At 38.1% G+C, this 57,671-nt stretch carries 54 protein-coding genes and 6 tRNA genes (2 of these 60 cut by a window edge); 25 read left to right on the top strand and 35 right to left on the bottom strand.

Features of this window, described 5'->3' with window-relative positions; genetic code table 11:
• Nucleotides 1–898 carry the 3' portion of an FAD-dependent oxidoreductase gene (locus tag UMU13_RS05560; RefSeq protein ID WP_328217678.1) on the top strand. Its footprint begins 434 nt before the window's first position, so the window shows 898 of its 1,332 coding nt (coding positions 435–1,332); its start codon lies beyond the left edge, outside the window; its stop codon occupies nt 896–898.
• A gap of 15 nt (nt 899–913) precedes the next feature.
• Nucleotides 914–1,357, top strand: a complete 444-nt coding sequence (locus tag UMU13_RS05555; protein ID WP_328217676.1) for a universal stress protein — start codon at nt 914–916, stop codon at nt 1,355–1,357.
• A 74-nt stretch (nt 1,358–1,431) separates the two neighbouring features.
• On the opposite strand, the gene lysA is transcribed toward UMU13_RS05555, so the two are convergent.
• Entirely contained in the window at nt 1,432–2,685 is a 1,254-nt protein-coding gene (lysA, locus tag UMU13_RS05550; RefSeq protein ID WP_328217674.1) for a diaminopimelate decarboxylase, read from the bottom strand.
• Between the two features lie 232 nt (nt 2,686–2,917).
• The gene (locus UMU13_RS05545) at nt 2,918–3,190 is read right to left on the bottom strand and encodes an HU family DNA-binding protein (protein WP_442902133.1); all 273 of its coding nucleotides are present in this window, start codon (nt 3,188–3,190) and stop codon (nt 2,918–2,920) included.
• A 274-nt stretch (nt 3,191–3,464) separates the two neighbouring features.
• Here UMU13_RS05545 and glpK point away from each other — a divergent pair, with 274 nt between their 5' ends.
• From glpK to recJ, 3 genes are all read left to right on the top strand, one after another.
• The gene (gene glpK, locus UMU13_RS05540) at nt 3,465–4,964 is read left to right on the top strand and encodes a glycerol kinase GlpK (protein WP_328217673.1); all 1,500 of its coding nucleotides are present in this window, start codon (nt 3,465–3,467) and stop codon (nt 4,962–4,964) included.
• Nucleotides 4,965–5,095: 131 nt separating this feature from the next.
• Nucleotides 5,096–5,368, top strand: a complete 273-nt coding sequence (locus UMU13_RS05535) for a YrhK family protein (RefSeq protein WP_328217672.1) — start codon at nt 5,096–5,098, stop codon at nt 5,366–5,368.
• Nucleotides 5,369–5,402: 34 nt separating this feature from the next.
• Nucleotides 5,403–7,031 (top strand): single-stranded-DNA-specific exonuclease RecJ, encoded by a 1,629-nt coding sequence (recJ, locus tag UMU13_RS05530; protein WP_328217670.1) that lies wholly within the window; start codon nt 5,403–5,405, stop codon nt 7,029–7,031.
• 207 nt (nt 7,032–7,238) lie between these two features.
• Here recJ and UMU13_RS05525 read toward each other — a convergent pair whose 3' ends face one another.
• From UMU13_RS05525 to UMU13_RS05515, 3 genes are read right to left on the bottom strand one after another with little or no spacing between them, the layout of a single operon-like run.
• Nucleotides 7,239–8,300 (bottom strand): restriction endonuclease, encoded by a 1,062-nt coding sequence (locus UMU13_RS05525; RefSeq protein WP_442902134.1) that lies wholly within the window; start codon nt 8,298–8,300, stop codon nt 7,239–7,241.
• Nucleotides 8,284–9,438, bottom strand: coding sequence for a DNA cytosine methyltransferase (locus tag UMU13_RS05520; RefSeq protein WP_328217668.1), 1,155 nt, complete (start codon nt 9,436–9,438; stop codon nt 8,284–8,286). Before UMU13_RS05520 ends, UMU13_RS05525 begins: the two co-directional genes overlap by 17 nt.
• Nucleotides 9,431–9,859, bottom strand: a complete 429-nt coding sequence (locus UMU13_RS05515) for a very short patch repair endonuclease (protein WP_328217666.1) — start codon at nt 9,857–9,859, stop codon at nt 9,431–9,433. Before UMU13_RS05515 ends, UMU13_RS05520 begins: the two co-directional genes overlap by 8 nt.
• A 587-nt stretch (nt 9,860–10,446) precedes the next feature.
• Here UMU13_RS05515 and UMU13_RS05510 point away from each other — a divergent pair.
• The 4 genes from UMU13_RS05510 to UMU13_RS05495 all read left to right on the top strand — a co-directional run bounded on the left by UMU13_RS05510 (nt 10,447) and on the right by UMU13_RS05495 (nt 13,489).
• Nucleotides 10,447–11,415, top strand: a complete 969-nt coding sequence (locus UMU13_RS05510) for an integrase domain-containing protein (RefSeq protein ID WP_328217664.1) — start codon at nt 10,447–10,449, stop codon at nt 11,413–11,415.
• Complete coding sequence (locus UMU13_RS05505) at nt 11,405–11,815, top strand: phage integrase SAM-like domain-containing protein (RefSeq protein WP_328217663.1); 411 nt, start codon at nt 11,405–11,407, stop codon at nt 11,813–11,815. Before UMU13_RS05510 ends, UMU13_RS05505 begins: the two co-directional genes overlap by 11 nt.
• An 84-nt stretch (nt 11,816–11,899) precedes the next feature.
• A complete protein-coding gene (locus tag UMU13_RS05500) occupies nt 11,900–12,304 on the top strand; it encodes a helix-turn-helix domain-containing protein (protein WP_328217662.1) in 405 nt (134 codons plus the stop codon).
• A 12-nt stretch (nt 12,305–12,316) separates the two neighbouring features.
• Nucleotides 12,317–13,489: a tyrosine-type recombinase/integrase gene (locus tag UMU13_RS05495; RefSeq protein ID WP_328217661.1), complete on the top strand. Its 1,173-nt coding sequence runs from the start codon at nt 12,317–12,319 to the stop codon at nt 13,487–13,489.
• Nucleotides 13,490–13,534: 45 nt separating this feature from the next.
• On the opposite strand, the gene UMU13_RS05490 is transcribed toward UMU13_RS05495, so the two are convergent.
• Nucleotides 13,535–13,620: transfer RNA gene (locus UMU13_RS05490), tRNA-Leu, on the bottom strand.
• Entirely contained in the window at nt 13,585–13,740 is a 156-nt protein-coding gene (locus UMU13_RS05485; protein WP_328217660.1) for a hypothetical protein, read from the bottom strand. The genes UMU13_RS05490 and UMU13_RS05485 overlap by 36 nt, the downstream gene beginning before the upstream one ends.
• Before the next feature lie 349 nt (nt 13,741–14,089).
• Between UMU13_RS05485 and UMU13_RS05480 the strand changes: the two genes are divergently transcribed.
• The 5 genes from UMU13_RS05480 (at nt 14,090) to UMU13_RS05460 (ending at nt 17,080) form a co-directional block, all read left to right on the top strand.
• A complete protein-coding gene (locus tag UMU13_RS05480) occupies nt 14,090–14,518 on the top strand; it encodes a secondary thiamine-phosphate synthase enzyme YjbQ (protein WP_328217658.1) in 429 nt (142 codons plus the stop codon).
• Between the two features lie 45 nt (nt 14,519–14,563).
• Nucleotides 14,564–14,637 (top strand) — tRNA-Pro (locus tag UMU13_RS05475).
• Between the two features lie 77 nt (nt 14,638–14,714).
• Nucleotides 14,715–15,677, top strand: coding sequence for a 4-hydroxythreonine-4-phosphate dehydrogenase PdxA (pdxA, locus tag UMU13_RS05470; protein ID WP_328217657.1), 963 nt, complete (start codon nt 14,715–14,717; stop codon nt 15,675–15,677).
• Nucleotides 15,646–16,452: a 16S rRNA (adenine(1518)-N(6)/adenine(1519)-N(6))-dimethyltransferase RsmA gene (gene rsmA / locus UMU13_RS05465; RefSeq protein WP_328217656.1), complete on the top strand. Its 807-nt coding sequence runs from the start codon at nt 15,646–15,648 to the stop codon at nt 16,450–16,452. The genes pdxA and rsmA overlap by 32 nt, the downstream gene beginning before the upstream one ends.
• On the top strand, nt 16,433–17,080 hold the full coding sequence (locus UMU13_RS05460) for a 3'-5' exonuclease (protein ID WP_328217655.1): 648 nt from the start codon (nt 16,433–16,435) through the stop codon (nt 17,078–17,080). Before rsmA ends, UMU13_RS05460 begins: the two co-directional genes overlap by 20 nt.
• 31 nt (nt 17,081–17,111) lie before the next feature.
• On the opposite strand, the gene UMU13_RS05455 is transcribed toward UMU13_RS05460, so the two are convergent.
• Both UMU13_RS05455 and UMU13_RS05450 read right to left on the bottom strand, forming a co-directional pair.
• Nucleotides 17,112–18,662, bottom strand: a complete 1,551-nt coding sequence (locus UMU13_RS05455; protein WP_328217653.1) for a solute symporter family protein — start codon at nt 18,660–18,662, stop codon at nt 17,112–17,114.
• A gap of 14 nt (nt 18,663–18,676) precedes the next feature.
• Nucleotides 18,677–18,970 carry a DUF485 domain-containing protein gene (locus UMU13_RS05450; RefSeq protein WP_013886755.1) on the bottom strand — a complete coding sequence of 98 codons (294 nt, stop codon included), beginning with the start codon at nt 18,968–18,970 and terminating at the stop codon, nt 18,677–18,679.
• Nucleotides 18,971–19,388: 418 nt separating this feature from the next.
• Here UMU13_RS05450 and UMU13_RS05445 point away from each other — a divergent pair, with 418 nt between their 5' ends.
• Nucleotides 19,389–21,278 carry a putative nucleotidyltransferase substrate binding domain-containing protein gene (locus UMU13_RS05445; RefSeq protein ID WP_328217651.1) on the top strand — a complete coding sequence of 630 codons (1,890 nt, stop codon included), beginning with the start codon at nt 19,389–19,391 and terminating at the stop codon, nt 21,276–21,278.
• Nucleotides 21,279–21,431: 153 nt separating this feature from the next.
• Here the strand turns inward: UMU13_RS05445 and UMU13_RS05440 are convergent, their stop codons facing one another.
• From UMU13_RS05440 to UMU13_RS05395, 10 genes are all read right to left on the bottom strand, one after another.
• Nucleotides 21,432–21,734 (bottom strand): hypothetical protein, encoded by a 303-nt coding sequence (locus UMU13_RS05440; RefSeq protein WP_328217650.1) that lies wholly within the window; start codon nt 21,732–21,734, stop codon nt 21,432–21,434.
• 91 nt (nt 21,735–21,825) lie between these two features.
• Nucleotides 21,826–22,458: a hypothetical protein gene (locus UMU13_RS05435; protein WP_328217649.1), complete on the bottom strand. Its 633-nt coding sequence runs from the start codon at nt 22,456–22,458 to the stop codon at nt 21,826–21,828.
• 6 nt (nt 22,459–22,464) lie between these two features.
• Nucleotides 22,465–23,133 (bottom strand): TIGR00730 family Rossman fold protein, encoded by a 669-nt coding sequence (locus tag UMU13_RS05430; RefSeq protein ID WP_328217648.1) that lies wholly within the window; start codon nt 23,131–23,133, stop codon nt 22,465–22,467.
• Nucleotides 23,134–23,669: 536 nt separating this feature from the next.
• Complete coding sequence (locus UMU13_RS05425; RefSeq protein ID WP_328217647.1) at nt 23,670–26,534, bottom strand: PAS domain-containing protein; 2,865 nt, start codon at nt 26,532–26,534, stop codon at nt 23,670–23,672.
• Nucleotides 26,527–27,516, bottom strand: a complete 990-nt coding sequence (locus UMU13_RS05420; RefSeq protein ID WP_328217646.1) for an ABC transporter substrate-binding protein — start codon at nt 27,514–27,516, stop codon at nt 26,527–26,529. The genes UMU13_RS05425 and UMU13_RS05420 overlap by 8 nt, the downstream gene beginning before the upstream one ends.
• A 448-nt stretch (nt 27,517–27,964) precedes the next feature.
• The gene (locus UMU13_RS05415; RefSeq protein WP_328217645.1) at nt 27,965–29,194 is read right to left on the bottom strand and encodes a Zn-dependent hydrolase; all 1,230 of its coding nucleotides are present in this window, start codon (nt 29,192–29,194) and stop codon (nt 27,965–27,967) included.
• 12 nt (nt 29,195–29,206) lie between these two features.
• Nucleotides 29,207–30,181: an ABC transporter ATP-binding protein gene (locus UMU13_RS05410; protein WP_328217644.1), complete on the bottom strand. Its 975-nt coding sequence runs from the start codon at nt 30,179–30,181 to the stop codon at nt 29,207–29,209.
• A complete protein-coding gene (locus UMU13_RS05405) occupies nt 30,178–32,076 on the bottom strand; it encodes a dipeptide/oligopeptide/nickel ABC transporter permease/ATP-binding protein (protein WP_328217643.1) in 1,899 nt (632 codons plus the stop codon). The genes UMU13_RS05410 and UMU13_RS05405 overlap by 4 nt, the downstream gene beginning before the upstream one ends.
• A 9-nt stretch (nt 32,077–32,085) precedes the next feature.
• Nucleotides 32,086–33,033 carry an ABC transporter permease gene (locus UMU13_RS05400; protein WP_328217641.1) on the bottom strand — a complete coding sequence of 316 codons (948 nt, stop codon included), beginning with the start codon at nt 33,031–33,033 and terminating at the stop codon, nt 32,086–32,088.
• A 51-nt stretch (nt 33,034–33,084) separates the two neighbouring features.
• Complete coding sequence (locus UMU13_RS05395; protein WP_328217639.1) at nt 33,085–34,650, bottom strand: ABC transporter substrate-binding protein; 1,566 nt, start codon at nt 34,648–34,650, stop codon at nt 33,085–33,087.
• A 163-nt stretch (nt 34,651–34,813) separates the two neighbouring features.
• Here UMU13_RS05395 and UMU13_RS05390 point away from each other — a divergent pair, with 163 nt between their 5' ends.
• On the top strand, nt 34,814–36,817 hold the full coding sequence (locus UMU13_RS05390; RefSeq protein ID WP_328217637.1) for a sigma-54 interaction domain-containing protein: 2,004 nt from the start codon (nt 34,814–34,816) through the stop codon (nt 36,815–36,817).
• On the opposite strand, the gene UMU13_RS05385 is transcribed toward UMU13_RS05390, so the two are convergent.
• Nucleotides 36,814–37,455 (bottom strand): DUF1028 domain-containing protein, encoded by a 642-nt coding sequence (locus tag UMU13_RS05385; RefSeq protein ID WP_328217636.1) that lies wholly within the window; start codon nt 37,453–37,455, stop codon nt 36,814–36,816. The genes UMU13_RS05390 and UMU13_RS05385 overlap by 4 nt on opposite strands.
• A 760-nt stretch (nt 37,456–38,215) precedes the next feature.
• Here UMU13_RS05385 and UMU13_RS05380 point away from each other — a divergent pair.
• The 4 genes from UMU13_RS05380 to UMU13_RS05365 all read left to right on the top strand — a co-directional run bounded on the left by UMU13_RS05380 (nt 38,216) and on the right by UMU13_RS05365 (nt 42,590).
• A complete protein-coding gene (locus UMU13_RS05380) occupies nt 38,216–39,322 on the top strand; it encodes an NAD(P)/FAD-dependent oxidoreductase (RefSeq protein WP_328217635.1) in 1,107 nt (368 codons plus the stop codon).
• Nucleotides 39,323–39,525: 203 nt separating this feature from the next.
• Nucleotides 39,526–40,842: a hemolysin family protein gene (locus UMU13_RS05375; RefSeq protein ID WP_328217634.1), complete on the top strand. Its 1,317-nt coding sequence runs from the start codon at nt 39,526–39,528 to the stop codon at nt 40,840–40,842.
• A 122-nt stretch (nt 40,843–40,964) separates the two neighbouring features.
• On the top strand, nt 40,965–42,179 hold the full coding sequence (locus UMU13_RS05370) for a GGDEF domain-containing protein (RefSeq protein ID WP_328217633.1): 1,215 nt from the start codon (nt 40,965–40,967) through the stop codon (nt 42,177–42,179).
• 33 nt (nt 42,180–42,212) lie between these two features.
• A complete protein-coding gene (locus UMU13_RS05365) occupies nt 42,213–42,590 on the top strand; it encodes a DUF805 domain-containing protein (protein ID WP_328217632.1) in 378 nt (125 codons plus the stop codon).
• Here the strand turns inward: UMU13_RS05365 and UMU13_RS05360 are convergent.
• From UMU13_RS05360 to ispG, 5 genes are all read right to left on the bottom strand, one after another.
• Entirely contained in the window at nt 42,587–43,327 is a 741-nt protein-coding gene (locus UMU13_RS05360) for a dienelactone hydrolase family protein (RefSeq protein WP_328217630.1), read from the bottom strand. The two genes, UMU13_RS05365 and UMU13_RS05360, sit on opposite strands and share 4 nt — an antisense overlap.
• Nucleotides 43,328–43,425: 98 nt before the next feature.
• Nucleotides 43,426–44,334 (bottom strand): diguanylate cyclase, encoded by a 909-nt coding sequence (locus tag UMU13_RS05355; RefSeq protein ID WP_328217628.1) that lies wholly within the window; start codon nt 44,332–44,334, stop codon nt 43,426–43,428.
• A gap of 512 nt (nt 44,335–44,846) precedes the next feature.
• Nucleotides 44,847–44,936 (bottom strand) — tRNA-Ser (locus UMU13_RS05350).
• Nucleotides 44,937–44,973: 37 nt separating this feature from the next.
• Nucleotides 44,974–45,063: transfer RNA gene (locus UMU13_RS05345), tRNA-Ser, on the bottom strand.
• Nucleotides 45,064–45,185: 122 nt separating this feature from the next.
• Nucleotides 45,186–46,250 carry a flavodoxin-dependent (E)-4-hydroxy-3-methylbut-2-enyl-diphosphate synthase gene (gene ispG / locus UMU13_RS05340; protein ID WP_328217627.1) on the bottom strand — a complete coding sequence of 355 codons (1,065 nt, stop codon included), beginning with the start codon at nt 46,248–46,250 and terminating at the stop codon, nt 45,186–45,188.
• A 101-nt stretch (nt 46,251–46,351) separates the two neighbouring features.
• Here ispG and UMU13_RS05335 point away from each other — a divergent pair.
• The 3 genes from UMU13_RS05335 (at nt 46,352) to tsf (ending at nt 48,136) form a co-directional block, all read left to right on the top strand.
• Nucleotides 46,352–46,424, top strand: a tRNA-Asn gene (locus tag UMU13_RS05335).
• A gap of 207 nt (nt 46,425–46,631) precedes the next feature.
• Complete coding sequence (gene rpsB, locus UMU13_RS05330; protein ID WP_328217626.1) at nt 46,632–47,480, top strand: 30S ribosomal protein S2; 849 nt, start codon at nt 46,632–46,634, stop codon at nt 47,478–47,480.
• On the top strand, nt 47,480–48,136 hold the full coding sequence (gene tsf / locus UMU13_RS05325; protein WP_328217625.1) for a translation elongation factor Ts: 657 nt from the start codon (nt 47,480–47,482) through the stop codon (nt 48,134–48,136). Before rpsB ends, tsf begins: the two co-directional genes overlap by 1 nt.
• Before the next feature lie 59 nt (nt 48,137–48,195).
• Here tsf and UMU13_RS05320 read toward each other — a convergent pair whose 3' ends face one another.
• A complete protein-coding gene (locus UMU13_RS05320) occupies nt 48,196–50,046 on the bottom strand; it encodes a sugar phosphorylase (RefSeq protein WP_328217623.1) in 1,851 nt (616 codons plus the stop codon).
• Between the two features lie 5 nt (nt 50,047–50,051).
• Entirely contained in the window at nt 50,052–50,399 is a 348-nt protein-coding gene (locus UMU13_RS05315; protein WP_328217622.1) for an STAS domain-containing protein, read from the bottom strand.
• Nucleotides 50,400–50,904: 505 nt separating this feature from the next.
• On the opposite strand from UMU13_RS05315, the gene UMU13_RS05310 reads away from it, so the two are divergent.
• A tRNA-Ala gene (locus UMU13_RS05310) sits at nt 50,905–50,977 on the top strand.
• A gap of 54 nt (nt 50,978–51,031) precedes the next feature.
• Here UMU13_RS05310 and UMU13_RS05305 read toward each other — a convergent pair.
• From UMU13_RS05305 to UMU13_RS05270, 8 genes are all read right to left on the bottom strand, one after another.
• Entirely contained in the window at nt 51,032–51,202 is a 171-nt protein-coding gene (locus UMU13_RS05305; protein WP_148255823.1) for a cytochrome oxidase subunit III, read from the bottom strand.
• A 61-nt stretch (nt 51,203–51,263) separates the two neighbouring features.
• Nucleotides 51,264–52,688 (bottom strand): nitronate monooxygenase, encoded by a 1,425-nt coding sequence (locus UMU13_RS05300; protein WP_328217620.1) that lies wholly within the window; start codon nt 52,686–52,688, stop codon nt 51,264–51,266.
• A gap of 171 nt (nt 52,689–52,859) precedes the next feature.
• Nucleotides 52,860–54,248, bottom strand: a complete 1,389-nt coding sequence (locus tag UMU13_RS05295) for a DegQ family serine endoprotease (RefSeq protein WP_328217619.1) — start codon at nt 54,246–54,248, stop codon at nt 52,860–52,862.
• Nucleotides 54,232–54,960 (bottom strand): MucB/RseB C-terminal domain-containing protein, encoded by a 729-nt coding sequence (locus UMU13_RS05290; protein WP_328217617.1) that lies wholly within the window; start codon nt 54,958–54,960, stop codon nt 54,232–54,234. Before UMU13_RS05290 ends, UMU13_RS05295 begins: the two co-directional genes overlap by 17 nt.
• A complete protein-coding gene (locus UMU13_RS05285; RefSeq protein ID WP_328217616.1) occupies nt 54,957–55,412 on the bottom strand; it encodes an anti-sigma factor family protein in 456 nt (151 codons plus the stop codon). Before UMU13_RS05285 ends, UMU13_RS05290 begins: the two co-directional genes overlap by 4 nt.
• Nucleotides 55,390–55,980 (bottom strand): sigma-70 family RNA polymerase sigma factor, encoded by a 591-nt coding sequence (locus tag UMU13_RS05280; RefSeq protein WP_013886775.1) that lies wholly within the window; start codon nt 55,978–55,980, stop codon nt 55,390–55,392. Before UMU13_RS05280 ends, UMU13_RS05285 begins: the two co-directional genes overlap by 23 nt.
• Before the next feature lie 72 nt (nt 55,981–56,052).
• The gene (locus UMU13_RS05275; RefSeq protein ID WP_328217615.1) at nt 56,053–56,292 is read right to left on the bottom strand and encodes a ferritin family protein; all 240 of its coding nucleotides are present in this window, start codon (nt 56,290–56,292) and stop codon (nt 56,053–56,055) included.
• Nucleotides 56,293–56,328: 36 nt separating this feature from the next.
• Entirely contained in the window at nt 56,329–57,012 is a 684-nt protein-coding gene (locus UMU13_RS05270) for a DUF2231 domain-containing protein (protein WP_328217614.1), read from the bottom strand.
• Between the two features lie 470 nt (nt 57,013–57,482).
• On the opposite strand from UMU13_RS05270, the gene UMU13_RS05265 reads away from it, so the two are divergent.
• Nucleotides 57,483–57,671, top strand: partial view of a helix-turn-helix domain-containing protein gene (locus UMU13_RS05265; RefSeq protein ID WP_328217613.1) — the start only. 357 nt of this gene lie beyond the right edge of the window; 189 of the gene's 546 nt are visible here — the first part of the coding sequence; it begins with the start codon at nt 57,483–57,485; its stop codon lies off the right edge, out of view.

Below are 57,671 nucleotides of genomic sequence, written 5' to 3'. Positions count from 1 at the left end.
TAAAAATAAACCGAAAAAAGCATGTTTGGTTGGTGCCGGCTATATTAATCTGGAACTGGCTGAAAACCTTGTTAACCTCGGTATTGATGTTACTATAATCGAAAAGTCAGACAGGCTGCTGCCTTTTTTACCCGCGGAACAACAGCAATTTGCCCTCTCACACCTTGAGTCAAAAGGGGTAAAAGTGTTTCTAAACACAGATATAATTTCAAAACAGGGCAATCTGTTTAACACTTCCAAAGGAACTTTTGAATGTGACTTTGTTGTTGTGGCAATAGGAGTAAAACCTAATACCGAAATTTTTCATGGCTCGGGCATTACCCTTGGAATAAAAAATGCTGTAAAAGTAAACCACAATCTGCAGACTAACATCGAAAATATCTTTGCAGCAGGCGATTGCGCAGAACATTATGTTCCGCTTTTGAAAGACTGGACATATATGCCTCTGGGAACAACCGCAAATAAAATGGGAAGAATATCAGGTTACAATATTGCCAACATAGATAATATGGAATCCTTTTACGGAATAAACCAGTCGGCGGCATTCAGGATATTTGATATTTCCGTAGCAACAACCGGTCTGAACGAAAAGCAATTAAGTGATTACAAGTTCAACTATAAAAAAACCGAAATAAGTATCCCGGACAGACCTGAATATATAGGTGGCGATACGCAGAAAATATGTTTACTGTACGACAGCAAAACGGGGCAAATATACGGCGCTCAGATAACGGGACACGGAACGGTTGCAAAAAGAGTTGACATTCTGTCAACAGCCATACATGCAGGAATGACTGTTGAGGATTTTTCCCATACAGATCTTACATATGCTCCGCCTTTTGCAAATGTATGGGACAGTCTTTTGGTGGCAGCAAATGTAGCATTAAAAAATTTATAACAAAAGGAGGATAAAATGTACAAAACAGAAAAAATATTGGTTCCCACTGATTTTTCAGAGTACTCCGATAAAGCTTTGAAGAAAGCTGTTGATATCGCGGAAACGTTTAATTCCGAAATTTATCTTCTTCATGTAATCCCCGATGAAGTGGGAATATCCATGGCTTATTTGGATAACGAAACCCAAAAAGAACTGACTGAAAGAATGGAAAAAGAAAGTATGAATGAGATGAAAAAGCAGGCAGAAAAAATTCTTAAAGGAAAGAACTTAAAAATAAATTATACCGTTAAAAAAGGTGTACCGTATCATGAAATTTTAAACTATGAAACCGAAGCCGGAACCGACCTTCTGGTCATTGCATCACACAGCAAATCTTTTATCGAGGAAGCTTTCTTCGGAAGTACAACTGAAAAAGTTGTAAGAAGATCAAAGTGTTCTGTATTTGTTGTAAGAGATTAATTGCAACATATGTAAGTTGCCTTACCTACACTTACGAAGTGTAGGTAAGGTTTCATTATTATTTAGACTGCCAGTTACAAATCTGAAAAATCCAGTGTCGCAAAATAATCGTCAATTGTTTCCGCTCTCCTTATCTGCTTTACGCTGCCGTCAGGTCTAAGGAGGAGTTCGGCAGATCTGAGTTTACCGTTATAATTAAATCCCATTGCATGACCATGAGCACCTGCGTCATGGATTACAACTATATCGCCGATATCAATTTTAGGCAGTTTACGGTCTATGGCAAACTTATCGTTATTTTCACATAAAGATCCTACTATATCGTATGTGTAATCATGAGGTTTATTTTCTTTGCCCAAGACGGTTACATGATGATATGCCTGATACATGCCGGGCCTCATCAGATTAGCCATACTTGCATCGAGTCCTATATAGTTTTTATAGATTTCTTTTTTATGAATAGCTCTCGCTACAAGATATCCATAAGGACCGGTTATCATTCTGCCGTTTTCCATATAAAGTTTCAACGGATCCAGATCAGAACCTTTTATCTTTTTATCAAATATTTTTTTCACTTCACCGGCAACATACTCGAGATCAACCGGCTCTTGATCAGGCTGATACGGGATACCAATTCCGCCTCCCATATTGATAAATTCAAAATTTATTCCCAGCTCACTGTGGATTTCAATAACCAAGTCCACCAGCATATTGACAGTCTCAATAAAGTAATCGGCATTAAGTTCATTTGAAGCCACCATCGTATGAATGCCGAAACGCTTCACTCCTTTCTCTTTTATCATACGGTATCCTTCGAAAAGCTGCTCCTTGGTAAAACCGTATTTAGCCTCCTCGGGATTGCCTATTATGGCATTCCCCTCTCTCAAAGGTCCGGGATTATATCTGAAGCTCAGCAATTCCGGCAACCCCACCTGCTCTTCTAAATAATTGATGTGGGTTATATCATCGAGATTAATGATAGCGCCCAGCTCTTTGGCTTTACTGTATTCTTTTGCAGGTGTTTCATTTGAGGTAAACATAATATTTTCGCCGGTTATACCGTTTTTTTCAGATAAGATGAGCTCCGGAAGGGAGCTGCAGTCCGTGCCGAATCCTTCATCCTTCATTATTTTTAATATATGAGGATTGGGAGTGGCTTTTACGGCAAAATACTCCTTAAAATCGTCTCCAAGCCAGCTGAAAGCTTTCTTAAGCCTGCGGGCATTCTCTCTGATTGCCTTCTCGTCATAAATATGAAACGGTGTGGGGTACTTTTCAGCAATCTTCTCTATTTTTTCTTTATTAAAAGGAACTTTCTTCTCCGACATAATTTTCCTCCAGATTATTTCAAATTGAAATCATTTTATAAATGCAAATACGCACATTTTCAACCAAAAATTGGGATATTGTATAATCGGCAATAAAAATCAGTGATAAAATATTGTTGAATTTACATAGTAAGACGATTTTTACTAATCAATACAAAGAAACATACTTTTAAATTACTGGGAATTATGACTTTTTAAAATAAAAAAGGCCCTTTTCAAGGGCCTAAAAAATTTACTTAACTGTTTCTTTAAAATTCTTGCCGGGTGTAAACTTAGGAGTCTTTCCGGCTGGTATCTTTATTTCAGCACCTGTTTGAGGATTGCGTCCTTTCCTTGCCTGACGCTGTTTCTGTTCAAAGCTTCCGAAACCTACCAATGTAACCTTGTCGTTTTTCTTTACTGCTTCCATCACACTGTCCTGAAATGCATTCAGAGCCTTTTCAGCGTCTGTTTTTGTCAAACCGCTTTTCATTGCAATTTTTGCTACAAGTTCTGACTTTGTCATAATTACCTCCTTTTATTAAAGACAACATAATGTAGTCTTTTAACTACACAAAACTACTTTGAATTAATCAAACATCTTTAAAGTCTAAATTAGCGTCCGGATAGACTAACTCACTGAAAAATATTTTACGCTTAGAAATTATATACATAACTCACCCAAGTTTGCAAACAAAATTATAAAGTTTTTAAAAATTATCTTAATTTCCTCCAATTTATTGAAAAACTTGTTGAATATCCCGGTTGTTTCCAATTATAATTCTTCAACGGAGTCTATTATGGGAAAAAAGCAGTATATCCTGTCAATCGATCAGGGCACAACAAGCTCAAGAGCTGTTATATTTAACAAAGCCGGCAGAATTATAACCATTGCACAAAAGGAGTTTTCCCAAATTTTGCCAAAACCCGGTTGGGTGGAACAGGATCCTCTGGAAATATGGTCGTCCGTCCAGTCTGTAATAGCAGAAGCTTTGGCAAATTCAGGTCTTTCCGGCAGCAGTATTCAGGCGGTCGGTATCGCCAATCAGCGGGAAACAACGGTTATATGGGATAAAAACACGGGAAAACCTGTCTATAACGCTATAGTTTGGCAGTCAAGACAGACCGCTGATATATGCCAAGAGTTAAAAAGCAAGGGAGTTGAAAAGATTTTCCGGGAAAAAACCGGCCTTGTAATTGATCCATATTTTTCAGGAACAAAAATAAAATGGATTCTCGAAAACGTTGAAGGAGCGCGGCAAAAAGCTGAAAAAGGAGCCTTGCTTTTTGGAACAATCGACACCTGGTTGCTCTGGAAACTGACAAAAGGCAAAGTCCACGCAACTGATTACAGCAACGCTTCCAGAACACTCCTTTACAACATTCACCAGCTACAATGGGATAACGAGTTGCTGAGTTACCTTAATATCCCCTACTCAATACTTCCCGAAGTGAAAAAGTCCTCGGAAATTTTCGGACACACTGTTCCTGAAACGTTTGCCGGTTACAGCGTCCCCATTGGCGGCATTGCAGGTGACCAGCAGGCGGCGCTATTCGGCCAAACCTGTTTTGAAAAAGGTATGGTGAAGAACACATACGGAACAGGATGTTTTATACTGATGAATACGGGGAATAAAGCATATAACTCAAAAAAAGGGTTACTCACAACAATTGCATGGGGGATTAACAATAAAATAGATTACGCTCTTGAAGGCTCGGTTTTTGTAGCCGGAGCTGCAGTTCAATGGCTTAGAGACGGGTTAAAAATTATAGAGAACGCCGGAGAAATTGAGACAGAGGCCGCTAAAGTAAAAGACTCAGGCGGAGTATATGTGGTCCCTGCATTTGTAGGTTTGGGAACGCCGTATTGGGATGCGGAGGTAAGAGGCAGTATCTTCGGATTAACTAGGGGGACAAAAAAAGAGCACCTTGCAAGGGCAACACTTGAATCAATCGCATATCAAAACAAAGATGTGATATCTGTAATGCAGGAGGAAACAGGAATGGAAATTCCGCTTCTCAAAGTGGACGGGGGAGCTGTTTCAAACAATATATTAATGCAGTTCCAAAGCGACATTCTGGATACTAAAATCCAGAGGCCCCTGTGTATGGAAACAACTGCTTTGGGGGCAGCTTTTCTGGCAGGACTTGCAGTCGGTTTCTGGAAAGATACAAAGGAAGTTGCTGAAACATGGAAAGTTGACAAGGAGTTTACTCCCAAAATGGATAAAATAACAGCTGAAAATCTGTATAACAAATGGCAAAAGGCTGTAAAAGCAGCAATGAGTTACAAACCGTGATTTAAGCCCCCCATTTCCTACACGTTATTTCTGTAATATTTACACATACACAACGACTTATCAAGAAGAAATTAGTAACATTTTATTGATAACAAGTTAATATGAAGTTATAGATATTCAGGGGGTTTTTTATGAAACACACGGATGACAGAGACATCACCATCACGTTGGGAAAAGACAGACTTGTAATACAGAAACGCTATAAATTTGCCAGTATATTAAACGATTTTTTGATAGCGGTATGGTTTCTCATGGGAAGTGTTATGTTTTTATATCCCGACTGGGTCAAAGCGGGGACATGGCTATTTATTCTGGGAAGTGCCCAGCTCTTAATAAGACCGTGCATACGCCTTGCCCATCATATTCATTTGAAAAAACTTCCGGAATCGCACTGGGAAATGTGATCAAACTACAAAAAACACAAAAACGGGGCATAATTTGTCAATACATCCTGTAGTACATAAAATACTTACTTACAGAGGAGTGTTGAATAAACAAAAATTTTTACAACCGAGTCTGAAAGGTTTATCCGATCCTTTAAATATAGTCCCTCAAGGTGCCGGCGAATTGATTGCAGACACTATCAGGCAGAACAATAAGATTTATATTTACGGAGACTATGATGTAGACGGTGTTTGCTCCGCGGCACTCCTTGTTAATTTTTTTAAAGAATTAGGCTTTGAAAATTATCAAACACTTATACCCAGCAGATATGAAAACGGCTACGGATTAACGCCTGATACTGCCCGACAGATGGCAAAAAACGGAGCAGATATGGTTATTACTGTTGACTGCGGTATAACCTCTGTTAAAGAAGTAGAATATTTAAAAAATCATAACATAAAAGTAATTGTCACAGACCATCATCTGCCAAAGGATGGACAGCCTGAAGCTGATTTTATTATAAACCCGAAAATAAACCCCGAAAAAATAAATGAGCCGGATTACAGCTTATGCGGATGCGGAGTTGTCTTTAAACTGCTCCAGATAATCAGGCGAATTTTAAACAGAAAAGATATAAATTTAAAAAAATACCTGGATCTTGTAGGGCTGACCACCGTGGCGGATATTGTACCACTGACAGGAGACAACAGAATTCTTGTAAAATACGGCCTTGACGTAATAAACAGCACACCTTCACCCGGCATTGAAGCATTGGTTGAAATAAGCAGATTAAAAGATAAAAAAATCAAATCTTATCACCACGGTTTTGTACTTGGCCCAAGGATTAATGCAAGCGGGCGCATTGATGTCGCTGATACTGCTCTGGAACTGCTTACAGGTGATAATTATGCAAATAATCTGAAACTGGCTGAAGAACTTGATAATAAAAACAAGGACAGACAGGACTTATGCGAAATCACCTTTAACGAAGCTGTAAAAATTATTGAAAAAGACAAATACGGTAAAAACAGAGTAATCGTTGTATATCAGCCGCACTGGGTAAAAGGGATAATCGGAATAGTAGCTTCCAGGATAATGGAGAAATACTATCGTCCCGTTATTATTTTTGGCGGCGAAGACAGGCTGAATGAAGGAGTAACAGGTTCAGCACGCTCAATTGACGGAATTGATATGTTTGAAATACTTTCAAAAATTGATAGAGACAGCCCCGGCTTACTTGAAAAATTCGGCGGACACACTAAAGCTGCCGGTTTGTCTGTAACAAGGGAAAATATAGATAAATTCAGAAATAAAATTAATGAAATTGTATGCTCAGAATGCAAAGAAGAAGTTTTTATAAAAAAGAAAGACTACGATTTAGACGTCACTGTTGATGATATCAATGTCAATTTGGCAAAAGCTCTGGAATTGCTCGAACCATTCGGCGAAGGCAACAGAAAGCCAGTATTTCGTATAAAGGAACCTGTAATAGAAAATCAGCGCATAGTTGGCAAAAACGGTGAACATCTGATGTTTGAGCTCGGGAATGTAAATGGTAAAAAAGTGAGGGGTATTCGATTTAACTCTGCAAAATCTGAAATTAATCCGGAACAACTATTCGGATATATCGAGTGTAACAGATACAATGGTGGTGAATACTGTCAGGTGAAAATAATATCATAAAATAGCACAAAAATTAAATAATTGATCATAAAGAATAGTAGTGCCTGAGGGGGGACTCGCAGGCGAAAATCCTTATTTATCAATCATTTAAAATTTAGCACAATTATATTTAACAGTAATTTATGAACGGTCGGTATAATTGGATATAATCCAAAAATAATGGAAAATAGCACAAAAATAACACATACGCCTGAAGGCCAAAAATTTTTAACTATTGAAACTCGGATCTTCGATAAAACTATCCAAGAATTCTTCTGTAATCCCTTTTATATTTCTTCTTTGGCATAAAGCATAAAGTTCTTCTACGGCAGAGAAAGGGAAAAATTTCGGATATAAATCTCTAAATTGTTTTTTAGATGCTTCTTGCATAAACTTTGGTTTATCTTCATCTGGGGCAACAATAACATATCTTGTGGGAAAAGGAGGAAACAAATCAGAGAAAGTTTTCATACGAGTTAATCCACTTCGTATACCAGTCGTACATTCAATTTCCATGATAGCAGGCATTAGCCTGCTATTTTTAAACCATATACAGTCTATTAATAAGGCGGCCTTTGCAGCATCACTATAACCCATTAAAAGCTTCTCATTTTCTAGTGACTGCACAACTCCATTAATTTCACCTATTTTTTTATCTTTGTAAATAATACCTTTGTCATTTTGTGCAATCCATGTTCTAAAGCCTAGTTGAATACCAATGTGTATTAATGCAACTTGAATCTGGGCATGCCTCCTTTTTATTTCAATATCAAGTTCATTTTTATCTTGATTATTATATGGAACTACTAAGGATTCATAAACTGCTTGGTGAGAAGGTATTTCAGAAATCACCTGTTCAGTATCAATTTCGCATATTTTACCTAGTTCATGTGGGGTCTCTGGCAACCATACAATATGTTTGTGTCCTTTCTTTATCTTTGAGTACGAATCAATCATTTCAATTCTACCGGGATATGTAACATAAAAATTAGAGGTATAAGCCAATAAACTTTCCAATACAGAACGAGTATTATAGCTTGCCCCGAGAACTCTATCAATATTGATGGGGACTCCTTCTTTTATAGCGTTAGCAACTCTCCATATCAAGTTAGATGAAATAGATTCTTCTTTCGCTTGATCTAAAGATCCGCCTTTAGAAGGATCATAACGTTTAATAATTATAGGACCCTCGGGCAAATTAATATGTACAATTTTAATCAGACCTTTATTCTGTGGGTTTATGTAATTATAAAACCTGTTTTTATCTAATTGATTAACAGCATTTGTAATATTGGAAGCTGTTAATATCATCTTTACTCCTTATAAATTGAGGGTTTAGTCCATTTATAAAAACTTTAATTGAATTGGCTATTCCCCTAGATAAAAGATAAGGTACCCCATTGCCAACAGTCTTGAATTTATTAGTCAAAGTCATATCTAACGGCAATTCAAAACATGCAGGAACACTTTGTATAGCCAATGCTTCAGCAACACTTATTCTCCTTGCTTCTGTTGGATGAAGATGTACTTCATTGTTGCCATAAGCTGCAGTAGGTGAATATCTATATCTATGCAATCTTTTATATGATTTCTTTGACACATCTCCTTCGGGTATAGACTGAAACTTCGGTAAGCCTGCTTTGGGCTTAAATTGATCTTGGCTATTTTGATGGTTATATGTACTGTTTTTATCAAACCAGTATTTTACAGTCAGTTCAAAAGGGACATCTTTAGGTTTGCTTATATTTGTTTGGAATGGATTTATAGTAGGCCAGTTCAATTGCAATATTTCCTCTTTATCAAATTTTTTGTCTATATTCCAGTTAAAATTATTAATATCGTTACTATTAGATAGAAAATGCTTTTGTATAGCAAACATTATAATTCTATCTCTATCTTGTGGGACACCATATTCTATGGCATTTACTAGTTTTTCCATTATTACATAACCTGCATCATACAATTTTGTTTTAACTTTTTCATAAAATTCTCTGTGCTTTTTTGTATTCCACAGCCCTTTTACGTTTTCGAACAATAAAAAATCAGGTTTTAATTTACAAGTTAAATCAATGTATGTTTCAGTCAGTTTACCATTCTCTCCATCTTTACCTCTGTTTCTTCCACCTACCGAAAAATCTGGACAAGGAGGACCACCAATAAACCCTACTATATTCCCTTTTATTCTTTCCAGATTAATGTTATTCGATAATATTGATATTTCATGTTGAGACAGTAAATTGACTATACTATTATCTGAGTACCCGTAAATCGGTTTTTTGTATCCCATTTTTAATCTTGAATATTTATATGCATATATAAATGGCTGAAAATACTCATTAACATATACTATATCATATCCTGTATCTTCAAATCCGAGATCCAGTAAACCGCACCCAGAAAAGAAAGAAAAAATAGATATTTTATTCATTTAACAATCTCTCTAAAAAAGAAATGTTAAAATCTATATCTTTTTTCAGTTGACACTCCCAGACAACAAGCACTCTCCAGCCCATTTCTCTAAGAAGTGACTGATTTCTTTTATCTCTATCTAAGTTTGATTTTATTTTATTTTCCCAATATTCAGAATTAGATTTCGGTCTTGATGCATTTATACATCCTTCATGCCTATGCCAAAAACATCCATGCACAAATATTGCGGTCTTTTGTTTAGTTAAAACAATATCAGGATTTCCTGGTAATTCTTTATAATGAAGGCGGTATCTGTATCCCATTTTCCATAATGCCTTTCTTGCGAGAAGTTCTGGTTCAGTGTTCTTTGACTTTATTTTCTTCATGTTTTCACTTCTTTTCTCTTTAGATATCTTATCCAATCTATCCACACCCTTCATTAATTTATCACTACAACTTGACTAATTATAAAAATGTCTTAACATAATATCAAATTCTATCACTGAACTATAATTATAATATTAGTTTATCATTGGATAAAGTTCAATCAATATATTGATTGAACAGCGAAGCTGCAACTATTCCTTATTACCGGAATGAGTGCAGCAGATATTTTTTGCGTTCACTTTCAAAAGTGAATGCAAAAAAGGAATACGCAAAAACCTTTTGTTTACAAGTCTTTTCGCCGATTTTTGTTTTACAGAAAAAACAGAAAATTCATTATCATGTCATTGTATACGGCCGTTTTTTTATTACGTGTCCGGATATGATGCCAGGCGGTTGCTGCGCCATTCATGATAATGTCTGACTTCCCTTTATAATCCCGGAGACGGGTTCATATATAGATTATACAGGCTTTCTTGGTGCCCGAAACCAGGAGGATATCGCTAATATAAATTTACTGGGCAGCGTATAATCTGCATATGACCTTCACAGACAATATCAGCAGGGTGATGACCCTACTTTTCTTAATTAATTTAGTATTTCCTTGACTCCTTTTCTTCACATAAATGAAGGGAGGGCTGTTATGTCAAAAATAAAGCGTAATTTTATCGGGGAAAAAGATTTATCTCGAAAAGCAGCAAGCTTCCGCCTTGCCATGCAGGTTGTAAAGTCGGGCAACGAAGAAACAATACAGAAATCTGCCCAATCTATCCGAATGCTGGCTAATTTCGCCAAAGAAGAATATGGTCTGAAAAATATATCCCGCCTTGATTCGTTGCAAATGGCCGATTTTGCACACAGGCTATTAGAAAAACGGGAAAATGGTGAAATATCAGCCGGGCACACTACAAATATTATATCTTCACTTAATACAGTCTTTACTCATTATTATCGTGATGATCTTAAGATTTCAGCAAAAGAATACGGTCTGAACCGGGGTCATCGTTTTAACAATATTGATAAAAGTGTGTCAGCAGATATACACAATAAATTCTCGGACTTTCTTACAAAGAGTTATATTAATCACGGTGACGCCCGTTATGAAGCCCTCAGACTGCAAGTTGAGTTACAGAGGGGGATCGGGTTACGATTTAAAGAGTCGGCCTTATTTTCAGGCAAAGAACTGCAAAGAAATGGTAATTTAAATATAAGAAAGGGCACAAAAGGAGGCCAGCTTCGAAGAGTGCAGTCCACAGAAAAACAGAGGGAACTGGTACGTGAGGTAAAAGATTTTCGTAAAGAATCCAATCTAAAGACATCATTAATACCTGACGGCATGAGTTTCAAGGAATGGCGACACTTTGCTTACAACACGGTCAAGGAATTCAATAAAGAGATCGGGCTTAAATACAATTTTCACGGTGAAAGACATCATTATGCACAATCCAGATATAAAGAACTGACAGGATACGAACCGCCGGTTAAAAGCAACGGAGAAACTTTTATTGATAAAGAAAAGGATTATCAGATACGTCTTATTATAAGTGAGGAATTAGGTCATCATCGTGTTGACATTACCAATTTTTATATAGGGGGCGATAATGAGTGTTAATAAACTTTTTGAAGAATTTTGCAGGAAACACAGAATAACTGGTTCGAACTCAAATATGAAACAAGTAAACCGACTAATAAGACATTTTTTAGAATTCATGCAGGACAATTATCCTGACATAAAACATTTGGATAAAATAAACTATGACCACAAAAATGCTTATTATAACCACCTTAAGAATGAATGCTGGAAGGGAAGTATCTCAAAGTCTTACCTGAAAGATAATTTCTACGCGGTCAATAAACTATTTAAAGCTATCTGTAAGACTGAACTTGTTTATGATGTGCCAAAAATAATGCAATCAGTAGACGGAAATAAAAAAATAACTGTTACAAAAGAAGAATATAATAATATTAAAATCTGGAGAAGAAAATACGGTAAAATTTTACCCCCAACATAGTTTTTAATGTCCTGATCCATACTCCCAATAAAAAAAAGAAAAAGATTGACCCCTCTCTTTTTTGATGATTAAGGAGGGCGCTTTATGAAAAACACTTGCATTTATTCAGAGAAATCCGGTAAGAAAGAAGATGAGTTGTTTGAAAACTCAATAGGTGGCACGCAGGGATCAGGAAGTGCTGATTTCAGTTCAGCACAAAGGTATTATGCGGAAACAGTAGTTAACGGCAGAAGAACATTAGCAGACGTTACCGAAGAGATTCTGAAACTGCAACTGATTATCAAACAGTATGAAAGAAGATTTAATGACGACAATGACGAATTACTTACTACAGGTGAAGCTGCAAAATTCTTCAAAGTACACCAGCAGCATCTCAGAAATCTCAAATCCCAAGGCAAACTGGGAGAAGGCAAACATTACATAAGAGTTGGCCGAAAACTGTTATTCCGCAAAAATGCCCTACTCCAACATTTTGGCCTTCAGGTGTAGCTGGAGGTCGGTATGGGTCTATTTGTACGCGGCAAAACAATATGGTACCGATTTAACTATAAAGAGAGACAGGTCAGGGAATCAACGGGTTTGGAGAATACAAAAGAAAACATTGAAGAAGCCAGATTTGACTTTAAAAGACTGAAAAGACAGTTAAGAGAAGACACGTTTGACTATCTGAAGTGGTTTCCTGATTCACCGAATCTGGAGAAATTAGGTATCCAGAAAGAAGTGCCTGAAGAAGAGGTACCGAGGATAAAGTTCTCTGAACTTGCCGAAGAATGGTACAAAAGGCAGAAGAAATTAAGACTGAAAAATACAACTTTGAAGGGCTATAAGAGTTCCATGAAATATGCTGTTGAATTTTTCGGTGATATGTATGTTCATAAGATTAAGCGTATTGATGTTGAAGACTACATTATCCACCTGATGGACAAGGAACTCAATAACAAAACCATAAACAATAAACTTATAGCGGTTAGACGCATACTTGAACTGGCTTATGATAGGGAATACATAGAAGAAAATCCTTCAAAAAGGGTAAAAAATCTTCGAGTGGAAAAATCGGAAATAGAACCGTTCACAGCCGAAGAAGTATCCTTGATACTAAACTATGCTTACAAACACTATCACCGCTTTTATGCTTTTTACGCCGTACTTTTCATGACAGGTATGCGGATGGGCGAAGTCCTCGCCATGAAATGGCAGAACGTGGATTTTAACAGAGGGACTTATCATGTGAGAGAACGGATGACAAGCGGCGATCTGGACACGGTAAAAACAGTCGGTTCAAAGCGCCATGTGGTATTGACGGATGAAGTTTTGCAGGCATTAAAAGTACACAAAAAATATTCTTTCATGAAAAGTGATTTCGTATTTATTAATCAGTACGGAAAACCTTATGACAGTTCAACAGCAATAAGAGAATACGCTTGGGAACCAATGCTGAAAAGGCTTGGGCTGGAATACCGAATAATGTATCAGGCAAGACACACATATGCCGTTCTAAGCTTGCTTGCTGATGATAATATCAATTTTATCTGCAGTCAATTAGGACATGCAAGCTTCGAAATGTTATTCAGAGTATACGGCAGATTTATAAAAAATAACCAGGCAAAACCAAACATAAGTTCACTGATTAGCCTTGATCACGGAAACCAAAATAGCACAAAAATAGCACAATGAGGTTAGCCCAAAAATTAAGTTATTGGTAATAAAGAGGAATAATAGTGCCTGAGGGGGGACTCGAACCCCCACAGCCGATTACGGCCACAAGATCCTTAGTCTTGCGTGTCTACCAGTTCCACCACCCAGGCAAAAGGTTTGAAACTACTGTATATCAGTAACAGCACAGCATATTGTGTGAAAGGCTTATACGATTTTTTGGCCTTATTGTCAACTGTAAAATAGGAAGTTCTTCCAATATTTTTAAACATATAATTGTTTTTCCCCTAAAATATTTCAGTTTTTTACTTTCAAATTATTCAAAAAATCAGACCTTTGAGTAAGTACACTATCCTATTCAAGTACTGATCGCATATGAATTTATGTACTCGGTGCTCGAAATCTTTCTTCTTCTCCAGGATTAGGGAAAGAAGCAGAGGGAGTACATTTTGTTTTCAAACAGAGTCCTGTACATCTGTAGGGCTAAAGCTTTGCTTCTAGAATCATTCAAACATCTTATAACTCAACAAATGGTAGAAGTGACATACTTGTAAGATTTTCATAATTCTATTATCCTGATACATTGCAAATCCAGATAGATTTTAGTCAGGAGGGTTAATAGTGAAAATCACAGCTACTGATACATTTTCCATACAGATGGAGTCAGGCTTTTCAGTTGCAGATATTACCGGTAAAATTAGTGATTTTGTAGAAAAATGCGGTTTTATGGAAGGAACAGTTAACGTATTTGCAAAAGGCTCCACAGCCTCAGTCACCACAACAGAATACGAACCCGGAACAGTGAAAGATCTAAGGCAACTTTTTCATCAACTTGCTCCTGAAGGTAAAAATTACGAACATCACAAAACATGGAATGACGGTAACGGCCACAGCCACCTCCAGGCATCAATACTGGGGCCATCAATCACCTTGCCTGTACAAAATGGTAAAATTCTTACAGGAACCTGGCAGCAAATCATACTGATTAATCATGATATCCGGGTTAGAAAAAGAACTGTTGTCTTGACAGCATTAGGCAGTTTTTATTAATTTTTACTTGGAAAATTATTAAAATTGTTATACATAACAGTACTTCGGGATGTAGCGCAGTTTGGTAGCGCGCTGGTTTCGGGTACCAGAGGTCGTGGGTTCAAATCCCGCCATCCCGATCCCATTCATTTCACAAACTTAACAAATTTTTTGACTTTATTCATCCTGTCTGTATATTAAAATCTAAAGGAGCATTATGAACAAATCGAGAATTGTTATAACAATGGGAGACCCTGCAGGTATTGGCCCTGAAATAACGGCAAAACTGCTAAACCATACCTGGATAACGGATAATTATCATATAACAATATCCGGTAACAGACATTTGCTGCTAAAGTGGATAAAAAAGATACCGTCAAACATAGATATATTAGAAGAGGATAAATTTTCCGGTTTTAACTTTCCCACGGGTGTCACGGATAAATCCGCAGGTGAAGCCTCTATTCTATACATAAAAAATGCTGTCGAACTGATACAGAATGGCGAGGCAGACGCTTTGTGCACCTGCCCTATAAATAAAAAATCCATTCAGATGGCAGGTTATGATTACAAAGGTCACACCGATTTCCTGGCCGAATTAACAAACAGTCCCGATTATTCGATGATGCTGATGTGTGAGTATATGAAGGTGGTACTGGCAACTACTCACATTCCCCTAAGAGAAGTGCCCGACAAAATAAAGCCGGATAAACTTCTGAAAACTATAATAAATACGCACAATGCCGGCAGACTGTTCGGTACTCCGGAGCCAAAGATTGCCCTGTCGGGGCTGAACCCTCACAGCGGAGATGAAGGTGTAATAGGTTTTGAGGAGCAGGAAATCATTGCCCCTGTAATCGGAGAAGCTGAAAATTTGGGAATTAATATTGAGGGCCCCTTTGCGGCGGACAGTCTTTTTACTGAGAAAAATCTGAACAGATATGACTTTTTCATTGCAATGTACCATGATCAGGGGCTGATACCGCTGAAAATGAAATGTTTTTCAGAGGCCGTCAATGTTACACTGAACCTTCCTATAACAAGAACCAGTGTGGATCACGGTACAGCTTACGACATTGCGGGAAAAAGTATTGCAAGCGAAAACAGCCTTATTCAGGCGGTAAAAACAGCTGACAAAATGGTGAAAAATGCTAAAGCTAACAAAAATATTCAGGGATGAATTCGGACACACAGACAAAAACTTCGGCCAGCATTTTCTGGTGAATGACCACTATTTAAACGAAATAGTCGAATCTCTCGAGATAAGTGATGAAAAAAATATTGTGGAAATAGGCCCTGGATGCGGTGCATTAACTTTGAAATTTCTTGAAAAGGGAGCACATGTTACGGCTGTGGAAATAGATAAAAAGCTTGTGGATTTTCTTGAACGCTACCTTTTTTTCTACGACAACCTTGAAATTATCCATGACGATTTTCTCAATATTGACAAATACCAGCTCCCGCCGCGATTCTCTTTTGCCGGTAATCTGCCCTACAATCTTTCCACAAAAATTCTCATGAAAACTACCGCTTTTCACGAACGGATTGATAAAATGGTATTTATGTTTCAAAAAGAGGTTGCCTCAAGAATTAATGCCGTTCCCAACACGAAAGATTATTCATGGATTTCCGTAATATCACGGTATTTTTTCGACATAAAAAAAATCAGAAACATCGGCGGCGGAAATTTCTGGCCGAAAACCAAAGTGAACTCAACCGTTTTAGTCTTCACACCAAGAAAGAGATATTTTCAGGACAGTAACAGAGAGAAGAAATTTCTTGAGATGGTAAAAAAATCGTTCGTCACCAAAAGAAAGACTTTAAAAAACAATCTGAAGAATGATATAACTGATATAGAAAATATTCTTGAGGAACTTTTTGCCAACAAGTCAATAAGAGCCGAACAAATAAGTCTCGAGGGTTTTATAAAACTTTATGAACGCATCTATACATAACGCCCCTCTCTCTGAGCTTGAATTTACCGTCTTCGATACGGAAACCACCGGCCTGAGCCCTTACAAAGGAGCAAAACTTGTTGAAATCGGGGCAGTAAAAGTAAGAAAAGGTCTTAACCTCGATCTGAGCAGTACATTTACCCGGCTTATCAACCCTAAAATAAGGATACCTTACAGCGCCTACAAAATTCACAAAATAAGCAATGAAAAGGTTATTCATGCTCCTGATATCAGTGAAGTTCTGCCAGAATTTGCAGAATTTACTGAAAACTCAGTCGTGGTTGCACACAATGCAAAATTTGACTTCAAATTCATAGACTATTTTATGAAAGAACATAACATGCAGTGCAGTATAGTGAATATTCTCGATACACTCTCTTTAACAAGACTACTCTTTCCTGAAATCGGCAGGTATAATTTAGACAGGCTTATAGATTATTTCAGCCTCCACGAGCTTACTGAAGAAGCAGTAAAAGGACTCCACACAGAGAATATGTTTGGCAATGACGAACATTACAGACACAGGGCGCTGTATGATGCCATAAACACAGCCTTTATTTTTATCAGATGTGTGGAAAAAATTAAAAGATTGGGGCTGCCCGAAAAACTTCATTCGCTAACCAGATAAAAAAAAGCGGCCATTACGGCCGCTTTAAAATTTATTCAGCTCCCACTCCAAGGTAGGTTCTGGCTTTTTCCTCGTCAAACATTGTCTGTGCTTTCTCTTCAGGAGTCAGCAACGAAACAACAATAGCAGTGGTAAATGCAACTGTCATGGAAACAACTGCCGGATTTTTAAGAGGAAAAATAGCTTCCTCGTATCCTAAAATCGAAACCCACACTGTCGGACTGAGTATAATAAGAATTGTAGCCGTTAAACCGCCGGCAATAATAGACCAGACAGCGCCCTGGGTGGAAAACCTTCTCCAAAGGATGGAAAGAAGTAAGGACGGAAAGTTGGCACTTGCCGCAATTGCAAATGCAAGGCCCACAAGAAAAGCGACATTCTGACCCTTAAAAAGAATTCCGAGCCCCACAGCTACAACACCGAAAATAATTGTAGCAATACGTGCCGATTTCACCTGTTCAGCTTCTGTCGCATCTCCTTTTTTAATTACATTCACATATATATCGTGTGAAAGTGCTGATGCTGCGGCGAGTGTGAGTCCTGCAACAACCGCCAGAATCGTGGCGAAAGCTACAGCCGCAATAAAACCTAAGAAAGGTGTACCGCCCAAAAGTTCTGAAAGCAGCGGAGCCGCCATATTACCGCCTTTGTCCACACTTGCAATAACACTCTTTTTAACTAATACAGCCGCACCGAAACCGACAATGGGTATTATCAGATAAAAATACCCGATAAAAGTTGTGGCCCATGAAACAGATTTCCTTGCTTCTTTTGCATCCGGAACAGTATAAAATCTCATAAGAATGTGAGGCAGACCCAAAAGTCCGAACATAAGAGCAAGTCCCAGAGAAAATGCGTCCAGCCCTCCTGTTACCAGTCCGCCCGGTGTAAGCATCTGCTCACCGTACATACTCTGAACTTCACTGAAAATAATACCGGGATTAAAGTTAAACTGTGCAAGAGTTAGAATTGTAAGAAGAGTAACACCAAACAGCAGCAAACATGCTTTAATAATCTGAACCCATGTGGTTGCAAGCATTCCCCCGAACAGAACATAAAGAAGCATTACAAAGCCCACAATTATTTCAGCCATTTCATAAGGCATACCGAACATCAATTCAACAAGTTTACCGGATCCAACCATCTGTGCAATCGTGTAGAACAATACAACCAGCAGTCCGCCTATAGATGCTGCAATCCTTATAGGTCCTTTATTGAGTCTGAAAGCAACCACATCGGTAAAAGTAAATTTACCGAGATTTCTGAGCGGTTCAGCAATAAGAAACATAAGTGCAGGCCAGCCGACAAGATAACCGACAGCATATATAAAACCATCATACCCCTGTAAAGCAACTATACCGGAAATACCCAAAAAAGACGCCGCCGACATATAATCGCCGGATAAGGCCAAACCATTTTGAAAACCTGTGATACTTCTCCCGGCAGCATAGTACTCACTGGTACTTTTCGTTTTCTTTGCTGCAAAGTAAGTAATAACCAAAGTTCCAAGTACTACCAAAGCAAAAAACAATATCGCAATAGCATTGGGCTCGCCCAATGAAGTATTTTCAAGTCCATTCATAAATTCCCCCTCCTTTAGTCAATATCCTGCTTGAGCTCTTCCACCACCTTATCGTATTTGGAATTAGCCCAGCTTACGTATATAACAGTCATCAACCAAGCACCGACTATCACTACAACTCCGGAAACAATGCCGACATTATAATTTTCACCTATTTTCTTAGCCATAAATTCAGGATTCCATGCAATCGTTAAAACATAACCGTAATATAAAACAAACAGAATAATAAGCATCGCAATGCTTATACCCCATCTCAGGGCAACAATCTTCTTAAACTTTTCTGAATTAACTGTTTCTTTCAGATTCATAATGCCTCCTTAATTTTAAAATATTTGCTAAAGAAATAAGACAAAGCTACAACACACCTCCTTAAACTTTATTTTTAAAACATTATTATGTTTATACAAGAAGTTAATAAAGAATATTTCACATATTGTCAATGCAAAAAATATTATGGATTTATATTAATCATTGCTGTTAAAAGAAAATAATTATTTTTAAGCAGTTATCTTGACATACTGTATACAATTTGTTAATAATTTTTAAACTATATATGCAGTTTGTTTTCTTAATTTTGAAATAATAGTTAACAGTTTTGGGCTATTTGAATCATTTTTTTACTTTTTTATAAATAATTTATTTTATTTTACCATTTTATAACATTTTTAAAAAATAGTTGACTACCCGGCAGGATAAGCTGAATACTATTAAAATCAAGGGGACACTATGAAATCTAACATCACGATTAACGTATCAAAACTGATTAACATTTTATCGGAAAATTTTCTTTTTGAATCTGTGGATAATAATATGCTGGAAGAAACACTCAGAAGCATAAGCCTTGTTGATATAGAAAAAGACGAAATTCTTTTTAAAAAAGGGGAAACATACCATAAAGGGGTTTATTTTATCCTGACCGGCGAGATAGACTACATTACCGGCCGTGACAAGCTGGCAACCCTGAGAGAAGGTGATATAGTGGGACTGACCACTTTTCTGGGCAAATCCACATACAGTGTGACATCTACAGCCGGTGAAAATGCCGAGCTTATCTATTTTCCTGAAATCACTATTTATAATCTTCTTTCGCATTCTGCAGAATTCAGAAAAAAGTTTTATAGAATGGTTTCAGGCAGGCTGCAGCTTCTACAGGGGGAAAGCAGTTTTTCAACACCTTCTTTCAGTTATAAACCTGTTGCCAACTACATGACATCACCGGTTATATCAATAAACACTGAAAAGACCCTTTTGGATGCAAGCAGAATAATGTCAGAAAACAGAATCGGCAGCATAATAGTTACAGGAGAAAACAATGAGTTTGCAGGATTAATTACGTCCAAATATATAGTTCACGAAATACTCCCCCGAATGAAAGAGATGTCCATACAGTCGCCTGTGAGAAATTTTCTTGAAAACAACCCTATCACGGTACCGAAAGAATACCCTCTGGTGGAAGTACTGGCGGAATTGCAGTCAAAAAACAAAGATTATGCTGTTATTACGGAAAAAGATAAGGCAAAAGGAATTATTTCAAACAAAGATATCCTGAAAATCCTCTACAGAAATATACACATATACAACCTTCACATCGAGCAGGCATCAACAAAGGAAGAATTAAAAAATATATTCAGAGAGCTGGGAAGTGTTGCTGCTCATCTTTTGGAAAACACAAGGCAGAGCAGCGAAATACTTCCCGTTTTATCCAATCTGCACCTGTCTATTCAAAATAAAATATACAAAATAACGGTGGAGGAATACCGCAGTATTGCCGGCAAAGATGTTACAGAAATCACACAATCGGTTATCATAATGGGAAGCGGAGCGAGAAAAGAAATGTTTCTCGATCCTGATCAGGACAACGGTTTTATTTTTGAAGACAATATAACTGAAAAAGATAAAACAGCACTTATGGAATTCGGAGAACATTTTGTAAACAATCTTGCCTATGTGGGCTACAAGAAGTGCCCGGGGAATATTATGGTGACCAATCCCGATATGTCTAAAACACTTTCCGAATGGAAAAACAGTATTACGGATATTTTCAACAATCCCGGCAAAACGGGCTTTCTGACATCTTCCATAATTTTTGACATGGACTGCTTCTGCGGCAGTGAACAGATGGTATGGGAACTTAAAAATCTAATTTTAAAACTTATTGCGGAGAAACCCATTTTTCTTATTCAGCTTCTGGAAAAGGATTCCAATCAGAAAATTCCGCTTTCGATTTTCGGCAAATTTCAGGTTGAGAAAGAAGGTGAGCATGCCGACCAGTTTAATTTAAAAATGTCCGCACTGACATTTATTGTTGATGTCACAAGAATATTCGCTTTAAGCAAACAGCTGAATGACCTGAATACCGTCGAAAGACTTAAGCATTTGCGAAGAAAAAATATACTTTCCGAAGAAACCGTGCAGAATGTACTATCGGCTTATGAAACAGTGGTGGATATTTTAATGAACGAACAAATCAACAAGAGTAAAAGAAACTACTCTCCTGACAAATATGTGAACCCTTACAAACTTTCCCTCCTCAATCAGAATAAGCTGAAAGAAGCTTTCAACACAATTTCAAAATATCTGAGCACCGGCATCAAGTATTACAAAGGACATCCGTAAGTGAAATAGTGAGATGGGGAAATGGGAAAATAGAGGCTAAGGCAAAGGTAAAGGTAAAGGACATTGATCAGGTTGAAATGGTTGAGTGAGAATTCAACATTGAAGACACCTCACACCATGTGTTACGCATAACGCATAACGCATTACGGCCTTTTAAACAGCTTCTTTCATATTCAGAATTTCCACAATTTTGTTTCTGTAATCATTCATATTACCCATATGCTTAATTCTGGAAGTGTTCGCAAGATACTGAATCTCGGACTCATCAAGTTTCGTCTTCTCATATCTGTTTTCAAAAGTCAGAGTTCTCTCGCTCCAGGGTTCAAAAGAACCTACGCTGACCAGGAAGAAATGCTCCGCATCCATCAGAGCTCTTGTGAGCACAACAAATTTGTCCATTTGCAACGCATTATCCCTGACCTTGAAAATATCGCCTACTACATAAGTTTTACTCATTATAAATTACCCCCTTACGTTCTTTATTGTGTAAATTAGAACATAACAGGGAAATGTCAACAGTTAATTTATTTTTTAACTATTAAGAAACTTATGTGCATATATCAACAGGCTCAGGTTGTTTTCCAGCATCTGAAGCAAACACATGTGAGCCGCATAACAGATCACGCATGTAAATTTCATATTTTACATATTTTTCCAGCAGGTCAAAAGGAATAAAAATATCGCCTTCTTCGTATTTCTTAGGATTCAAATACTCCCCTATACTGCCGTAGACCGGCCAAGTAGCACCTATAATAATACCCTCAAAATGCTCATCCTTAATCAATTTTTCCGAAGGCGCATATTTCAGTGCATGTATAATATCAGGCACTTTTTTTCTGAAGACCTCATAAGCCCTTCTGTTGATTGATTCATACCTTCCGCTGCTTACAGGTTTTTCATGGGGGCTCACAATATAAAACCAGAAATCTCCTGCTTCATTATTGCACAAGTCACCGCATCTCTGCCCCGATGTAAACCCCAATCCAGGCTGCTGCAGAGGGATAGCTCTCTGATTAATCTCTTTATAAGCGCTGTACAGGGAATCTATATATTTTGACTTCAATACTCGCCCATGCTCATTTTCCGGATTAAAAACATAAGAGGAAAAATTGTTGTAAGGTTTTGCACATCCCATTAATAAAAGAACAGACATACTAATCAGAAAAATGATTTTTCTCATAAAACATCACACTTTAAGAAAATTTTTGATACAATCTAATATCTCCGATGGATCATCTATAAGTTTTATAATATCAAGATCACTTTCACCAATAAAATTGTTTCCCACCATCTTATCTTCAAGCCATTTAATCATTCCGCTCCAGTAATCCTTTTCAACAAGTATAAGCGGAAAAGGAAGTATTTTACGTGTCTGAATCAGTGTCATCGCTTCAAACAGCTCATCCATTGTGCCGAAACCACCGGGAAAAATAACAAAGGCACTGGCATATTTTACCAGCATAACTTTTCTTACAAAAAAATAATTAAACGTAATTACCTTTTTGGCATATGGATTGGGTTTTTGTTCAAAAGGAAGCTCAATATTGACCCCTATCGACTGGCCGCCCGCTTCCGTTGCTCCACGGTTAGCCGCCTCCATGACTCCGGGGCCACCGCCGGTCAGGACAGTGATACCATTATCGGCAAGCATACTTCCCATTAATCGTGCCTTTTTATAATCGTTATGATCCTCTTTCACTCTTGCCGACCCGAACACACTCACCGCCGGCTCAATATCACTGAGATTTTCAAAACCCTCAACAAACTCCGATAATATTTTAAACATACGCCAGGTATCTCCGACCTTTATCTCATCAATTAGGTACTGCTCTTTCTTTATGTTGTTATTATTCATTCAGTCCCCTTGAAATCATTTTTATAAAGAGTTTTGAATAATTAATTCAATTTTCGCACTTGCACTGTTTTCACGTCTTTGAGAGGAGTGAAAACGACGAAGCAATCTCTCTACTTTTCTTGTTTTGAGATTGCCACAACCCTGTTTCCACAGGGTTTCGCAATGACAAAACGAAGTGCGAAACTTGAATAAGTAATTATTATCATGTTTAACACACCCAATCCCTACCCTAATTTAGGGGAGATCAGGTGGGGTACTTATTCAAAGCTCTTGTAACAGTAAAATACCTGTTAATTACAAAAAATCCATAATATTCTTAAAAATTCACATATCTTAAAAGCCGTAATGAGTGATGCGTAATGCGTAACACATGGTGTGAGGTGCCTTCAATGTTGAATTCTCACTCAACCATTTCAACCTGATCAATTTCCTTAACCTTTGCCTTAACTTCTATTTCCCACTTCACCCTCTCACTATCTCACCAAAGCCGTTCCGCAATTGCCATAGCTCTTTAAAAATAGGGAAATTGGCGACATTTAGCCGAATGCTTTAAGGTAAATATAAAAAGTTGTCCCCTTACCCTCTTCCGATTCCACATATATGTGCCCGTCGTGATTTTTTACCACGGAATAAGCTATTGAAAGCCCGAGTCCGCTTCCGTCACTTTTCGATGTGTAAAAAGGCTCAAATATCCTCTCAAGATGTTCTTTGCTTATCCCTTTTCCATTATCCTCAATTGAAATGAGTACATATTCCCCCTTTTGCAAAATATTTGTATCCTTTTCAATAATCCTGTTTTCAAGATTAACTTTTATTAAACCTTCACCTTCAATTGCATGTCTTGCATTAATCAAAATATTGTGAAAGACCTGCGCAATCTGATTGGGGTCAGCTTCAGCTTTCCAAAGGTCTTCACTCTCATTTATTACGTAATCAATTTCTGTTCCCGCCAGAACAAAATCTATAGTTTCTTTAATAATTGAATAAACATCTGTTGATTGTTTTACAGGTGCTCCGCCTTTGGCAAATGTCAAAAGTCTGTTTGAAAGGAATTCAGCCCTGCTGATGAGCTTAGACATATTTTTCACATATTTCTTTGCTTTGTCCTCTTCAGAAGTAGACATATCCAGCAGAGTATTGTATGTGGACATAGCAGTCAGTATATTGTTAAAATCATGTGCTATGCCGCCGGCCAGCACACCGACGGATTCCAGCTTCTGTTTTTTAATCATCTCCGACTGTATCTGTCTTTTTTCTGTTTCATCTCTGAAAACCAAAACAGCACCGATAACAAGATTATCATAGATTATAGGAGCGGCACTGTCAGCAATAACTACAGGATATTCATCTTTATTTATCAGCAGCGTATGATTCTCAAGCTGGCATATGCTTTTGGTTTCCATACATTTCTCCACAGGATTTTCGATTTCCTCTCCTGTCTTTTCGCTGATGATATGAAATATATCCTTTATATGTTTCCCCTTTGCCTCTCTTTCAGAATAGCCGGTCAGCTCAACCGCAACATCATTAAGCATCTCAACATTTTGATTATAGTCCGTCACAATAACCCCGTCGCCGATACTCCGCAGAGTAATGAGAAGCTTGTCCTTTTCACGGCTGAGTTCTTTTTCAAGATTTTTTCGCTCAGTGATGTCCCTGCCCATACCGAGAATACCCAGACTTTCTCCCGACTCACCTTTCACAACAGTCTTAAACGTTTCCAGATAAACCGGGCTGCCCTGACTGGATATAAAACTTTCTTCCTTTTTGACCGAACTGCCGGTATTTATTACCTCTTTATCAAAATCGATGAATTCTTTTGCCATGCTGCCGTCAAAAATTTCATAATCCGTTTTACCCATTGCATAATCCTTCATCAGTCCGAAAATACTGTCAAAAGCTTCATTGGTCTTCACATACACACCGTTTAAATCCTTAAAGAAAATCATATCTTCTGAAGAATCAAATATGTTGGAAAGAAGGCTTTCCTTCTCGGCTATTTCATTAAAAGCCTTTTTGATTTCTGTAATATCGTGAATACTTACAATATACTCATCATCCCCAAAGGGTACAAAATAGATGTTTACATATTCTCTTTCATCATAACTTCTGCCAAGCTCTGCCATAGTTATATCATTAACTGAGACGTTATCTCTGATATTGTTTTCAACGAGCGGACAAAATCGGCAGGGTGATTCTCTGCCAAAAAGTATTCCATAACAGTTTTGTCCAACAACATCCTCTCTTTTCATACCAAGAAAAGAAAGTTCGGAATCATTGATATAAGTTACTTTCAGCTCACTGTTAACGACATAAACGCCGTCCACCACACTGTTTAAAAGATTATCCAGTTTTTCCAGCTGCCTTCTGTTTTCATTGTAAAGGGACAAAATCTCTTTATGCTGCACATCTTTCTCTTTAAGGAGATTTTTTATCCTGTCGGCTGCCGAATGAATATTCACCATCAGATCACCCAGCTCATTTTTGGGCATATTTAAAATATCAAGACCTGTTTCTCCGCTTTCCATATTTGCAGACATCTTATTAATTGTATTTATCGGCTTTAAAAGCCTCTTTGTCATCACATAAGTGGCAATGATTTCAGCCACAATTAAAATCAAAAGCATTAGTCCGAAATTAAGAATATCCGAGGAAAATTTCCCGAATATGACCTTGTTATCCACCTCAATGCCTATCTTAAAGGGATAGCCTGAAAAATTAAAAATTTTGGCTACCGAATTCTCCTGGTAAATTGTATATTCATTGCCGGCTTCTTTATTTTTTTCAAGCTCATCAACCAAATTTTTCACATGTTTCTGTTCAGATTTTGTTAAGGGTAACTTGTTGTGAAACATTAATTCATTTTTCCTGTTCAAAACAATGAAGTTGTAATCCTCAGGCATCTTCATGGCAAATTTGAGGAAAAACTTTCTGGCCGAAATGGTATATTCCAAATTGAGATTGCTGTTTGCAAGTTCAATTCTCTGCATCATATAGTAATCACCGTTTTTATAGAACATTTCGGGTGACTCATTAATACTGAAATTCTCAGGCTGAAAGATGTAATATTTGTTCAGACCAAACAAAATGTCACCGCTGTCGGTATAAACAACCATCTCGTTGAATTCGCTAAACTGGTAAAAAAGCCCTTTCAGATGACTAAAGCCATCATCGGAACCCTGTCCGTTTAAATAGAGGGCTAATTTGGCCATTTTCCGGATGGACTCTAATTTTGATTTTATACTTTCCTTTTGTGTGGAAATGTCCTTGGAAATACTTTCTTCAATATTGTTAAAGTAAAATGATCTCATGTTGAAAAAATATAGAAGAAAAAGAAGAAGCAGCGGAACTGTTGTAATCAGAAAAAATTTTTTCAAAATATCTACAAAAAGCCTACTCATTTACAATCCTGTTGGCATATGCGAGATAGCTTTCATTAAATTTTATTCCCATCTTTTTCAGAATTTTCAAATTTAGTGCCAGCTGAATTTTATCAGGAAATTGAACAGGCACATCTGATGCTTTATGGCCGTTTATGATGCTTGCAGCTATATAAGCTGACTGATAGCCCACATCATAAAAAGTGGGTGAATACCCCAACGCCCCGCCTTTATCGATAAGAGAATTGTCGATAACCATAACAGGTATTCTTTTTTTCATAGCAAAAGACTTTAATCTTTCAAATTCTTTTACAAATAAAGGATGCGGCATCATCACAATACCATACTCTGAACTGTCTTTAAGATTTAGATTGCCCAGCTTTTCTGCAAAATCAGCCGAATTGTTTACTCTGACTTTTATCAGTTTTACATCAGGATGAAATCTTCTAAACGTTTTCAGATACTGAAATTGATTTTTCGCAAAAATATCCCTTTCATCGATAAAGCAGAGTATTTTATCCCTTTCGGGAAACACTTCTGTAAATATTTCAAATCTTTTCGAAAGAAGTTTAAAAGCGATATGACTGATACCTGTAAAGTTTTTGTCCGGTTTTTCAAGAGATTTTACAAGTCCGGCGGAAAGAGGTTCGGCAACTTCATTGAATATAACATCAAATCCATATTTATCATTGTATTTCATAATTTCCTGATTTACAGGGGTGGTGGTAGCAAAAACTATGTTTATCCGCTTATTGTTAAATTTTTTTAGAATTTCAGGAATTTCAGACAGATCGCCATGAAGATTTTCCACTTCAAAATTCACATTAATAAGGCCTAAATCACGGATACCGTCACGGAGCCCTCTGAAAGAAGCCGAAAAATTCTCTGAATACACCACAACGCCGATGCTGACACTTTTATTTTCCATCATCGATGTTGAAGTAACGGCTGTAAAAGGGGTAATTATAATAATAAGTATATAAATAAATTTAAAAATCTTCATGAATAAAATTACATCATTTTGCACTATAAATCAACTGTGTGCAAACAAGTTAAGTGGTTTTCTCAAACGATTTCCTTTTTTAGCAACCTCCCAAAATTTTTGCACTTGTGCTATTTGACAATACTTTATCTAAATATCGGGATTTTCACGAATAGTGCAACGTTATTTCTGTAAATTTGCAATTTAGGTAAATAATTTTTAGACCCAAAATACATTTGCCAGTATTTACAAATATAGGTGGAAATCAGAAATCATATACACAATAATATTCAATGTTATTATTAGATATAAAAAAAGAAGTTTCAGGGGCAAACTAAAATTTTTAGCCGGGGGTTGATTATCACCCTGAGCTTTGCCCCGCTGATCACTATTGTTGGCAAACAATATTATTCTTCCTGGATAGTCACAGGGTTCATATTATAATCTATTTTACAGGCTCGGAATCATTTTATACAGCAAAATCCATTACAGAATACAGCAACACATTAGCTCCGGCTGCCAGATCTTCAGGAACGGCCTTTTCCAGCTCATTGTGACTGATTCCTTTTTCACAGGGCACAAAAATCATACATCCGGGAATTTTATTGTTGACCATACATGCATCATGACCGGCACCTGAAACCATTTCCCTAAAATTATAGCCCAAAAATTCTGTAGATTTTCTTATTGTTTCAATACAGATATTATCAAAAACTACAGGAGGTGTGAACCATGCTTTCCTAATTTCTACTTTAGTGGCAGTTTCATCAGCTATATTTTGAAAATTTTGCTTAATTTTTGTTTCCATTTCAAATAAAATTTCTTTTCGGGGATGTCTTATATCAATAGTAAAAGATGTTTTCCCCGGCACTGTATTTCGTGCACCCGGCTGAACAATCATTCTCCCTACAGTAGCTACGGAACCGGGAAATTGTTCTGTTGCTATTCTGTTTAATGCCAAACACATTCTGGAAGAACTTACTAATGCGTCTTTACGCATATTCATCGGAGTCGATCCGGAATGTGACTCAAAGCCTATAACGGATACATCAAGACTCAATTGCCCTTGCACTCCTTTTACTATACCTATTTTATAGTTTCCCGATTCAAGTATCGGTCCTTGTTCTATGTGCGGCTCTATATAAATACCAGCCTTATAATCAACAGACTTTTTATTTCCCATGTAACCGATCTTTTCCAATTCACCTTCGAATGTCATGCCATTGTTATCTTTAGAATTATATATCTCTTCTTCTGCATAAACTCCGGAGAAAACACCAGAGCCTGCCATAGCCGGAGCAAAACGCACTCCTTCTTCATTAGTCCAGTTTACTACAGTAATTGGTCTGCTTGTTTTGATCCCCTGCTCTTTTATTGTTCTGATTACCTCATATCCTGCCATGACTCCATAAATACCGTCGAATTTGCCGCCGGTGGGCTGTGTATCTAAATGGCTTCCAATCAAAACCGGCTGCAGATCTTTTGATGTTCCCCGAAGCGTAACGTAAATATTACCCATACTGTCATATTCGCACTCAAATCCGTCCGATTCCGCCCAAAAACAGAATAGATCTCTTGCCGCCTTATCCGTTTCTGTAAGAGCAAGCCTTTTTACACCCCCCTTCGGGGTGGCTCCTATTTTTGCCATTTCCATTATTGTGTGCCATAATCTTGTGGAATCGATATTTATCCTTTTCATTCTTTTCCTCTTCTAAAGTTCTTTGTAATGAAAACATGCCGTTTTGTGCATATTATTAACGTCTATTAACTCCGGCGTTTGTTGCTTACACTTACTGTTTGCCATAAAACATCTGGGAGAGAAAGAGCAGCCTTTGGGCGGATTTGCCGGATCAGGTGGTTCTCCTTCAAGAATTATTGAACTTACTCCTTTTTCACCGGGCTTAGGTATACTGGACAGAAGTACTTTGGTGTAGGGGTGTTTTGGACTATCAAAAACCTGCTCAGTTGTTCCGTATTCAACAATTTTTCCGAGATACATAACTGCTACTTTATCACACAGCTTCTCTACTACAGCTAAATCATGACTTATAAAAAAATATGTTAATCCCAGCCGGTTTTTTAAATCTATCAGCAAATTTATTATCTGAGCCTGTATAGATACATCCAAAGCCGATACCGGCTCGTCAAGAATCATCACTTCCGGCTCAGCAGCTAATGCTCTTGCAATGCCTATTCTCTGGCTCTGACCACCGGAAAATTCATGCGGGTATCTGTTTATAAATTCCGGTCTGAGATTTACGAGCTCCAAAAGTTCCAGGCAACGCTTCTCCATATCTTTTTTCGGGGTCTTTAGAATTTTTTTCATAGGTGTTTGTAATATCTGTCTTATCGTTTTCCGTGGATTAAGTGAGCTTAAAGGATCCTGAAATACAAACTGCACCTGGGAAAAATAACCAAGAACATCCTTTTTTTTGTAAAATTCCAGATTATTATTTTTAAAAAAAATATGACCGCTGCTTGGTTCTTCGAGTGTCATAATAAGTTTTGCCAGTGTTGATTTCCCGCATCCGGACTCACCAACGACACCCAAAGATTCATTTTTGATTACAGGAAGACTTAAATTGGAAACAGCCTGAATACCATCTTCCTTTCGACGAAATATATTTTTTTTTGTATCAAAAATTTTTGATACATTAACTGTTTCGATAATTTTTTCCTGATTCATACAAGCTCCTCAGCTTTTATACAGCGTACTTTTCTTTTCTCACCGTATTCTCTGAGTGGAATACTTTGTTCACGGCATTCTTCGGTAACAAAGTCACACCTGTCTGCAAAAAAACATCCATTCGGGAGTTTGTTGACTGCAGGGGGCAAACCTTTGATAGCTTCAATTTTTTGATTTTTTTTACCAACTTCGGGAACACATGCCATTAATTTCTTTGTATACGGATGCAGAGGAGCTTTATAAATCTCATGAACTTCACCGATTTCAACTATTTCTCCGCTGTACATTACAATTATTCTGTCGCACAGTTCTGAAATAACACCAAAATCATGAGAAATGAAAATAAGGGAGTTATTATACTTATGTCTGAGCTCATCCATGAGCCTAAGTATCTGAGCCTGTATCGTAACATCCAGGGCTGTTGTGGGTTCATCTGCAATAATTATCCCGGGATTGTTTGCCAAGGCCATAGCTATTCCCACTCTCTGGCGCATACCTCCCGAAAGCTGAAAAGGATAGTTGTTTAGACGCGACGGCGCATTCGGTATATGTACATCTTTTAACAATCCAGTTGCTATATCATAAGCTTCTTTTTTGCTTAGCTGTTGATGCTTTAATATTGTTTCTGTTAGCTGTTCTCCTATTTTCAAAAGCGGATTAAGTGTTGTCAGAGGATTCTGGAAAATATATGCAATCTCTTTACCCCTTATATTTTGTAATTCTGTAAGAGATGAACTTACTAGTTCCTTGTTTTCAAGACGTATACTTCCTGTCACAATTTTTCCGGGAGGCGTGGCAACGAGAGAAGCTACAGATAAAGCTGTTACTGATTTTCCTGATCCGGATTCCCCCATTACTCCGAGGCACTCCCCCCGGGACAGGTGGAAAGAGACATCATTAACGGCTTTATATGTATCATTATCCGTTATAAACCATGTATTTAAATTTCTGACCTGTAAAGGTATATCATTTACTTTTTCTGCTTTAACATGTTCTAAAGCATTACTGTCTACATCCGTAAAAGCTGCCGGGCTGGTTAATGCTCCTGAACTGAGTCTGGGGTCAAAATAGTCCCTTAACCCGTCACCCACAAGATTAATAGCGATTACAACAAAAAGAATTACAAGCCCCGGTATAGTTGCCACATGAGGGGCCACCATTACCACTTTTCTCCCTTCTCCAAGCATAGACCCCAGATCGGCCTGAGGGGGCTGTGCACCGAGTCCCAAAAAACTTAAACCGGCTGTTTCCAAAATCATCCATCCGACCGTTGTTGAAATGGTTATAATTATTACAGGCATTACATTTGGAAGAAGTTCTTTAAATATTATCTGAAAATTATTGAGTCCGCTTATTTTAGAGGCGTCTACATATTCAAGTCTTACCAGGCTGACCGTTACACCTCTTACATTTCTTGCAAAGAAAGGAATATTTACTATGGCAATTGCAAAAAGCGCGTTCATAAGTCCCGGGCCTAGTGCTGCCACAATAGAGAGTGCCAGCAGCATGTAGGGAAAGGCCATAATCATATCAATTCCTCTCATTAACACATTATCAACAATTTTACCGTAAAAGCCTGAAATGATACCTATTAATGAACCTATTACCGCGGCAAAGAGTGTCGCAGTTAACCCAACGGCAAGACTTACTCTGGTTCCCCAGATTATTCTGGATAAAATATCTCTGCCCAGCTGGTCACTGCCTAAAAAATACTTTTCGCTAAAAGGCCCCTGGAGTCTGGCAGCCAGATCCGTTTCATTGGGATTTTGTAAAGGCAGAACAGGAGCTATACTAATAACAATGATGACAAATAACATCATCACCAGGCCGGCGGCTGCAAGTCTGTTTTTCGAAAATTTGATCAAAAATTTTTTTACTTCTTTTATGGAAAGCATATTTAACCTTTACGTTTTTATGCGTGGATCAAGTATATGTTGCAGGATATCAGCTGATAGATTGATCAAAACGTATATTGCTGCGACCACTACAACCCCGCCCTGAACAAGCAGAATATCCCTTGTCAGAATAGCATTTACAAGCATCCGTCCTATGCCGGGCCATTGAAAAACCATCTCTATATAAACAGCTCCCCCTATTACAAAACCCGCCTGGATACCTATTACAGGAATTATGCTTACAAGAGCGTTTTTAAAAGCATGCTTAAATATGACCTTTTTCTCGTCTATACCTTTTGCTCTGGCTGTTCTTATATAGTCCTGTCTTAGTATTTCGAGCATTGCAGATCTGGTTAGTCTGGCAATTACACCAGTAGCAACTACTGCCAAAGTGAACGATGGCAATATAAGATGATGCAGGATATCAAGAAAACCTCCACCGCCGTAAATATCAATCATTCCGCTGGCAGGGAAAATATTGAATTTAACAGCAAAAGAAAGAATCAGAATTAATCCCAGCCAGAATGAGGGAGTGGATATCCCTATCAGTACAAAAAGAGTTATAAGTTTGTCTGTGAGCTTATATTGTTTTATAGCAGATATAATACCGGCAATAAGTCCGAATACACTGCATAGTACCAGAGAACTGCCTGCAAGGAGCAGTGTGGGAAAAAGTCTGTCAAAGATTTCATCGGAAACGGGTCTTTCAAGACTGTAAGACATCCCGAAGTCACCATGCAGTATATTTGAAAGCCAGATGAAATATCTTTGTACAATCGGTTTGTCCAATCCCATCGATTCCCTCAAACGGGCAAGGTTTTCCGGAGTGGCATAAGATCCCAGTATTGCCTCTGCAGGATCACCCGGGATCAATTCCATTATAAGAAATACAATAACGGAGATCCCTATAAGTACAGGTATCATATACGCCAGTCTTTTAAGTATATATACAAACATATGTATAACCTTTACACATGGAGGGCGGTATAGCCCTCCATGATTTAATTGTTATTGCTTTTCAACATCATGAAGCAGTAAAAAGAATGATGGCTGTAATTTGAAATTTTTTATGTTAGCTTTGCTGACAGCATTTTGTTTCCAGTTTGCTATGAATGCCCAGGGAGTATCTTCATATACAATTTTCTGCATCTTCTTATAGTACTCTGCGCGTTTCTGCTGGTCTGTGGATCTGCGTGCCTTTTCCAGCAGCTTATCAACTTCCGGGTTTGAATAATACCCTGAGTTAAAACCGCCTTTGCTAGGCCACGCATCGGTTCTGAGAGCAAGATAGGGGAGAGTGTCTGGATCATTAGTCATCCAAGCCATTTCAGCCATATCTGCTTTGCCTTCGAGACCGGCATTCACTTTAGACAAAAAGGTATTCCATTCGAATGTTTTAATTTTAACATCAAGACCAACTTTTGCCAGATCCGCCTGTATAGCAGTACCCATTGCCACGGGCGAAAGCATTCCTGAGCCTCCTTCTGTTATATAGAATGTGAGTTCTGCACCTTTATAACCTGCTTCTTTTATAAGTTTTTTGGCTTTTTGCGGGTTGTAGGGATATGGTTCAAGATTACCATTATGAGCCCAGGCAAATGCAGCCGGAGTCGGACTGTTTGCTACAGTTGCTGTACCTTTTAATATATTCTCCACTATAGCTTTTTTATTGATGGCGTAGTTGACTGCATGCCTCATTCTTACATCAGTGAAAGGCCCCTCTTTCATATTTAGTATAAGAAACCACAAATGTGGGCCGGCCTGCTCATATACGGTAAAATCAGACTTTTTTCTGAAAATCTGCAGAGAATCCGGCGGTGTTTCCACCATAATGTCAAGCCCGCCGGAAAGCATTTCAGTGACTCTTGTATTGCTGTTGGTTATCGGCCTGAAAATAACAGCTTTAAGCTTGGGAACTCCGTCCCAGTATTTTTTATTTTTCTCAACCACAACCCGCTGGTTACTTTCCCATTCAACAAATTTGTAAGCTCCTGTTCCTACAGGGTTTCGACCGAAATCTTCACCATATTTTTTAACGGCAGATGGAGAAACGATCAGTCCCGTAGGATATGCAAGGTTGGAAAGGAAAGGCGCATAAGGCTCTTTAAGCTGAAAACGAACTGTATACTCATCAACAACGGTGACCTTTTCGATACTGCTAAAAAAGAACGACAGTGGGAAAGGGCCGGTCACATCGTGGTATGGATGTTTTTTATTCAACATACGGTCAAAATTAAATTTTACAGCGGAAGCGTTAAATGGAGTCCCATCATGGAATGTGATATTTTTTCTCAAATGAAACGTATAAACTGTACCATCATTAGAAATATCCCATGATTTTGCCAAAGCCGGCTCCACTTCGAGAGAACCGTCTTTGTAACGGGTAAGGCCATCGTAAATATTCATTACAATTCTAAAATCGTTAACAGCAGTTATTGTGGCCGGATCCAGAGATTTCGGTTCTGCAATCTGCCCCACCACCAAAACATCCTTCGGCGTGGCAGATTGAACTGTGCCAAAACACCAAAAAAATAACGTTATAATAAACAGCGGCAAAAATCCTCTTATTTTCATGATAAATCCTCCAATGATTTTTTAGAGTTTTAAACTCCTGTTTTTTTTAGAACAGCAATATATATGCCATAATATTTCCGTTGCAAATATCTGAAAAATGATTAAATTAATGGGACAATAATGGTAATGGGTTGTGTATATTTCCCATTCAAGGAAAGTGGATATGCAACGGAAAATAACACTTTTGGCTATTGATGAAAACATTTCGATGTTTTTTAAAAAAGAGTGCCAGAAAATATTCAGTAATCTTTTTCAGATTGATTATCGTTCAGCTGACATACAGGAGCCCTTACCTATTACCAATACAGATTTAATCCTTTATACTGATCCAACTATTCTTAACAAATTGATTCATTTGATTCAATGTCCGGCACCAACGCTAATGATGAAAAGGACAATCCGCAGGGAATCATTAGAGAAAATTAAAAAACTGCCGGCAGGATCAATTGCTTTGGTAGCTAATATTAACGAATATATGGCCAATGAAACTGCCGCAACTATACACCAACTGGGAATAAAAAATATAAGGCTTATTCCGGTTCACAAGGATTCCTCTTTCCCTGAAAAATATGATTATATCATTACGCCGAGAAGATACATTTTTCTGCCGGATGTAGATGATAGAATTATTGAAATAGGCAACAGGGTTTTTGATATTTCAATGGTTTTGGATGTTCTTTCTATCATGCAGGTGGATAACAAGGTTTCTGAAGAAATTATGTTTAACTATCTTTCAAAAGTCCCCACTATCTGGCACGGAATCGGATATGCATGGGAAAACAGAAGAGTCCTGGTAAATAGATGGAATATTTTGATTAATGAAATTGCTGCCGGTGTTATCGTTTGTGACGAGAGAGGAAATGTTGAGCTTGCAAATCACAAAGCTGCAGAAATTTTATCAACATCTTCCGAATTGCTTCTCAAGCATGATATTGATTATATAACCTGGAAAGAACCTGAACTGGGGAAAATTTTAAAGTTAAGTGAAGCAAAGGATGAGCTTACAAAGTGTTCTTCCGGTGAGGTTGTTGTTTCTGTAAAATCAATACATTTGGGTGGGGAAGAATACGGAAAACTAATTGTTCTGAATCAATATCACGAGATGATTAATACTCAGCAAAAGGCACAGAAAAAGCTGACATCCCAGGGTTATATCAGTAAATACAGTTTTGTAGATATTGTGGGTAAGTCCGGTGAACTTGAAAAAGCAAAAGAAATTTGCAAAAAAGTATCACTTTCCGATTCCACAGTTTTACTGTTCGGTGAATCCGGTGTAGGCAAAGAAATGTTTGCCGGCGCTATACACAATAATTCCGGCAGGAAAAACAAGCCATTTATTGCAATAAACTGTGCTACACTACCGGAGAACCTCCTGGAAAGTGAGCTTTTTGGCTACGAGGAGGGGGCTTTCACCGGCGCGAGGAAGGGAGGACGTGTGGGACTTTTTGAATTAGCTCATTCCGGTACTATTTTTTTGGATGAAATTGGTGATTTGCCTCTATCTTTGCAGGCGAGGCTTTTAAGAGCTATTGAGGAAAAAGAAATAAGGAGAGTGGGTGGGGAAAACATGGTAAGTGTTGATGTAAGGATAATAGCCGCCACTAATAAAAATCTCCCTGAAATGGTAAAGTCAGGTGAATTCAGAAACGATTTGTTTTACAGACTTAATGTTTTTCAGGTAAGTATACCCCCATTGAGAAAACGAAAAATTGACATTCCTCTTCTGATCAACCATCTTATAAGTGACCCTAAATTGAAAATAAGCAGAGAATTTATTGATTTTTGCAATACTTATGATTGGCCCGGCAATATCAGGGAACTGAGGAATGTTTTAGAGTATGCGGCTACGATAGCTGACAATGAAATTAACATAAGCAGCTTGCCTGATTATATTAAAAGCAGCAACGATTATTGTTTTACAGAGGATTTAAATGCGTATTTAATGCTGAAAATCATTTATGACAATACACAGCAAAAACAAAACACAGGCAGGAGAACGCTGAAAGAGGACTTCAGCAGAAAATTCATCAAAATTTCTGAAGCAAGGGTAAGAGAATATATTCAAAACCTAAAATCGAAAAATCTCGTTAATGTGAATTCAGGGCGTCAGGGTGTCAGTATCACAAATAAAGGGGTTAGTTTCTTGCAGATGAACGGCTATATTTAGTCTATTCCAAGTTCTTTTTCCCATATATTCAGCAAGCGTTGAAGTTCAGAGATGGGGTCTTTGTGATCATCAACACGCAAATCCATAATTTTGTCGCCATAGCCGCCGTAACCGCCATCTTTCTTAACTACCAATAAAGCGGCAGCCTGTTTTCCGCGTATATCTCCACCTGCATTTTCACCGGCCTTTAAAGCCGATATTAACATGTCCCATATTTTTACTTCAGTATAATTTATTAAAGCATTTTCCATAGATTTTAAAACGTTGGAACCTGCTAAAAAATTTCCAATGCAGATGTAACCTTTTCCTTTAATACATCCTGCCCATTTTTTACATTTTATTCCCGTAAAAGAGGATGTGTTTCCTTTTGTATCCATTGCTGCAATCTGCCTTATTTCCCTTTCATTATCTTTTTTCAATAGATATTCAATGCATTCACCTGGAGGCACTCCTTTTTTTAACAATTGAATCCCTGTTTTTCCAAAATCTGTTCTAGCCTGAGATTGGGTTATTATTAGTCCGGCTTCTGGATCTGCAAAAGGAACAAGAGAACCCACTGCCGGAAATTTTGATGCCACTGCTATTCCCATTGCTCCGGTTTCTGCATCCAATTTTGCTGCTGTGAATGTATTAATCACTTTAGCTCCTTGCAAAAAAGTAATACGAAGAGAATGTAATTATCTTTATCAAAAAATCTGCAATATTCATTTAACTAATATGTAAAGCCAATGCAAAGTTGTATAATCTCTAATATCATATAAAAAAAGCAGACAGTCAAATTATAACTTAACAGTCTTAATTTTTTTATACACAGAAAACAAACTAGCGAAGCAGAGAGAATTAACCGTGAAATAAAGAGAAGGATACGACAGCTACTTTTTTAATCCGGAATCTTTACTGAGGCTTGTTACAGCTATTGTCGCTAGATTAGTGATGAATGGTAAACAAATAGGGTCTACATTAATTTGGAGAAATAATGTGTTCCACATATTTACCGGCCTTCGGCCGGTGCTACATGAATTTACAGAAAAATTGTTGCTTTATCGCATAAACTCCTCATCTGTATAAGCTTAAACACATAAATTATTATCATATAAACTGAGGGATCTTTTTGGCAAGCAACATTTTTATATACCCCATCCTACTCTTACCTATCTTAGGGGAAGGAACTGAGTTCCGAGCACATAACGCTTTAATTGCTCGGTTAATAGGGATATTTTCTATTATATCAAATATATCTGCGTATATTCTTACAATAAGTTGATAATTCAAGTTTTTTAGGGTCATTCTTAAAATTATTGTTAAAATATATTTTTAAAATAACTTATTGTAATAATGAAATTCATAAAAAAAGATGTAAGAGCTGTTAGGCAATCTCAAGCAAAAAGAGTTGAGACTATGAAGAAAAAATTGGTACTCGTGGGCGGCGGCCATACCCACATGATGACTCTGCAGAATCTGGACTGGTTTACGGATAGAGGGCATGAAGTCACGGTAATCGGTCAATCCCGATACCATTATTATTCAGGTATGGGCCCTGGTATGCTTGGAAGGGATTACAGCCCCGAAGATGTCCGTTTCGACACCCGTAAAACTGTGGAGTCAAAGGGTAGTATATTTTTGGAGAGCAAAGCTTCGGATATCGATCCTGAATCAAAACATGTTATTTTGGAAAACGGTGAAAAAGTACCCTATGACGTGCTCTCTTTGAATGTCGGCAGTCACATGGATACAGGGATCGTCAGGGAAAATAATAAAAACCTTTTTACGGTAAAACCCATTGAAAATCTTCATCAGGCGGGATTGATCATAGAAAAACTTGCTTTAGAACAACAAGTCCGAGTGGCTGTGGTGGGAGGCGGTCCGTCTGCTGCAGAAATTTCGGGTAATATAGCCAGTCTCGGTCAGAAATTCTGCAAAAATCAGGTGGATGTGACCGTATTCGCCGGAAATAATTTCATAAAAAAGTTTCCTGAGAACGTTAAAAAAAGAGTTGTGAAACTTCTGGAAAGAAAAGGTGTGAAAATTGACCGGTCAGGTTATGTGGATTTTATAGAAGATAACTGGATTGTTTTGGATTCCGGCAGTTCAACCAAGGCGGAGGTTATTTTCCTGGCCACCGGAGTCAGGCCGCCTGAAATGATTCAAAGAGCGGGCATTCCCATCGGCTCTGAGGGTGGCATGGCAGTGAACCGGTACCTGCAGTCGGAAAAGTATCCGGAAATATTCGGTGGAGGCGACTGTATCTATTTCTCCGAGCATCCGATAGACAAAGTCGGAGTCTATGCAGTGCGGGAGAATCCGATACTCTATCATAACCTCCAAATAGCCATCAACGGAGGAAAATTCCAGAGTTTCACTCCTCAGGAGAGTTATCTTCTGATTTTAAATCTCGGTGGCAAAATCGGCGTATTCCAAAAGGGTATGATCGCTTTTAGCGGAAAACTTGCATTTTTGATTAAAGACTATATCGACAGAAAATTTATTAAAAGCTTTCAGGAATAAAATTATAACTTTGGGGACTTAAAAAAAATTTCGTGTGAACGATTTTTTTACAATAAATTATGACAATGTAAGTGTGAAAGTAAAAGTGGAAAAAAGAATCAAATAATAACTCTTATAAACGATTTCCTTTTCTTTTGACAATTCACTGGATTACATTTAGGTTAGAAGTTATAATTAAATAAAAAGACTAAGGATTTGCAGAATTGAAACTTATTATACTGGCAGGGTTAATTTTTCTTAACGGATTATTTGCCATGGCTGAGATTGCACTGGTTGTAGCCAGAAAAAACAGACTTAGGAAATTGGCCGATAAAGGCGATAAATCTGCAGAAGCAGCAATAAGACTTGGTGAGGATCCCACAGGTTTTTTATCTACTATTCAGATAGGAATTACAGCTATTGGCGTATTAAACGGTATTGTAGGCCAGGCAGCCCTTGCTGATTCATTTGCAGCATGGCTTGAAAAAGCAGGCTTAAGTGCAAAATTAAGCTCTATAGGAGCAACAGCCGTTATCGTGGTGGTTATTACCTATCTCACCATTGTAATAGGCGAACTTGTTCCCAAAAGAATTGCGCAACTGAACGCAGAAGGAATAGCAAAGCTAATAGCCCGCCCAGTGTCTTTCCTCTCAATTGTCTCAAAACCACTTGTTTTTATCCTGTCAATGTCAACAAACGGAATACTGCGCTTATTGGGCAAAAATAAATCCACTGAAACCGGTTTAACGGAAGAAGATATACACGCCATGGTCAGCAAAGGCTCAGAAATAGGCTTACTAAAAAAACAGGAGCATGAAGTTGTAAGAAACGTTTTCCGTCTGGACGACAGAAGTGTTGATTCGATGATGACTCCAAGAAATGAAATAATATTTATCGATATTAATGAACCCATAGAAGAAAATCTCAAAAAAATTGTAGAATCAGATCATTCGCGTTTTCCCGTTTGCCGGGGAGGAATGCACGACATTCTGGGAGTTATTGCAACCAAAAGACTCCTCAGAAGACATCTTAAAGACGAATTAAAGAATATTACCAATGATCTTCAGCCTGCTGTCTTTGTCCCGGAAACCCTGAACGGGATAAAAATCATGGAGCAGTTCAGGGAGTCGGGCGTGCAGATGATATTTGTAGTGGATGAATACGGGGGAATATCCGGAATCATAACACTGCAGGATTTGCTTGAAGCAATGACAGGGGAATTTAGGCCAAATGACCCGCGGCAGATGTGGGCGGTACAGAGAAAAGACGGTTCATGGCTGCTTGATGGAATGATTCCTATTCAGGAATTGGTGGACAAACTGAAATTGCAGAATGTACCGGGGGACCGTAAGGAAAATTTTAACACACTGAGCGGTATGATGATGTGGTTAATTGGCAGGATACCCAATACCGGTGATACAACCGAATGGGAGGATTGGCGGTTTGAAGTGGTGGATCTGGACGGCAACAGAGTGGATAAAGTGCTGGCAAGTAAAATTTCAAAATCCGGACACGAAGACAAGAATGAAAACTATGAATAGCTGTAAGCATTATCCGGTAACACAAACAATTGACGGATAACACCGGGTGAAATAATAATACCAAACCCATAAAAATGATGTTTTTATTTCATTGATTAAGCTATACTGGAATTAGGGCAGATATGAAAAACATACACAAAATTGAGAAAAAACCTAATTTTCTAGAGCATCTTTTGATAATAGTAGGCTCTCTGTCTATGATCGTGGTCGTGGCACTCACCGCAATAACTACTTACAACTCCGCTAAAGAAGATGTACTGAATATTGCAGAAGATGATGCCGTCCGTATCGGAACAATTATAGTAAAACATTACCAGTATGATTTATTCAATAAAAATAAATTAAATGAAGGGTGGAGTTCCCTGGAAATAGACATGTTTGATCGTCATGTCAAAGATTTTCTTTCTCCGTTTGAAATACATAAAATCAAAGTATTTAACTCTAACAGTGAAATTATTTACAGTAACGAAATGGATATAATCGGCATTAAAGATAAAAATAATGAAAGCCTTATAAAAGCACTTCAGGGCAAAATTAACTCTCATCTCGTTCAGGAAGATGAGATAGTTGATTTAGCTGAAGAGAAGCATCTGGACGCGGATGTTGTTGAAACATATTTCCCTGTTTATAATAGTAGAGAGGAAATCGTCGGTGCAATGGAATTGTATATTGACGTAACAAGGTACAGAGATGAGGTTATACATAGAGTTACAACTTCGGTTATCAGCATCAGTGCTATTCTTATCGTCGTATTTGCCATTTCCTATTTCATCGTAAGAATGGGATCAAAAGAAGTAAAGACTCTTCTTGACAAACTTTATAATATGGCTGTTTACGATACTTTAACCGGCATATACAATCGTGGTGCAATTATCGAACGTGCAAATAAGGAACTATCTCTTATGAAACGAAGAATTATAAACGGAGAACCTCCGAAATGCCTGGGAATTATAATGACTGATTTGGATCATTTTAAAAAGATCAACGATACCTACGGGCACCAGGCCGGTGACAAAGTTCTTTGCGAATTTACAGATAGAATCAAACAAAGTTTGAGAGAATATGATGTATACGGCAGATGGGGCGGTGAGGAATTTGTTATACTCCTTCCGGAAACAGATCATGAAAAAGCAGCTGCAGCAGCAGAGAGACTCCGTAAGCTAATTATGGAAAAGCCCTTTTCAATAAACGGTACAAGTCTGAATATAACTGCAAGCTTCGGTGTAACATGTTGTTATGACCCTTACGAAAGTTTCGATACACTGTTAGCAAAAGCTGACGAAGCTATGTACAAAGCAAAAGAAAGCGGAAGGAACCGGGTTGTTTCAAAACAATAGTTACAAAATATTATAGTTTAGCGGGGTTTATTTATGAATTGGTACCTTGAGGCATTAAAAAAATATGCGGTATTCAGCGGGCGTTCCAGGCGTAAAGAATACTGGTATTTTTTCCTGTTTAACTTAATTATTCATTTTATTCTCATAATTATCGATACTTTAACCGGCACCTATAACCAGGAAGCCGGAATGGGGTTGCTATCCACCATATATTTTTTTGCAGTGCTTTTGCCCGGCATAGCTGTGTCTGTAAGACGTTTACACGACACAAACCGCAGAGGATGGTGGATACTGCTCTCTCTTATCCCGATCATAGGCGCCATAGTACTTTTAATTTTCATGGTTCAGGACAGTACACCCGGTGAAAACAGATTCGGCAGCAATCCAAAAGAAGCAGTAAACGAAACTTAATTTTCAAACGTTTCGTCTAAAAACGATACAAATCTGTTCCACGATTTTCTATCAGCGTCTTCACTGTATCTGTCACTGCCGAAAATGGTAAATGCATGCGGAGCACCGCTGTAAGTTGTCATTTCATGCTTTACTCCGGCTTTTTCCAGTTCTTTTGCAAGAGTGGAAAAATCATCCAAAGTTACCGCCTGATCCGCACTGCCGTGAAACACCAAAATCTGCCCATTAGTTTTTGAATAATCCTGCCCTTCCGGAGTGGACAGACCGCCGTGAAAGGTAACAAAAGCCTCAAAAGGTGCTCCTGATCTGGCAAGTTCCAGAACAACCGCCCCGCCGAAACAATAACCTATGACTGCAGCTCTGTCGGTATTGCCGCCGGCCTGCTCGGCAGCTGATATCGCTCCTTTTAGTAAATCACGCATTTTTCCCCGGTTCTGGTACAGTTCTGAAGTCAACCGCCTCTTTTCCGACAATGCTTCAGGTCTTACTCCTTTACCATACATATCAGCGGCGAATACTGAATAACCCAGATCGTTTATCATTTTAGAGCGTTTTACCTCATATTCTGTTAAACCGTCCCAGTCGTGAATCAGCAAAATAAGGGGAGCTTTTTCACCTGCACTTATATAGTAGCCCTCGTATTCACTACCGTTTACATCATAAACAACACTCCTGCCTTCCGCCAGAGCCAACCCGGAAAAGCCAAATATCAGTATGATTACAAGAAAACGTTTCATACGATCCTCCTGACAGCATTTTAATACTAAAATTGTCTTAATTGAAAATTATTCAAGCTTCTTTTGGATTATAAAGGCGGGTTTCTAATCTTATAAAATCAGCCTGCAATAAGCTGATTTCTTCCGGAATGTTTGCTTTTATACAGGAGCATGTCGGCTCTGTTGACAATACTTTCGATGGTATCATCATCTTTCGCCACTGTTGCTCCCACAGAGATTGTTACACTCAGTTTTTTATTTTTATGAATCAGATACGATTTTTCCACCAGCAACCGCATTCTGTTACCGATATTTCCAAGTTTTTCAAAACCGACATTTCTGATAATTCCTATAAACTCTTCCCCGCCCCATCTGCCGAATATGTCAAAAGGTCTGCAGTTGGAAATAAAGGTTTCCGCTACAAACTCCAAAACTTTATCACCTATATTATGGCCATAGTTTTCATTAAAATTCCTGAAGTGATCAATATCCATAAATAAAATCCCAAACGGAATATTAAATCTTTTTTTCTCCTCAATCCTGTTTTGAAGCTCAATCTCAGCATACCTTCTGTTTGCAAGCTGTGTCAGGCTATCCAGAAGCGCAAGTCTCTCCAGTTCTCTAATCCTCTGCTCATTTGCCTGTCTGCTGCTCAGATCAGTGAACAGCTCAACTGCTCCAATAATATTACCTGAATTATCAGTCAAAGGTGTTGTTCTTACTGAAAGGGGAATTCTGTGACCTTTTTTGTGATGGACACAAACCTCAATATTACTTGAAATACCATCGTTAACTGTTTTCGCCAGCGGACACATTCCGACGCAGAGGTTTGTACCCGTATCATCCACATGAGTAAGCACATCATCTGCGCAGGATTTCCCAACAACCTCTTCAGCAGTAAAGCCCGTAATTTTCTCAGCAGCTTTATTCCAATAAGTAATAACTCTGTTTCGATCAACAATATATAGACCTTCATGGAGATTATCGGCTAATTTTTTAAAAGTTCTCTTATCTAAATTATCAAACATGAACATACTCCTTATATCATTTCTGCTAATCTAAGTCTTTGAACAATCTGCTTTTACTATTTAGCAATCGGCACAGAATTTAGTGAAATAGCGAAATAGAGATGTGGAGAAATAGAAATTTGTTGTGTAACTTGTATCGCTTCAATTACATCTAAGTACTTCTAAAAGCTTTCCCACTTATCACGTTTCACGCTTTACACATGGCGATTCATATTGCCGCGTTTCCTGATTATTCAAAAATTTCAAAACAGAAATTTTGTACAATAGCTATTTGAATTATTAAAATATTATAATTAAAACTAAATTTGTAAGTCAATAAAAAACATTTGTTTAAAAAAGTTAAAATATTTGGGAGGGCAGATTTAATTCTGCTGGATTACATTATATTTGTTAGTAAACTGACGTTGTTTAATATGCAGGATTAATGTCCCGATTCCGAAAAGTTTATCACAATTTTAGCACAATGGATTTTGCCGAAAAATTAAGTTGTTGGTAACACAGAAGAAAAGAAACGGAGAGGGAGGGATTCGAACCCTCGGAGCCCGGTTAGGGGCTCACTCGCTTAGCAGGCGAGCGCCTTCGGCCGACTCGGCCACCTCTCCCGAGATTTATCATGAAACAAAAAAACCAAAATTTATATGGCGGAGGGAGTAGGATTCGAACCCACGGTGGCTTACGCCACAGCAGTTTTCAAGACTGCCGCCTTTAGCCAGACTCGGCCATCCCTCCGCAAAAATCCGCTCTGTGCGGAAAACTGTCTTTAAGCACCGAGTTGAAACATATAATATAATTATGAATATTTTTCAAGGATTTTATTATTTTTTTTAAAATTCTGCCTTATTTATGAAAAATCAGAGAACATTATAACCATCTTTCCGCAAAAGATTAACAAATCTCTCCAGCAGTTCTTTTTCAGGTACCTTTTCAACAACAACACCTTTTTTAAAGATAATCCCCTGCCCTTTTCCACCGGCTATACCATAATCACAATTCCTTGCCTCACCTGGTCCGTTCACCGGACAACCCATGACTGCAATACTTAAAGGTTCTTTTAGCTTTTCAAAAGCCTTCTCAACCTTTGCCGCCAAATCAGCCAGCTCAATCTCAGTTCTGCCGCATGTGGGGCATGAGATGAATTCTGGCCCCCGTTGCCTCAGGCTTAAACTTTTCACTATCTCCCAGCCAACTTTCACCTCATCTTCAGGATTGCCTGTCAAAGACACCCTCAGAGTATCTCCTATACCTTCCGCCAACAATGCTCCTATCCCGACGGACGATTTAATCATACCTTTAAAAAGTGTGCCTGCTTCTGTTATCCCGATGTGCAGAGGATAATCTACCTTCTTACAAAGCAGTCTGTAAGCATCAATAGTCAAAGGAATACTGCTGGCTTTTACCGAAATTTTGATATCGTAGAAATTATTTTTCTCAAAAAAATCCACATGCCTCAGTGCAGATTCCACCAGTGCCCGGGCAGTCACTCCATATTTCTCCACAAGATCCTTTTCCAGCGAACCTGAATTGACACCTATCCGTATGGGTATTCCGGATTCCTTTGCCGCATAAATAACCGCAGCGACCTTCTCATTGTTACCGATATTGCCGGGATTTATACGCACTGCATCGGCGCCGTTTCTTATAGCTTTTAAAGCAAGTCTGTAGTCAAAATGAATGTCGGCAATAACGGGTATTTTAATGCGGGATTTTATCTTATCCAGCACAGCAGCTGAATCATCGTCAGGAACAGCCACTCTTATAATATCACAGCCGAGTGACTCAAGGCTCTTAATCTGTCTGACAGTAGCTTCAATATCGCTCGTACGCGTATTAGTCATCGACTGAATACTAACAGGAGCATCTCCTCCCACAGCGACATCACCCACATAAATTTGTTTTGTTTTTCTTCTTTCCAGCATATTAGTATATATACCACTTTTAACTTAAACGTAAATAATTTTTAAAAAATTATTGACAGTTAAACTTATTATTGCTATAAACTCATTCGTTTCACAGACATTCCCCGGTAGCTCAATCGGCAGAGCGGGTGGCTGTTAACCACTAGGTTGGCGGTTCGAGTCCGTCCCGGGGAGTTTTTTTTATTTCCGTTATGTACACTGTTTACTCCTTATATTCCAAAACACAAAAAGTCCTTGATTTTTTCTGCTTATCATGATAGAAGGTGCGCTTGCTAAATATTAGCAAAAATACACACGTCTCGGCTGAAAAGCCAGGGCATGTGCCGGCAAAATTGCCGGTGCCCGGTTTTTGAGGCGGAGGAAAACAAATCAGGAGGTTACATGTCTTACATTTCAATGAAAAACCTGCTTGAAGCAGGTGTCCACTTCGGCCATCAGACGAAAAGATGGAATCCGAAAATGAGCAAATACGTATTCGGCAAAAGGAACGGTATCTACATTGTGGATTTGCAGAAAACCGTTCAGTGTTTCAACCAGGCTTATGAGTTTGTAAGGGATTCCACTAAAAAAGGCGCAAAAACACTCTTTGTCGGAACTAAAAAGCAGGCTCAGGAAGCTATTAAAACTTCGGCAGAAAAATGCGGAAGCTTTTATGTAAACAACAGATGGCTCGGCGGAACCATGACCAACTTCGCTACAATTTACTCCAGAGTACAAAGAATGAAAGAGCTGGAGGAGATGTTTAACAGCGGTTTCATTAACAGATTCAAGAAAAAAGAAATCGCAAGCCTTAACCGCGAATATGAAAAGCTCTACAAAAACCTTGCCGGAATCAAGGAAATGGAAAAACTGCCTGATCTGATTTTTATAATTGACATAAAGCGTGAAATGAATGCTGTAAATGAAGCACGCAATCTCGGTATACCGATAGTTGCAATTGTCGATACAAACTGTGACCCGGATTTGGTGGACTTTCCGATACCGGGCAATGATGACGCGATAAGAGCTTGTCAGCTCATTTCCGATCGTATGGCAAATGCTATCAACGAAGGCAAACAGCTCAGAGAAGAGGAGCTGGTCCAGGAAGTTCAGGAAAGACAGCAAACAGATGAAGAAGCAGGTGTGACAGAAGAGTCTGAAGATGTTCCGGTTGATGAAATAGTCAACGAATCTGAATCCGGTGAACAAGCTCCGGAAAAAGAAGAAAAAACAGGCGAGGAGGAAAAGTAATGGCACAGATTACCGCATCACTGGTAAAGGAACTCAGAGAGAAAACCGGTGCAGGGATGATGGACTGCAAAAAAGCACTGAAAGAATCAGATGGTGATTTAGATAAAGCTGTGGAATATTTAAGAACAAAGGGGCTTTCCGATGCTGCAAAAAAATCTGACAGGGTTGCAGCTGAAGGAATTGTAACTTCTTATATACATGCAGGCGGTAAAATAGGGGTACTTGTTGAAGTGAATTCCGAAACGGATTTCGTGGCAAAAAACGATGAGTTTCAGGAGCTGGCAAGAGACATTGCTATGCATATATGCGCTTCAAATCCCAAATATGTTTCCCCGGATGAGGTAGAGCAAAGTGTTATCAACACTGAGAAAGACATATACATAGCAAAGGCCAAAGAATCCGGTAAGCCTGACCACATCATTGAAAAAATTGTAGAAGGCCAGGTAAACAAATTTGTAAACAGTATTTGTTTACTTACTCAGCCTTTCGTAAAAAATCCCGATCTTACTGTGGAGCAGTATATTGCTGAAAAAATCGCTAAAATAGGTGAAAATATCAGAGTAAGGCGTTTCTGCAGATATGAATTAGGAGAAGGTCTCGAAAAAAAAGAGGAAAATTTCGCAGAGGAAGTAATGAGCCAGATAAAAAAGGATTAAACTGTCCTCTTGAAATATCGTTTAACATACTGTCCAAATTAAATAAAAAAACCCGCTGATTAGGCGGGTTTTTTTGATGATTTTATTAACATTATGCCGTAACCGTCGATTTCGACTTTACTGTTTTTTCCCAAATCTATATTTCTTTTACTCACAAGTTCATAAAATAATTTTGTTTTACCGGTAAGCTCATCCGGTATTTCAAAAGGTACCCTCTCCCGTGTAACATTTATTATGCATAATACAAATTCGTCACTTTCATCCAGTTTTCTTACAAAAGCAAATAACTTCTCCGAAATTTCATAAACATACTGACGGGCATTTGGTTGAAAAAGAACTTCGTTCTTTCTTATGTTTATAAGTTCATTTAAGTTATCAACAATTTGGGCGGAAATGGAATTTTTGTCTTCAAGCTTTTTCTTCAAAGTTTGTCCATCAATCACTTCCCTGTTGATACTTCTGGTATTTTTCTCTTTAAGAACAGCTTCAGCATCATTCTTGGATCCAATCAGACCGTGAAAATAAATACCCGGAACTCCCAAGAAAAAGAGGGCTATGGCCCTGGATGCAATATATCTTTTTACACGGACTGCTTGGTCTTCAACAGTCTCGTCATCACTGCCGTTTATTGCACTATACCATGTTATATTAAGCTCGTAAGGGCTTTCACTCCCGTCTGAATCCGTTCTGTAGGAGATATAGCCGCCGCGCTCAACAGTCTTATATACCAAAAAATCTATATCATCATTATCAAGTATCCCTTTTACAGGTAACAACCCTATCCCGTCATGGGAATCAAGGAAGTTAAAGTAAGTCGCCTGTTCGGAAATCCTTTTTATAGTTTTTGCCCACTTTGTAAGTTTATTTGTTTTGCCGGTAACAAACGAATGATAAACCAGAGGCGGCAAAGCAAAATTATATACCATCTGTGCCTCATCATAACCGTTGCCGAAATACTGAATGTTCTGTTCGTGAGGAACATTGGTCTCAGTTATTAAGGCAACATAGGGGGCCACGGCATCCAGTATAACCCTGAAGAGCTTGATAATAGCATGGGTCTGCTTCAGGTGAACACAGTCCGTACCCAGTTCTTCCCAGAGATAGGTTACAGCGTCCAGCCTTATCATATCGGCACCTCTCCTGACATATGTCAGGAAAATATCAATCATCTTAATCAAAACTTTGGGATTGTGAAAATTTAAATCAACCTGGTCCGGACTGAATGTCGTCCAAACAAGTTTGGGGCCTTCAATAGTCTGAAATTCCGTAAACAAAGAAGACGTTCTCGGTCTGACAATAAGTTTTAGGTGGTCCTCGGAAACCATTTCGCTTGTGGATAAAACAATAAAAAAGTTTTTAAAATCCGGATTGCCGTTTAAAAACTCCTGAAACCATTTACTCTTAGCTGAAATATGGTTAAAAACACCGTCAAACATAAGCTTAAAATCTTTGCCTATATCCTCTATATCAGACCATGTACCGAGATTATGATCAACTTCCTCGAAATCCTTTACCGAAAACCCCCTGTCTGAAGAATATGGGAAAAAGGGTAAAATATGAATTGTATTAAATGAATTGCTGAAATAATCGCGGCAAAAATCAGCCAGAACCTTCAATGGCTTTTTTGAATTATTCTGGATGATATCTCCGTAGGTTATCAAAATAACATCTTCCTGACCAAACATCTCGGATTTATCAAAAGACTTTTCCCATTCTATCAAATCATCACACTTATAGGCATAATATACCTTCATTATCCTTTCCAGTTCAGGATATATGCGCCTGCTAACTTCCGATCCGTACAGAAGGGTAAGGATGTTAATAATTTTACGCTTGATATCTATGGGAACTTCGAAAAGGGGTCTGCTGTAATCAGGTTCCAGATTGTGTTGATTAACAGGTTTCTTCATTAAAACTAACCTGATTCAAAACTGTTTACCGCTTCTTCAAGATCATGGTAATAATTCAATACTTTGTCAAGGTGTGTAATTTGTAATATTTCAAACACCCGCTTTCCGGGAGAAGCAAGTTTTATATCTCCACCGTTAGCTTTGCAGACGGATATTTTTGAAACAAGTGCACCAAGTCCGCTGGAATCGATAAAGTTTGTTTTTGAAAGATCAATAACTATATTATAGATTGACTCATTTACAACTGCATTGATTTTTTCTTTAAGCTCATTAGAACATCCGGCATCAAGGCGCTCCGGAATCTCAATTACGGCAACTGTTCCATCCAATGCATAGCTAACATCAAAAGCCATTGGCTCCTCCTGATTTACAGCGTAATTATCATATAACGCTCACTTGTCTATTTTTAATCTCAAACCTTAGTTTTTACAAGAAAAAAAATAAACAATAAAAATTGGCAAGCTCTTAAAATTTACACATTGAGAACTTTGAATAAGTACCCCACCCAACCTCCCCTAAATTAGGGGAGGAGCTTTATCTCCCCTCCTATCAAAGAGTTAGGAGGGGATTAAGGGGTGGTAAAATTTATAATAATACATTATTCAAAATTCACACATTTATTATTTTGACAATATTTTAGTCGTGATACATGTAGAGGGGGGTATTTAGAGGTCGCTGGAAGTATTTGAGGTACTTGAGGTAGTTTGGGTAATTGAAGTTGTTAAAACTTAGTACTTAACAATTAGCGCTTAGCACTAATAAAATGTCATAGCTCTAAAAAAATGGGAGGGCGCCAAGAATAAAAGTTGTTGATAAAATCTGAAAATTATTGTAAAAGTGTTTTTCGTAATTTTCAAAGGGGCCATAGCTCAGCTGGGAGAGCGCATGAATGGCATTCATGAGGTCGGGGGTTCGATCCCCCCTGGCTCCATTCAATTCTCAATAAAAACATCAAAATAATTAATAGTAAAATGAAATTTACAGATTATCTCCGTCTCAAAAGCAGAGGAAGTAGAAAAATAATACAGGCAAAAAGAAAAGACACACCGCCCCAGAAGGCAAAGGGATCGTCATTCTCAATACTGGACAAAATAAAAAATACCGCTGAAATAATAAAAACAAACCAGCCGATTATATATATCCTTTCGTTACTCATCTTCACCTGTAATAAAAATATTTCCGGAAATTATTTTTCTGATTATAAAAAATATTTACAATCATCTTGAAAATGCCATCAAACGATTGATAACATTCTCTGCATAATAATATTCCATCTCAGGCGAAGTCAGAAAATCAGCTATACGGTTAAAACAGTCACCGACTGTCACCAACTGCTTCTCCACATAACCGCTTTCATAACCCATAGCCAGTCCGATATTGGCCAAAAGTGCATTGCACAGACACTTACTGTTTTTTGCCCTTTCCGGATCGCCGCCTTTTGCCGTAAAAGCTTCCACAGGTTCTGCCGGACAACGATATCCGATAGAGCCGTCTTCCTTTTTAAAAAGCTGACGAAGATACCCGAGATTACACCTACGGGGTCTTTTTATATATTCTGCAAACTCCGACAGCGTCCCTTTGAGCTCCAATACTTTAAAAGGGAAACCTGTGGGCGAGGCTTCAGGATCGGTAAAAACTTTTCCTTTCATCTTCTTGGCCAAATCAATCGCCTTTCTCTTTATCTCTTCAGTAAACCCTGATTCCCTGCAGAAAGCAAAAGGTGTACCCACCTGCACTCCGGCTGCACCCAAATCCAAAGCATTCTTAACCTGTTCCGGTGTGCCATATCCGCCTGCCAGCCAGAATGGGAGCCCCAGAGATTTAAGCTTATCTGTATCGACATAATCCTTAGGTCCGTAAACCGGTTCACCCTGCTCATTAAATGATCCCCTAAGTCTGGGGGGGGCGTTGTGCCCGCCGGCACTCGGATATTCCACAACAAATCCGTCCACTCTGCCGGTAGCCTTTTTAGCCATTGTCATCGCCAATGTATTGGAAGAAACAATAGCAAGAAAATAAGGTCTTTTAACGGAAACTTCGGAAACATTTACAAAATCGGATGGATCAAGCTCCATTTTATAGTCATCATCAGGGGCCGCACCTTCGACATTTAAACGAAGATATGCCTTACTGTGTTCTGCCAGACTGTCAATAACTCCGGGAATCTCCCTCGGTATCCCGGCACCAACTATCACATAATCCACGCCGGCAAGCATAGCTCCGTAAAGGACATAAAGATTCGGCATCCGGATTTTTTCCAGCACATTGATCCCCACAATACCGTCATGTCCCTCTTTTGCCAGGTAAACCTCCACATAACTGGAAAGTATTGACATTGCTTTCAGTTCCCAGCTGGCATCGATGGTATACATAGGAATATATTTATATCTATCATCTTTTATTCCGCCTTCCACAAAATATTTATCCATAACATATTTTACAATATCCTGATTGGGAAAGGACTTAATAGCTCTGCGGATGTCGCCCCCCGGATCTCCATTCTGAAGGCGCCTTGTAAAAATTGCATCCTGAGCTGTACAGGAAACCACTCCCAAATATCCCAGCTTTGAAACAGCTTTTGCAAGTCTCCAATTGGACACACCTGCGCCCATACCGCCTTGTATAATTATTGGATGTATCATAATTGCTCCTTGAAATTTATCTATATAAAAATAATCATGTTTTTCAATATAGTCAACCTACGATTCCTTAATAAATAAAAATCCGTGTCAACAACAAATGACTTAAGCTTCAGAAAACAAGAAATGGAAAGATATAAAAAAAGGGGCTGAATCAGCCCCTTTCCTGTAAATTTATTGATTATTTTTTGTTGGTTTGTCTTTATCAAAAGCAATAAATCTGCTTCCTCTTTCGGAAATCACCTTGAAGGCTACAGTTTCACCCGGCTTTATGTTGTTGTATACATCATAAAACTCATCTGCATTTTCAACTTGTTTTCTGTTGACCCAGACAATAACATTACCGGGTCTTAAACCTGCTTCAAAAGCATTGCTCATTCTGTCAACTTCTACAACTTTTACACCGCCGGAAATCCCCAGTTTATCCGCTGCATCTTTGTTAAGAGTGGAAACAGTTATATTTGAATCCGTAGATGTTTTATCTTTAGAGACTATACTTTGAGTCTCCCTTTCTCCAAGCTTAACTTCAATATTTATTGTTTTACCGTTTCTGAAAATCTTTAGATTTACTACCTCTCCCGGGGATTTATTACCGATATAATTCACCAGTTCTTTACTGTCTTCTATCTTATCCCCGTCGGCAGCCAAAATAATATCACCGGCCTTTACACCCGCTTTGCCGGCAGGATCACCTTCTATAACATCGGCAACAAGAGCCCCTGTAGTATTCTCCAGACCGAATGTTTTCGCCAGCTTCTCATTCATAGGCTGTAGGGACACACCGAGCCAGCCGCGTCTCACTTCACCCTTTTTCAGCTCAGGCAATAACTCTTTAAGCATATTTACAGGAATGGCAAATCCAAGCCCCTGACCGGAGGGAATTATTGCAGTATTAATCCCCACAACTTCACCATCCATATTGACAAGCGGACCGCCGCTGTTTCCCGGGTTAATCGAAGCGTCCGTCTGCATAAAATTGTCATACGGACCTTCACCCAGGACACGCCCCTTTGCACTCACTATACCTGCTGTAACGGTGGATTCAAGACCGAAAGGATTGCCAACTGCCACAACCCAGTCGCCCACATCGGCTTTCTCAGAGTCACCAAGAGTCAGAGGATGTAATGTCTCACCCTCAGGATTAATTTTCAACAGTGCCAAATCTGTCAGGGGATCAGTACCTACAACTTCTGCACTGAATTCTTTCCCGTCGGGAAGCTTTACAATAATTTCGTCGGCATTTTCCACCACATGATTATTGGTGACAATCAAACCTTCTTTATCGATTACAAATCCTGAACCGAGAGACTTGGAACGGAAAGGTCTTCTGTGTTCAGGAATATCGGGCATTTTATCACCAAAGAATTTCTTGAAAAATTCATCGTTGAAAAAATCTGACATACCTTTTTGTTCAACAATCTTAGTAGTGCTTATATTTACAACCCCTTTTTTCACCTTCCCGGCAACTTCCGAAAAGGAATCCGGGGCACCGAACGCATGCAGCATGGATATACTGGAAAACAAAAATACCCATACCATCAAAATCTTACTCATTGCTTTCATGTTTTTCCTCCTTATTATTAATATATGTAATCACATCATTCATTATTTTAAAGGGTACGTAACCTACAACTGTATAAGTATCCCCACCCTGGCTTTTTCTATAAACATAATTGCCCATTATCACTTTTTTACTGATTTTCTTTACTTCAACATTTTTATCAACAAATACGGAAAATTTGTTCAATCCGTCGCTAAAAATCAAATGTTTTGTATTTTTATCAATTCTCTTGCAACCGTAAAGTTCAAACCCTCTGAAATTAAGTGGTTTGTCACAACCAGCGCCTTTATGCAAAACAGCCGGAGGCCCGGGTTCTACTTGGGGCAGCTCATCAACATAACCATAAGAAAGCATCAGTTTATTATTCAAATTATAAACCTCTTTTCTGACAACAATGTTGTCATATGTTACCCAGATTACATGTTTAAACCGATCAGAAAAAGTGGGTGTGAGTTCATAAAGAAGTAGTTTTTTATGAAAAAGTGATACCCCGCGTTTTATACTGACCTGATAATAATTTTTATCCACTAAGGAAATATCAAAATAGTTTTCCCTGATTTTCTGGATAATAAAGTGGGTATGGATTTCAGTATTTTTAAGGCTCTTCAGGATAAAGGATGAGTATGATGAGTTATCAACGGCAATCTTGAAAAAAAAACCTGCATAGGCAGAAGAACAAACAAAAAGTAAAAACGCTAAAACAAAATATTTCATTTGTGAAAATTTACTGAGGTAAGTTCAAATGATCTCTGTTGCTCGGGTGAGGATTTATCCATATGCTCATACACAAACTTTTCCAGGTTGTCAGAGTTATCATTTTTTGCAAAATAATCTGTCCTGGAAAGAGCAGAAAGAGTTACTATAGATGAAAAAACTATTACAACTGCTGCACCGGCCACCATCCTGGATCTTTGAACTGCTTTAAACGGACTTTTCTTTTTATTATTTTTGTTTTCTATTTTAGCCATTATGCTGCGGGAAAAGTCCACATTATACGTACCGCTGTAACTGTCTTTTATATAGGATTTAAGCATCGATTCATTTTTAAGGGCAGTTTTACATGAAGGGCATGTGCCGATATGCTCAAACAGCTCATTTTCATGCACACTGCTCAATTCATCATCGACATAAAGTGATATAAGTTTACGATACTTTTGACATTTCATTAACAAACCCTTGTTTTATAAGTCTTTGTTTAATATACTGTCTTGCATTGAAAAGTCTTGATCTCACTGTTCCCACAGGAATCTCCAGTATTTCAGCTATTTCCTCATAGCTCATATCCTCCACTTCCCTGAGAATGATAACAACCCTTAATTTTGCAGGCAGCGCATCCACAAAATTTCTGACATACTTTTTCAGCTCATCATTCAGCAAATCCTCTTCAGGCGTTGCTCCGTCGGTTATTCTGTCAAAAAAATCATCGCCTTTGTCTTCATCATCGCTGTTTTTGGAAAAAACATCCACCATACGTTTATTTTTTTCAAAAGTAAGAAACGCACAGTTAATAGCAATCCTTTTCAACCACGGGTAAAATTGGTTTTTATTTCTTAACGTGTCGAGTTTTTCAAAAGATTTCATAAATGCTTCCTGCACAATATCCTGGGCAAGATCCGCATCCTTAACAATGTTTATTACTGTAGCGTACAGTTTCCGCTGGTACTTTATAATCATCATTTCAAAAGAATTGGTATCACCAGCTAAAACCTTGTCTATCATCTGAGAATCATTCATTATTTCCTCCGGCCACAATGCTTTGACAGTTCTATTTTAGTTAAGTTCATATATATTTTGCAATAGTAAATATTATTCCTCATTTCTTAAATCATTTAACTGATTTTTCAATTCATTCAGTATTCTCCTCAATTCGGCTTCATGTCCTTTTTCCTGAGCAGCAAGATTTTCAAAAAGCTCTTTTGCCGCTTCATCTGTAGCCTTCTCAGCAGCCGACTTGTAAAACCTCATAGCCTCAATTTCCTTGGGTATACGGAACAATACAACTTCTATCATTTCTTCCAGAGATTTCTTTTTCTGCTTCTTATCCATTGGTTTCCCCCGAATATTTGCTTAATAAAACTGATTTTAACTGGGCCATGTTATCTTACCCCCGTTATAAGCTACAAAAGAAAGTGTAGGTATGCATAAAAAGTAACCGCCGATGTATATAACTTTTATTATATAGTTCATTGAATATGGAGGCAGATAATATGACCTGATGATAACCAGTGTTAAGGATATCACGATTAAAATTGATGAAAAGACAATTTTATTTTTGAAAACATTTGTCATTGTCATTTCATAGTTCAGCCACCAGCTGATAAACCCTGTAATAACAGCTGGAAAAATAGAAACAGTCCCAACAATTAAAGCATAGTAAGATGCATTTTCAAAGCTTACGTTACCGGTAAAAAGGTACAAAAGAAGCATAAAAGCACCGAAATATAATATACCCATAGGAAAATGGATAAATATTGGGTGAGGATGCAATTTACTGTAAAGTCTTCTGTATTTAAGCTTCTTATCTTCCTTTTGTTTGTCCTCTTCAAGATTTCCTACAAACCTGATGTTATCCCTTTCCAGTAAATTTTCTCCATGTGGGGCCATGGAAATAAAATCGGTCATATCCTCCCCGGCTTTGTGCCTGTTCATATGGACGCCGTCTTTCCATAATTTACTTTCGGTTACATCGTAGATTTTATTGTCAAATATAATATAAGCAGGCTTACCGTTTTTGCCGTTAAACTCCTTAACCTCACTGCGCTTCACTGTAACCCTCCCGGCGGTAGTAAAAAATCATTTTATCATAACAGAAACCGAAGCAAACTAAAATAGTTTTTTATATGCGACCCGAGAGCTTTGAATAATTCAGGAAGCGCGGCTTCAGCGGTGCAAAGTTTATTTCGAAACCCTGTATTATCAAGCATGCGGGACTAAAGTAATGTATTCCACTAACATCGGTCGAAGACCGATAAATTTGTGATACACAATATATATACCAACCTCCGGCTGGTGCTACCCAATTCCTAAAACTGAGAAAAACACATTATTCAAAGCTCTTGACCTGTATGACAAATATTTGCACGAATAACTTAATGCTTTCTCTTTAATTTAATTATCAGAAAGTTCACAATAAGAAACACTCAAAGGGATAAAACAAACAAGATACTTAATCTTGCAATTCAAGTTGTCAATCCTTTTAGCTTGACATTTGTTTGTTTGTTTAATAAATTGAACTTATGACAATCGGTAAAAAGATACTAGGCCTGAGACAAAGCAAAAAATTGACACTAAGGCAGCTAAGCAAACTGTCCGGCTGTTCACTGGGATTTCTCTCTCAAATTGAACGTGACCTCGTGTCCCCCACAATTTCTTCACTGAAGAAAATTGCAGACGCTTTGGAGGTCAACATGATGTATTTCTTTGAC

It is taken from the genome of Flexistipes sp. (assembly GCF_036172515.1).
In the GTDB taxonomy this organism is placed as follows: domain Bacteria; phylum Chrysiogenota; class Deferribacteres; order Deferribacterales; family Flexistipitaceae; genus Flexistipes.
Note: the sequence above shows the minus strand (reverse complement) of the source record. Positions and strands in the feature narration are given on the sequence as shown.

Excerpts from the sequence above, each read along its gene's own strand:
- UMU13_RS05415 (WP_328217645.1), bottom strand. The coding sequence starts at position 29,194 with ATGAAAAGGATAAATATCGATTCCACAAGATTATGGCACACAATAATG.
- UMU13_RS05285 (WP_328217616.1), bottom strand. The coding sequence starts at position 55,412 with ATGAAATGTCAAAAGTATCGTAAACTTATATCACTTTATGTCGATGAT.
- UMU13_RS05315 (WP_328217622.1), bottom strand. The coding sequence starts at position 50,399 with ATGGCTTTTGATGTTAGCTATGCATTGGATGGAACAGTTGCCGTAATT.
- UMU13_RS05460 (WP_328217655.1), top strand. The coding sequence starts at position 16,433 with ATGAACGCATCTATACATAACGCCCCTCTCTCTGAGCTTGAATTTACC.
- UMU13_RS05545 (WP_442902133.1), bottom strand. The coding sequence starts at position 3,190 with ATGACAAAGTCAGAACTTGTAGCAAAAATTGCAATGAAAAGCGGTTTG.
- UMU13_RS05305 (WP_148255823.1), bottom strand. The coding sequence starts at position 51,202 with ATGAGTAACGAAAGGATATATATAATCGGCTGGTTTGTTTTTATTATT.
- UMU13_RS05320 (WP_328217623.1), bottom strand. The coding sequence starts at position 50,046 with ATGAAGAAACCTGTTAATCAACACAATCTGGAACCTGATTACAGCAGA.
- UMU13_RS05370 (WP_328217633.1), top strand. The coding sequence starts at position 40,965 with ATGAAAAACATACACAAAATTGAGAAAAAACCTAATTTTCTAGAGCAT.
- UMU13_RS05505 (WP_328217663.1), top strand. The coding sequence starts at position 11,405 with ATGAGTGTTAATAAACTTTTTGAAGAATTTTGCAGGAAACACAGAATA.
- UMU13_RS05430 (WP_328217648.1), bottom strand. The coding sequence starts at position 23,133 with ATGAATAATAACAACATAAAGAAAGAGCAGTACCTAATTGATGAGATA.
- rpsB (WP_328217626.1), top strand. The coding sequence starts at position 46,632 with ATGTCTTACATTTCAATGAAAAACCTGCTTGAAGCAGGTGTCCACTTC.
- UMU13_RS05380 (WP_328217635.1), top strand. The coding sequence starts at position 38,216 with ATGAAGAAAAAATTGGTACTCGTGGGCGGCGGCCATACCCACATGATG.
- UMU13_RS05405 (WP_328217643.1), bottom strand. The coding sequence starts at position 32,076 with ATGCTTTCCATAAAAGAAGTAAAAAAATTTTTGATCAAATTTTCGAAA.
- UMU13_RS05515 (WP_328217666.1), bottom strand. The coding sequence starts at position 9,859 with ATGAAGGGTGTGGATAGATTGGATAAGATATCTAAAGAGAAAAGAAGT.
- UMU13_RS05300 (WP_328217620.1), bottom strand. The coding sequence starts at position 52,688 with ATGATACATCCAATAATTATACAAGGCGGTATGGGCGCAGGTGTGTCC.
- UMU13_RS05280 (WP_013886775.1), bottom strand. The coding sequence starts at position 55,980 with ATGAATGATTCTCAGATGATAGACAAGGTTTTAGCTGGTGATACCAAT.
- UMU13_RS05295 (WP_328217619.1), bottom strand. The coding sequence starts at position 54,248 with ATGAAAGCAATGAGTAAGATTTTGATGGTATGGGTATTTTTGTTTTCC.
- ispG (WP_328217627.1), bottom strand. The coding sequence starts at position 46,250 with ATGCTGGAAAGAAGAAAAACAAAACAAATTTATGTGGGTGATGTCGCT.
- UMU13_RS05450 (WP_013886755.1), bottom strand. The coding sequence starts at position 18,970 with ATGAATCTGAAAGAAACAGTTAATTCAGAAAAGTTTAAGAAGATTGTT.
- UMU13_RS05400 (WP_328217641.1), bottom strand. The coding sequence starts at position 33,033 with ATGTTTGTATATATACTTAAAAGACTGGCGTATATGATACCTGTACTT.
- pdxA (WP_328217657.1), top strand. The coding sequence starts at position 14,715 with ATGAACAAATCGAGAATTGTTATAACAATGGGAGACCCTGCAGGTATT.
- UMU13_RS05290 (WP_328217617.1), bottom strand. The coding sequence starts at position 54,960 with ATGAAATATTTTGTTTTAGCGTTTTTACTTTTTGTTTGTTCTTCTGCC.
- lysA (WP_328217674.1), bottom strand. The coding sequence starts at position 2,685 with ATGTCGGAGAAGAAAGTTCCTTTTAATAAAGAAAAAATAGAGAAGATT.
- UMU13_RS05535 (WP_328217672.1), top strand. The coding sequence starts at position 5,096 with ATGAAACACACGGATGACAGAGACATCACCATCACGTTGGGAAAAGAC.
- UMU13_RS05520 (WP_328217668.1), bottom strand. The coding sequence starts at position 9,438 with ATGAATAAAATATCTATTTTTTCTTTCTTTTCTGGGTGCGGTTTACTG.
- UMU13_RS05365 (WP_328217632.1), top strand. The coding sequence starts at position 42,213 with ATGAATTGGTACCTTGAGGCATTAAAAAAATATGCGGTATTCAGCGGG.
- UMU13_RS05485 (WP_328217660.1), bottom strand. The coding sequence starts at position 13,740 with ATGTTTAAAAATATTGGAAGAACTTCCTATTTTACAGTTGACAATAAG.
- UMU13_RS05425 (WP_328217647.1), bottom strand. The coding sequence starts at position 26,534 with ATGAGTAGGCTTTTTGTAGATATTTTGAAAAAATTTTTTCTGATTACA.
- UMU13_RS05390 (WP_328217637.1), top strand. The coding sequence starts at position 34,814 with ATGCAACGGAAAATAACACTTTTGGCTATTGATGAAAACATTTCGATG.
- UMU13_RS05435 (WP_328217649.1), bottom strand. The coding sequence starts at position 22,458 with ATGAGAAAAATCATTTTTCTGATTAGTATGTCTGTTCTTTTATTAATG.
- UMU13_RS05275 (WP_328217615.1), bottom strand. The coding sequence starts at position 56,292 with ATGGATAAGAAGCAGAAAAAGAAATCTCTGGAAGAAATGATAGAAGTT.
- UMU13_RS05395 (WP_328217639.1), bottom strand. The coding sequence starts at position 34,650 with ATGAAAATAAGAGGATTTTTGCCGCTGTTTATTATAACGTTATTTTTT.
- UMU13_RS05455 (WP_328217653.1), bottom strand. The coding sequence starts at position 18,662 with ATGAATGGACTTGAAAATACTTCATTGGGCGAGCCCAATGCTATTGCG.
- rsmA (WP_328217656.1), top strand. The coding sequence starts at position 15,646 with ATGCTAAAGCTAACAAAAATATTCAGGGATGAATTCGGACACACAGAC.
- UMU13_RS05555 (WP_328217676.1), top strand. The coding sequence starts at position 914 with ATGTACAAAACAGAAAAAATATTGGTTCCCACTGATTTTTCAGAGTAC.
- UMU13_RS05420 (WP_328217646.1), bottom strand. The coding sequence starts at position 27,516 with ATGAAGATTTTTAAATTTATTTATATACTTATTATTATAATTACCCCT.
- UMU13_RS05355 (WP_328217628.1), bottom strand. The coding sequence starts at position 44,334 with ATGTTTGATAATTTAGATAAGAGAACTTTTAAAAAATTAGCCGATAAT.
- UMU13_RS05510 (WP_328217664.1), top strand. The coding sequence starts at position 10,447 with ATGTCAAAAATAAAGCGTAATTTTATCGGGGAAAAAGATTTATCTCGA.
- glpK (WP_328217673.1), top strand. The coding sequence starts at position 3,465 with ATGGGAAAAAAGCAGTATATCCTGTCAATCGATCAGGGCACAACAAGC.
- UMU13_RS05360 (WP_328217630.1), bottom strand. The coding sequence starts at position 43,327 with ATGAAACGTTTTCTTGTAATCATACTGATATTTGGCTTTTCCGGGTTG.
- UMU13_RS05410 (WP_328217644.1), bottom strand. The coding sequence starts at position 30,181 with ATGAATCAGGAAAAAATTATCGAAACAGTTAATGTATCAAAAATTTTT.
- UMU13_RS05440 (WP_328217650.1), bottom strand. The coding sequence starts at position 21,734 with ATGAGTAAAACTTATGTAGTAGGCGATATTTTCAAGGTCAGGGATAAT.
- UMU13_RS05500 (WP_328217662.1), top strand. The coding sequence starts at position 11,900 with ATGAAAAACACTTGCATTTATTCAGAGAAATCCGGTAAGAAAGAAGAT.
- UMU13_RS05445 (WP_328217651.1), top strand. The coding sequence starts at position 19,389 with ATGAAATCTAACATCACGATTAACGTATCAAAACTGATTAACATTTTA.
- tsf (WP_328217625.1), top strand. The coding sequence starts at position 47,480 with ATGGCACAGATTACCGCATCACTGGTAAAGGAACTCAGAGAGAAAACC.
- UMU13_RS05495 (WP_328217661.1), top strand. The coding sequence starts at position 12,317 with ATGGGTCTATTTGTACGCGGCAAAACAATATGGTACCGATTTAACTAT.